At 62.2% G+C, this 56,615-nt stretch carries 51 protein-coding genes (2 of these 51 only partly in view); 32 read left to right on the top strand and 19 right to left on the bottom strand.

Going from position 1 to position 56,615, the window contains the following annotated elements; genetic code table 11:
• Both coaD and rsmD read right to left on the bottom strand, forming a co-directional pair.
• On the bottom strand, positions 1-78 hold the beginning of the coding sequence (gene coaD, locus GEOBRER4_RS11835; protein ID WP_085812415.1) for a pantetheine-phosphate adenylyltransferase. It extends 408 nt beyond the left edge of the window; 78 of the gene's 486 nt are visible here — the first part of the coding sequence; it begins with the start codon at positions 76-78; its stop codon lies off the left edge, out of view.
• Positions 69-650 carry a 16S rRNA (guanine(966)-N(2))-methyltransferase RsmD gene (gene rsmD / locus GEOBRER4_RS11830; protein WP_185242463.1) on the bottom strand — a complete coding sequence of 194 codons (582 nt, stop codon included), beginning with the start codon at positions 648-650 and terminating at the stop codon, positions 69-71. Before rsmD ends, coaD begins: the two co-directional genes overlap by 10 nt.
• 227 nt (positions 651-877) lie before the next feature.
• Here rsmD and GEOBRER4_RS11825 point away from each other — a divergent pair, with 227 nt between their 5' ends.
• Positions 878-2,029: a deoxyguanosinetriphosphate triphosphohydrolase gene (locus GEOBRER4_RS11825; protein ID WP_185242462.1), complete on the top strand. Its 1,152-nt coding sequence runs from the start codon at positions 878-880 to the stop codon at positions 2,027-2,029.
• A 255-nt stretch (positions 2,030-2,284) separates the two neighbouring features.
• Here the strand turns inward: GEOBRER4_RS11825 and yhbY are convergent, their stop codons facing one another.
• Entirely contained in the window at positions 2,285-2,587 is a 303-nt protein-coding gene (gene yhbY, locus GEOBRER4_RS11820) for a ribosome assembly RNA-binding protein YhbY (protein WP_185242461.1), read from the bottom strand.
• Between the two features lie 612 nt (positions 2,588-3,199).
• Between yhbY and pyrR the strand changes: the two genes are divergently transcribed.
• The 9 genes from pyrR (at position 3,200) to recG (ending at position 14,901) form a co-directional block, all read left to right on the top strand.
• Positions 3,200-3,733 (top strand): bifunctional pyr operon transcriptional regulator/uracil phosphoribosyltransferase PyrR, encoded by a 534-nt coding sequence (gene pyrR, locus GEOBRER4_RS11815; protein ID WP_085812419.1) that lies wholly within the window; start codon positions 3,200-3,202, stop codon positions 3,731-3,733.
• Between the two features lie 109 nt (positions 3,734-3,842).
• A complete protein-coding gene (locus GEOBRER4_RS11810; protein ID WP_185242460.1) occupies positions 3,843-4,775 on the top strand; it encodes an aspartate carbamoyltransferase catalytic subunit in 933 nt (310 codons plus the stop codon).
• Positions 4,776-4,819: 44 nt separating this feature from the next.
• On the top strand, positions 4,820-6,094 hold the full coding sequence (locus GEOBRER4_RS11805; RefSeq protein WP_185242459.1) for a dihydroorotase: 1,275 nt from the start codon (positions 4,820-4,822) through the stop codon (positions 6,092-6,094).
• A 64-nt stretch (positions 6,095-6,158) separates the two neighbouring features.
• The gene (carA, locus tag GEOBRER4_RS11800; protein ID WP_185242458.1) at positions 6,159-7,283 is read left to right on the top strand and encodes a glutamine-hydrolyzing carbamoyl-phosphate synthase small subunit; all 1,125 of its coding nucleotides are present in this window, start codon (positions 6,159-6,161) and stop codon (positions 7,281-7,283) included.
• 4 nt (positions 7,284-7,287) lie between these two features.
• Entirely contained in the window at positions 7,288-8,199 is a 912-nt protein-coding gene (locus GEOBRER4_RS11795) for a radical SAM protein (protein ID WP_185242457.1), read from the top strand.
• Positions 8,200-8,378: 179 nt separating this feature from the next.
• Positions 8,379-11,627 (top strand): carbamoyl-phosphate synthase large subunit, encoded by a 3,249-nt coding sequence (gene carB, locus GEOBRER4_RS11790; protein WP_185242456.1) that lies wholly within the window; start codon positions 8,379-8,381, stop codon positions 11,625-11,627.
• A 109-nt stretch (positions 11,628-11,736) separates the two neighbouring features.
• Positions 11,737-12,213, top strand: coding sequence for a transcription elongation factor GreA (greA, locus tag GEOBRER4_RS11785; RefSeq protein ID WP_085812424.1), 477 nt, complete (start codon positions 11,737-11,739; stop codon positions 12,211-12,213).
• Positions 12,214-12,330: 117 nt separating this feature from the next.
• Entirely contained in the window at positions 12,331-12,525 is a 195-nt protein-coding gene (locus tag GEOBRER4_RS11780) for a DUF1858 domain-containing protein (protein ID WP_026842759.1), read from the top strand.
• Positions 12,526-12,582: 57 nt separating this feature from the next.
• A complete protein-coding gene (recG, locus tag GEOBRER4_RS11775; RefSeq protein WP_185242455.1) occupies positions 12,583-14,901 on the top strand; it encodes an ATP-dependent DNA helicase RecG in 2,319 nt (772 codons plus the stop codon).
• A gap of 52 nt (positions 14,902-14,953) precedes the next feature.
• Here recG and GEOBRER4_RS11770 read toward each other — a convergent pair whose 3' ends face one another.
• From GEOBRER4_RS11770 to GEOBRER4_RS11730, 9 genes are all read right to left on the bottom strand, one after another.
• Complete coding sequence (locus tag GEOBRER4_RS11770; protein ID WP_185242454.1) at positions 14,954-16,186, bottom strand: MFS transporter; 1,233 nt, start codon at positions 16,184-16,186, stop codon at positions 14,954-14,956.
• Positions 16,183-16,626, bottom strand: coding sequence for a hypothetical protein (locus tag GEOBRER4_RS11765; RefSeq protein ID WP_226377768.1), 444 nt, complete (start codon positions 16,624-16,626; stop codon positions 16,183-16,185). The genes GEOBRER4_RS11770 and GEOBRER4_RS11765 overlap by 4 nt, the downstream gene beginning before the upstream one ends.
• On the bottom strand, positions 16,623-17,870 hold the full coding sequence (locus GEOBRER4_RS11760; RefSeq protein WP_185242453.1) for an MFS transporter: 1,248 nt from the start codon (positions 17,868-17,870) through the stop codon (positions 16,623-16,625). Before GEOBRER4_RS11760 ends, GEOBRER4_RS11765 begins: the two co-directional genes overlap by 4 nt.
• 392 nt (positions 17,871-18,262) lie before the next feature.
• Positions 18,263-18,844: a cysteine hydrolase family protein gene (locus GEOBRER4_RS11755; RefSeq protein WP_185242452.1), complete on the bottom strand. Its 582-nt coding sequence runs from the start codon at positions 18,842-18,844 to the stop codon at positions 18,263-18,265.
• A complete protein-coding gene (locus tag GEOBRER4_RS11750; protein WP_185242451.1) occupies positions 18,841-19,485 on the bottom strand; it encodes a flavodoxin family protein in 645 nt (214 codons plus the stop codon). Before GEOBRER4_RS11750 ends, GEOBRER4_RS11755 begins: the two co-directional genes overlap by 4 nt.
• A gap of 57 nt (positions 19,486-19,542) precedes the next feature.
• The gene (locus GEOBRER4_RS11745; protein WP_185242450.1) at positions 19,543-20,301 is read right to left on the bottom strand and encodes a CsgG/HfaB family protein; all 759 of its coding nucleotides are present in this window, start codon (positions 20,299-20,301) and stop codon (positions 19,543-19,545) included.
• A gap of 302 nt (positions 20,302-20,603) precedes the next feature.
• Complete coding sequence (locus tag GEOBRER4_RS11740; RefSeq protein WP_226377953.1) at positions 20,604-24,770, bottom strand: DEAD/DEAH box helicase; 4,167 nt, start codon at positions 24,768-24,770, stop codon at positions 20,604-20,606.
• A gap of 253 nt (positions 24,771-25,023) precedes the next feature.
• Complete coding sequence (locus GEOBRER4_RS11735; RefSeq protein WP_085812432.1) at positions 25,024-25,905, bottom strand: carbon-nitrogen hydrolase; 882 nt, start codon at positions 25,903-25,905, stop codon at positions 25,024-25,026.
• 12 nt (positions 25,906-25,917) lie between these two features.
• A complete protein-coding gene (locus GEOBRER4_RS11730; RefSeq protein WP_185242448.1) occupies positions 25,918-26,949 on the bottom strand; it encodes an agmatine deiminase family protein in 1,032 nt (343 codons plus the stop codon).
• 172 nt (positions 26,950-27,121) lie between these two features.
• Between GEOBRER4_RS11730 and nudC the strand changes: the two genes are divergently transcribed.
• Both nudC and GEOBRER4_RS11720 read left to right on the top strand, forming a co-directional pair.
• Positions 27,122-27,970 carry an NAD(+) diphosphatase gene (gene nudC, locus GEOBRER4_RS11725; protein WP_185242447.1) on the top strand — a complete coding sequence of 283 codons (849 nt, stop codon included), beginning with the start codon at positions 27,122-27,124 and terminating at the stop codon, positions 27,968-27,970.
• Between the two features lie 280 nt (positions 27,971-28,250).
• Positions 28,251-31,613, top strand: a complete 3,363-nt coding sequence (locus tag GEOBRER4_RS11720; RefSeq protein ID WP_185242446.1) for a DEAD/DEAH box helicase — start codon at positions 28,251-28,253, stop codon at positions 31,611-31,613.
• 17 nt (positions 31,614-31,630) lie between these two features.
• On the opposite strand, the gene GEOBRER4_RS11715 is transcribed toward GEOBRER4_RS11720, so the two are convergent.
• From GEOBRER4_RS11715 to sfsA, 3 genes are read right to left on the bottom strand one after another with little or no spacing between them, the layout of a single operon-like run.
• Positions 31,631-32,074: an ATP-binding protein gene (locus tag GEOBRER4_RS11715; RefSeq protein WP_185242445.1), complete on the bottom strand. Its 444-nt coding sequence runs from the start codon at positions 32,072-32,074 to the stop codon at positions 31,631-31,633.
• Positions 32,075-32,121: 47 nt separating this feature from the next.
• Positions 32,122-32,598, bottom strand: a complete 477-nt coding sequence (locus tag GEOBRER4_RS11710) for a hypothetical protein (protein WP_185242444.1) — start codon at positions 32,596-32,598, stop codon at positions 32,122-32,124.
• 56 nt (positions 32,599-32,654) lie between these two features.
• Positions 32,655-33,350, bottom strand: a complete 696-nt coding sequence (gene sfsA / locus GEOBRER4_RS11705; RefSeq protein WP_185242443.1) for a DNA/RNA nuclease SfsA — start codon at positions 33,348-33,350, stop codon at positions 32,655-32,657.
• 205 nt (positions 33,351-33,555) lie between these two features.
• Between sfsA and GEOBRER4_RS11700 the strand changes: the two genes are divergently transcribed.
• The 8 genes from GEOBRER4_RS11700 (at position 33,556) to GEOBRER4_RS11665 (ending at position 41,104) form a co-directional block, all read left to right on the top strand.
• Positions 33,556-33,933, top strand: coding sequence for a hypothetical protein (locus tag GEOBRER4_RS11700; protein WP_185242442.1), 378 nt, complete (start codon positions 33,556-33,558; stop codon positions 33,931-33,933).
• 102 nt (positions 33,934-34,035) lie between these two features.
• Entirely contained in the window at positions 34,036-34,941 is a 906-nt protein-coding gene (gene rfbA, locus GEOBRER4_RS11695; RefSeq protein WP_185242441.1) for a glucose-1-phosphate thymidylyltransferase RfbA, read from the top strand.
• Positions 34,938-35,426 carry a dTDP-4-dehydrorhamnose 3,5-epimerase family protein gene (locus GEOBRER4_RS11690; protein WP_185242440.1) on the top strand — a complete coding sequence of 163 codons (489 nt, stop codon included), beginning with the start codon at positions 34,938-34,940 and terminating at the stop codon, positions 35,424-35,426. The genes rfbA and GEOBRER4_RS11690 overlap by 4 nt, the downstream gene beginning before the upstream one ends.
• A 70-nt stretch (positions 35,427-35,496) precedes the next feature.
• Entirely contained in the window at positions 35,497-36,321 is an 825-nt protein-coding gene (gene mreC, locus GEOBRER4_RS11685) for a rod shape-determining protein MreC (RefSeq protein WP_185242439.1), read from the top strand.
• 26 nt (positions 36,322-36,347) lie between these two features.
• Positions 36,348-36,830, top strand: coding sequence for a rod shape-determining protein MreD (gene mreD, locus GEOBRER4_RS11680; protein ID WP_185242438.1), 483 nt, complete (start codon positions 36,348-36,350; stop codon positions 36,828-36,830).
• Positions 36,827-38,749 (top strand): penicillin-binding protein 2, encoded by a 1,923-nt coding sequence (mrdA, locus tag GEOBRER4_RS11675; RefSeq protein ID WP_185242437.1) that lies wholly within the window; start codon positions 36,827-36,829, stop codon positions 38,747-38,749. Before mreD ends, mrdA begins: the two co-directional genes overlap by 4 nt.
• Positions 38,750-38,787: 38 nt before the next feature.
• Positions 38,788-39,888 (top strand): rod shape-determining protein RodA, encoded by a 1,101-nt coding sequence (gene rodA / locus GEOBRER4_RS11670; protein WP_085812445.1) that lies wholly within the window; start codon positions 38,788-38,790, stop codon positions 39,886-39,888.
• Positions 39,889-39,967: 79 nt separating this feature from the next.
• On the top strand, positions 39,968-41,104 hold the full coding sequence (locus GEOBRER4_RS11665) for a tRNA-queuosine alpha-mannosyltransferase domain-containing protein (RefSeq protein WP_185242436.1): 1,137 nt from the start codon (positions 39,968-39,970) through the stop codon (positions 41,102-41,104).
• 56 nt (positions 41,105-41,160) lie between these two features.
• On the opposite strand, the gene GEOBRER4_RS11660 is transcribed toward GEOBRER4_RS11665, so the two are convergent.
• A complete protein-coding gene (locus GEOBRER4_RS11660; protein WP_162843114.1) occupies positions 41,161-41,319 on the bottom strand; it encodes a TFIIB-type zinc ribbon-containing protein in 159 nt (52 codons plus the stop codon).
• A 458-nt stretch (positions 41,320-41,777) separates the two neighbouring features.
• Between GEOBRER4_RS11660 and amrS the strand changes: the two genes are divergently transcribed.
• From amrS to GEOBRER4_RS11620, 8 genes are all read left to right on the top strand, one after another.
• Positions 41,778-42,791 (top strand): AmmeMemoRadiSam system radical SAM enzyme, encoded by a 1,014-nt coding sequence (gene amrS / locus GEOBRER4_RS11655; RefSeq protein WP_185242435.1) that lies wholly within the window; start codon positions 41,778-41,780, stop codon positions 42,789-42,791.
• Positions 42,782-44,170: a sensor histidine kinase gene (locus GEOBRER4_RS11650; protein ID WP_185242434.1), complete on the top strand. Its 1,389-nt coding sequence runs from the start codon at positions 42,782-42,784 to the stop codon at positions 44,168-44,170. The genes amrS and GEOBRER4_RS11650 overlap by 10 nt, the downstream gene beginning before the upstream one ends.
• A 91-nt stretch (positions 44,171-44,261) precedes the next feature.
• Entirely contained in the window at positions 44,262-44,915 is a 654-nt protein-coding gene (locus tag GEOBRER4_RS11645) for a lysophospholipid acyltransferase family protein (RefSeq protein ID WP_185242433.1), read from the top strand.
• The gene (rnhA, locus tag GEOBRER4_RS11640) at positions 44,905-45,351 is read left to right on the top strand and encodes a ribonuclease HI (protein WP_085812450.1); all 447 of its coding nucleotides are present in this window, start codon (positions 44,905-44,907) and stop codon (positions 45,349-45,351) included. Before GEOBRER4_RS11645 ends, rnhA begins: the two co-directional genes overlap by 11 nt.
• A 31-nt stretch (positions 45,352-45,382) precedes the next feature.
• Complete coding sequence (locus GEOBRER4_RS11635) at positions 45,383-45,688, top strand: HNH endonuclease (RefSeq protein ID WP_085812451.1); 306 nt, start codon at positions 45,383-45,385, stop codon at positions 45,686-45,688.
• Positions 45,689-45,712: 24 nt separating this feature from the next.
• The gene (locus GEOBRER4_RS11630) at positions 45,713-46,333 is read left to right on the top strand and encodes an HAD family hydrolase (protein ID WP_185242432.1); all 621 of its coding nucleotides are present in this window, start codon (positions 45,713-45,715) and stop codon (positions 46,331-46,333) included.
• A gap of 18 nt (positions 46,334-46,351) precedes the next feature.
• A complete protein-coding gene (locus tag GEOBRER4_RS11625) occupies positions 46,352-46,804 on the top strand; it encodes a tetratricopeptide repeat protein (protein WP_185242431.1) in 453 nt (150 codons plus the stop codon).
• 57 nt (positions 46,805-46,861) lie between these two features.
• Positions 46,862-47,242: a VOC family protein gene (locus GEOBRER4_RS11620; protein ID WP_085812454.1), complete on the top strand. Its 381-nt coding sequence runs from the start codon at positions 46,862-46,864 to the stop codon at positions 47,240-47,242.
• A 76-nt stretch (positions 47,243-47,318) separates the two neighbouring features.
• Here GEOBRER4_RS11620 and pfkA read toward each other — a convergent pair whose 3' ends face one another.
• The 3 genes from pfkA to GEOBRER4_RS11605 form a co-directional block, all read right to left on the bottom strand.
• Positions 47,319-48,278, bottom strand: a complete 960-nt coding sequence (pfkA, locus tag GEOBRER4_RS11615) for a 6-phosphofructokinase (RefSeq protein WP_185242430.1) — start codon at positions 48,276-48,278, stop codon at positions 47,319-47,321.
• Between the two features lie 119 nt (positions 48,279-48,397).
• The gene (locus tag GEOBRER4_RS11610; RefSeq protein WP_185242429.1) at positions 48,398-49,702 is read right to left on the bottom strand and encodes a replication-associated recombination protein A; all 1,305 of its coding nucleotides are present in this window, start codon (positions 49,700-49,702) and stop codon (positions 48,398-48,400) included.
• On the bottom strand, positions 49,702-52,200 hold the full coding sequence (locus tag GEOBRER4_RS11605) for a glycogen/starch/alpha-glucan phosphorylase (RefSeq protein ID WP_185242428.1): 2,499 nt from the start codon (positions 52,198-52,200) through the stop codon (positions 49,702-49,704). Before GEOBRER4_RS11605 ends, GEOBRER4_RS11610 begins: the two co-directional genes overlap by 1 nt.
• A 137-nt stretch (positions 52,201-52,337) precedes the next feature.
• Between GEOBRER4_RS11605 and GEOBRER4_RS11600 the strand changes: the two genes are divergently transcribed.
• The 4 genes in view from GEOBRER4_RS11600 to GEOBRER4_RS11585 are tightly spaced (at most 31 nt apart) and all read left to right on the top strand, a layout consistent with a single transcriptional unit that may run on beyond the window.
• Positions 52,338-53,204 carry an NAD(+)/NADH kinase gene (locus GEOBRER4_RS11600; protein WP_185242427.1) on the top strand — a complete coding sequence of 289 codons (867 nt, stop codon included), beginning with the start codon at positions 52,338-52,340 and terminating at the stop codon, positions 53,202-53,204.
• Between the two features lie 4 nt (positions 53,205-53,208).
• Complete coding sequence (gene recN / locus GEOBRER4_RS11595; protein ID WP_185242426.1) at positions 53,209-54,870, top strand: DNA repair protein RecN; 1,662 nt, start codon at positions 53,209-53,211, stop codon at positions 54,868-54,870.
• Positions 54,867-55,316 (top strand): N-acetyltransferase, encoded by a 450-nt coding sequence (locus GEOBRER4_RS11590; RefSeq protein WP_185242425.1) that lies wholly within the window; start codon positions 54,867-54,869, stop codon positions 55,314-55,316. Before recN ends, GEOBRER4_RS11590 begins: the two co-directional genes overlap by 4 nt.
• A 31-nt stretch (positions 55,317-55,347) precedes the next feature.
• On the top strand, positions 55,348-56,615 hold the 5' portion of the coding sequence (locus tag GEOBRER4_RS11585) for a TldD/PmbA family protein (RefSeq protein ID WP_185242424.1). It continues 73 nt past the right edge of the window; only the first 1,268 of its 1,341 coding nucleotides appear in the window; the start codon lies at positions 55,348-55,350; the stop codon falls past the right edge of the window.

Genomic DNA, 56,615 nt, shown 5'->3' with positions numbered 1-56,615 from the left:
GCCGCGGTCGATGATGTCCAGATGCCCATAGGTGACGGGATCGAAGGAGCCTGGATACACAGCCATTTTCAGGGGCACGTTTCACCTCTGTCCGAAATAGTTAAAAAGGATAGGGCGGTGTCGCCGTAGATGCGGCGCTCGCTCTCCCTGAGCCTGCCGAAACTGCGCGGGATCTCTTCTTTGGCAGAAAACTCGGCGACGACGGTCGAGCCGGAATCGATGAGCGGGGATGAGGAGAGCAGCTCCAGCACCCTTTCCGTGTGCCCCTCTGCGTAGGGCGGGTCTAGGAAGACCAGGTGGTACGGCTTCTCGCCGCGGGCGAGCCACTTGAGAGCCGCCGCCGCATCCTGTACCACTACCTTCCCCTTCTCGGCGAACTTGGTGGTATCGAGGTTTTTCCGGATCGTGTCGGCCGACTCCCGGTGGGCGTCGATGAAGCAGGCGAATTCGGCTCCCCTGCTCAAGGCCTCGATCCCCAGGTTCCCGGTCCCGGCGAAGATGTCCAGCACCCGCATGCCGGCAAGGTCGCCCAGCCGGCTCAAGAGAATGCTGAAGAGCGCCTCCTTGACCCGGTCAGAGGTGGGGCGCACCCGCATGGTCTTGGGGGCGAAAAGCTGGCGCCCGCGCGCCTCACCCGCGATCACGCGCATGGAAAGAACTCCCGGTTACTGTATTTCATCTCAATGAACATGCTCCTTCCTCATGATGCAGCTTGTCTTCTTTCAGGGATGGGGCAGTCATCTATTTAAAAGTAATACAAAACGCAGAAGCTCTATTAGCACGATGCATCCATCACGTCAATCAACTTTGCTGTTGACACTGTTGCTTCCCAGTATATAAATTACAGACTTTTAGCTCACTTGAGCAGGGGGTGCGAATGAGAGAGGGGCATGCCATGGAGCGTAGCGACCTGGCTGGGTACGCGGCGACCAGCGCCGGTTCCAAGGGGCGCAGGTACCAGGAGGAGTTCCGGGACAACAGGCCCGCCTTCGAGCGGGACCGCGACCGCATCATCCACTGCGCTGCCTTCAGGCGCCTGGAGTACAAGACCCAGGTCTTCGTCAATCACGAGGGTGACTACTACCGCACCCGGCTCACCCACTCCCTCGAAGTGGCGCAGATAGGGAAGGGGATAGCCAGGAGGCTCGGGCTGAACGAAGAGCTGACCGAGGCCCTGGCGCTGGCCCACGACCTCGGGCACACCCCCTTCGGCCACACCGGCGAGGAGGTGCTGAACCGGCTCATGGAAGGGTGCGGCGGGTTCGAGCACAACCTGCAGTCACTTCGGGTGGTGGACGAGCTGGAGGAGCGCCACCCGCACTTCAACGGGCTGAACCTCTCCTGGGAGGTGCGCGAGGGGATCGTCAAGCACTCCTCGCAGTACGACGCCCCGGCAGCCTCCATCTACCAGGAGTTTCTCCCCGGCACCGTTCCCAGCATCGAGGCGCAGCTGATCAACTTCGCCGACGAGATCGCCTACAACAATCACGACATAGACGACGGTCTTAAGTCCGGCTACATCAACCTGAACCAGCTGAAGAAGGTGGAGCTCTGGAACGAGGTGCACGAGGGGATACTGGCCAAGTACCCCGGCATAGACGTCGACCGAGGCATCTGCCAGACGGTGAGCGCGCTGATCGGGGTTTTGATCAACGACCTGGTCAACACCACTGCCGACAACCTGCGGACGCTCAAGATAGAGACCCTGGAGGATTTGAAGCGGGTGAACCTTCCCGTGGTCGCCTTCAGTCCCGCCATGGCGGACAGAAACGCCCAACTGAAGCGCTTTTTGTTCCAGAACCTCTACCGACACTACAAGGTGGAGCGGATGCGGGTCAAGGCCGAGCGTTACCTGGCCGAGCTTTTCGAGATGTACATCAAGCACCCGACGTTATTGCCCATGAAGCACCAGGTGAAGATGGAGCGAGACGGAAGGGAGAGGGTGATTTGCGACTACATAGCGGGGATGACAGACCGTTTTGCGCTGGACGAGTTCAAGAGGTTGTTCGAGCCTTACGAGAGGGTATAAAACCTAAACTGAAACCCTAAATCTTTCACCACAGAGGAACACAGAGGGACACAGAGGAAAAACAGAAGCAGGAAAATCAAAAGCTCTTTTGGTGAAAATCAAAGGCTTTAGTCTTTTGCCTTTCCTCTGTGGTTCCTCTGTGTATCTCTGTGGTGAGTGTCTTTGCCTTGCTTTCCCCGAAAAAGCTTCTGTTTTTTACGATTTATCTGAAGTTATCCGTCTTTTCCGTTTGATCCGTGTACAAGCCTTTGACTTCTATTTCTTCTCCGCTTTGGGGAGTTCCAGCTTCGGCTCCTTGGCGGGCTTGTAGAGGAGCAGGGTCCGCCCCAGGACCTGCGCCAGGTCGGCCTCGCACGCGTTGCAGAGCTCTTCAGCCACGCTGTGGCGGTCCATCATGCAGCTCTCCAGCACCTTCACTTTGATCAGTTCGTGGCTCGCCAGCGCCTCGGCGGTCTCGCGGATCAGCGCCTCGCTCACGTCGCTCTTTCCCACCTGGATCACCGGCTTCAGGCCGTGGCCTAACGCCCGGAGATACCTCTTCTGTTTACCTGTCAACATCTAGTTCTTCCTCTTGCCCATGCGGCATTACGCTTTCCGCAAAGTCCTTTAAATTCCCGAAGGGTTCGAACTTTATAGCACTTTGCCTATGGTAAGGCAAGGGGAGTCAAAGGAGAAAGGCATCGCACACGGATCAAACGGAAAAGACGGATAACTTCGGATCAATCGTAGGCTTTCGGGATAAACCCAAAGCTTGTTCTTTTCCTGCTTTTTACTATGTGTCCCTCCGTGTTCCTCTGTGGTGAAGCCTTTGTCTTTGATTTCCCTGAAAAACTCTGTGTCCTCCGTGAACCTCAGTGACCTCTGTGTTCCGCCTTGTGGTTTTACCCGGAAGTAGCAGTAATTGTTACTAAGTCTTAATTTAAACCCCGTCTGCTTCTTCAACTTTCGCCTTGACTCTCACCTGTCCCGGTGTTAATTTGGTCGAAATTTATCTCCTGCCTTTTAATTTAGCCCCGTGAGGTTAGCAAAGGTGAAGCATAAAGCACTCTTTTACTATCTATTGGAAGAGCCTTTTCGCCCCTTTGCGCGGAAAGGCTCTTTTTAGTTGAAACTGGCGCGGACCCGAAACTGCTTCAGAACAGGCTCTTATGCCGATAACAGGGGGTTATTATGGCTGACAATACGGTAATTCTGGACGGCAGCGGCGTCAAAAGGGCGCTCACCAGGATAGCCCACGAGGTGCTTGAGAAGAACAAGGGGGTAGAGGGACTCGTCCTGGTAGGGATCCGGACCGGCGGCGTCTTCCTGGCGCAGGAGCTTGCCGAGCGCCTGGCCGAGATCGAGGGGGTCGAGGTCCCCTGCGGCGCGGTGGACATCACCATGTACCGCGACGACATCAAGGGACACGCCGAGCACCTGCCGGTAGGCAAGACCGAGCTTCCCTTCTCCATCCAGGGGAAGAAGGTGGTGCTCGTCGACGACGTCCTCTTCACCGGTCGCACCATCCGTGCCGCCCTGGACGCGCTGATCGACCAGGGGCGTCCCTCCTGCATCCAGCTCGCCGTGCTGGTGGACCGCGGTCACCGCGACCTTCCCATCCGCGCCGATTTCGTGGGGCGCAACGTCCCGACCAGCAGGAGCGAGAACATCGTGGTAGCCTTCGACGCCGGCAACAAGCCGACCGAGGTAATCCTGCAGAAATAACGCTTTCTCCTCTCCGGACCTTGAGATGATCCGGGGGGCAGCATCAATTGAAATCGTTTTGCTTAACGCTGGAGCGCAGGTGTGCGCTCCGCAAACCGAGGGGGGGACCATGGGTTTCAGGCACAAAGACATCATCGCCCTGAAGGATCTGACCAGGGAGGAGATCACGCTCCTTCTGGACACGGCTGACAGTCTCAGCGAGATCAACCAGCGGGACATCAAGAAGGTGCCGACGTTGCGCGGCAAGACGGTGATCAACCTCTTTTACGAGGCGTCCACCAGGACCCGCACTTCGTTCGAGATTGCCGCCAAGAGGCTTTCCGCCGATGCGGTCAACATCACCGCTTCGACCAGTTCCGTGGTCAAGGGCGAGACGCTTTCCGACACCGCCAACAACCTCCTCGCCATGAAGCCCGACATCATCGTGATGCGTCACGCCGTTTCCGGCGCGCACGAATACCTCGCGAAAAGGGTCTCCTGCTCGGTCATCAACGCGGGCGACGGCGCCCACGAGCACCCCTCCCAGGGGCTTTTGGACATGCTCACCATGCGCCAGAAGTTCGGCAGGCTGGACGGGCTGAAAGTCGCCATCGTCGGCGACATCACCCACAGCCGCGTGGCCCGCTCCGACATCTACGGCCTTACCACCATGGGCTCCCACGTCTTCCTCGCTGGACCTCCGACCATGATGCCTGTCGGTATCGAGCGGCTGGGGAACGTCACCGTCTGCAAGGACATGCGCGAGGCGGTGGACCAGGCCGACGTTGTGATGATGCTGAGAATCCAGCTGGAGCGCCAGGGAAAGACCCTGCTCCCCAGCATGCGGGAGTACTCGCGCTACTTCGGGCTCAATCCCGAAGTGCTCACCCTCGCCAAGAAGAACGCCATCGTGATGCATCCCGGCCCCATCAACCGCGGCGTCGAGCTTGCCTCCTCGGTCGCCGACTGCGACCAGTCCGCCATCCTGACCCAAGTCGAAAACGGCGTGGCGGTGCGCATGGCGATGCTGTACCACGTCTGCGGCGGCGAGCCGGTGGAGTAACCGAGATCACGTTCAACCTTAAAAGGTTTTAGGAGGGTATAGAGATGAATCTTTTGATAAAAGGCGGGCGTGTCATTGATCCCTCTCAGGGGATGGACGCAGTCATGGATGTCCTCATCGCCGACGGTGTCGTGCTGGAACTCGGGCAGGGGCTTAGCGCGCCGGAGGGGACACCGGCCATCGACGCCACCGGGCTGATCGTCACCCCCGGGCTGATCGACATGCATGTGCATCTGCGCGACCCCGGCCTGGAATACAAGGAAGATATCGCCACCGGTAGCCGCTCCGCTGCGGCGGGGGGCTTCACCTCCGTGGCCTGCATGCCGAACACCTCGCCGGTGATCGACAGCAAGGCCGTCGCCTCCTACGTCATCAACAAGGCCAAGAGCGAGGCGCTGGTCAACGTCTTTCCTATTGGCTGCATCACCAAGGGGGGCAAGGGTGAGAGCCTCGCCGAAATGGGGGAGTTGAAGGAGGCAGGCTGCGTCGGTGTCTCCGACGATGGCAAGCCGGTCTGCAACTCTGAGCTCATGCGCCGCGCCCTTGAGTACGCCAAGGGGATCGGCATCGCCGTGATCTCGCACTCCGAGGACCTCGCCCTCGTGGGGGAAGGGGTCATGAACGAAGGGTTCGTCTCCACCGAGCTGGGGCTCAAGGGGATCCCCTGGGCCGCCGAGGACATCGCGGTAGCCCGCGAGGTGTACCTCGCCGAGTTCGCCGGGGCCCCGGTGCACATAGCGCACATCTCCACCGTGGGATCGGCCCGCATCATCCGCAACGCGAAAGCGCGCGGCGTCAAGGTCACCTGCGAGACCGCGCCGCACTACTTCACCCTGACCGACGATGCGGTGCGCGGCTACAACACCAACGCCAAGATGAACCCCCCCTTGAGGAGCGCGGCCGACGTAGAGGCGATGAAGACCGGGCTTGCCGACGGCACCATCGACGCCATCGCCACCGACCACGCCCCGCACCACCCGGACGAGAAGGACGTCGAGTTCAACGTCGCCCTGAACGGCATCGTCGGGCTCGAGACCTCTCTTCCGCTCTCGTTGAAGCTGGTCGAAGAGGGGCGCCTGGACCTGAACCAGCTGGTGTCGCTCATGTCCTGCAACCCGGCGAAGATCCTCGGGCTCGACCGGGGCACCCTGAAGGTCGGGGCAGTGGGCGACGTCACCGTCATCGACCCGTCCAAAGAGTGGCAGGTCGAGGCGGCGAAGCTCGAATCGAAATCCAAGAACTCCCCGTTCCTCGGCTGGAAGCTGAAGGGGAGGGCGGTCTACACCGTCGTGAAGGGCCAGGTGGTGTACCAGGCGTAAGATCAACCGAATCAATCTCGCGCTTAGGCGCGGCAGAAATATAACGGACTTGGGAGAAGAATAAATGAAAGCAGTACTTGCTCTGGCGGACGGCCGGATTTTCAAGGGTAAGACCTTCGGCGCGACGGGCGAAACAAGCGGCGAGGTGGTGTTCAACACCGCCATGTCCGGTTACCAGGAAGTCCTCACCGACCCCTCCTACAAGGGGCAGATGGTCACCATGACCTACACCCAGATCGGCAACACCGGCATCAACCCGGAAGACGTGGAAAGCGGTCAGCTTTACCTCTCCGGCTTCATCGTCAGGGAGTACCTGGACTGCTATTCCAACTACCGCGCCACCATGAGCCTTGACGCTTACCTCAAGGAGAACGGGATCGTCGGGATCCAGGGGATCGACACCCGCGCCCTGACCCGCCACCTGCGCGACAAGGGGGCCCAAAACGGCATCATCTCCACCATCGACTTCGATCCGGAGAGCCTGGTCAGGAAGGCGCGCGCCATTCCCTCCATGAGCGGCCTTGATCTCGCCACCGGTGTCACCTGCAGCGCCCCCTACCACTGGACCGAGGGGCTTTGGGACCTGAAGACCGGCTACCCGCAGGTCGAACGCAAGGATCTCAAGTACAAGGTCGTCGCCTACGATTTCGGCATCAAGCTGAACATCCTGCGCTGCCTGGTATCCGCGGGCTGCGACGTCACCGTGGTGCCGGCGACCTTCCCTGCCGAGTCCGCTCTCGCCATGAACCCGGACGGCATCTTCCTCTCCAACGGCCCCGGCGACCCGGAGCCGATGAAGGAAGTAATCGAGAACATCAAGAAGTTCGTCGGCAAAAAGCCGATCTTCGGCATCTGCCTGGGGCACCAGCTCCTGGGGCTCGCCCTGGGCGGCCGCACCATCAAGCTCAAGTTCGGCAACCACGGCTCCAACCTTCCGGTCATGGACATGGCCACGAGGAAGGTCGAGATCACCGCGCAGAACCACGGCTTCTCGGTAGACATCCTGTCGCTTAGCAACGTGGCCGGGCTCGCGCACGAGAACCTGAACGACCAGACGGTCGAGGGGATGGCCCACAAGACCCTCCCGATCTTTTCCGTGCAGCACCACCCCGAGGCGTCCCCGGGGCCGCACGACTCGCACTACCTGTTCGACAGGTTCGTCGAGATGATGGAGCAGCACAAGGCGTAGGGGCATGAGTTACCATGAGCTTTACCGCAGCGGCGAGCTGGCGCGGCGCATCAAGGCGGCATATGCCCGCCTCGCTGCCTGCGACATCTGCCCGCACGCCTGCGGGGTGAACCGGCTGGCCGGGGAGAACGGCCTTTGCGGTAGCGACAAGACGCTGCGCATAGCCTCCGCCGCCATCCACCGGGGGGAGGAGCCACCCATTTCCGGTACGCGCGGCTCAGGGACCATCTTCCTCTCCGGCTGCACGCTGAACTGCAAGTTCTGCCAGAACTTCCCCATCAGCCAGTTGCGTAACGGCAAGGACCTGACACCCGGGAAGCTGGCCGAGAAGATGCTGGGGTTGCAGCAAAAGGGTGCCCACAACATAAACTTCGTCACCCCGACGCACTTCACGCCGCAGATACTGGCGGCCCTCTACCTCGCCATCCGCAAGGGGTTCACGCTCCCCATCGTCTGGAACACGAGCGGGTACGAGAGCCTGGAGACGCTGGCGCTTCTGGACGGGGTGGTGGACATCTACCTGCCGGACATGAAGTACTCTTCCGACGAGGTGGCGGTCAGGCTCTCCGGGGCGCCGGGATACACCGGGGCGAACCGGCAGGCGCTTGCCGAGATGCTGAGGCAGGTTGGGCAGCTTCACTTGGACGAGGACGGCATCGCCGTCAGGGGGCTCATCGTGCGCCACCTGGTCCTGCCTCAGGGGCAGGCGGGGAGCGCCGAGACGCTTCACTGGATCGCCGAGAACCTTGGCGCCGAGACGCACATAGCGCTTATGAGCCAGTTCTTCCCGGCGCATGCAGCAGCAGAGACACCCGGCATAGACAGAAGGATAACCGCGGAAGAGTATGCCGAGGCGGTAGAGGCGCTGGAAGATCTGGACCTTGAAAACGGCTGGGTCCAGGAAGAACCGCTTTAACACTGATAAAAAGCATCACCACAGAGGTCACTGAGGCACACGGAGGTCACAGAGGAAAACCAAAAATGCGGGTTAAACCCTTTATTTTTACTTTTCCTCTGTGACCCCCTGCGACCCTCTGGGTCCTCTGTGTTCATGCTTTTCACGCTTTTCAGATTCATAACAGGGAGAGAGTTTCAATGCCTAAACGTACAGACATCAAGAAGATCCTCATTATCGGCGCGGGCCCGATCGTCATCGGCCAGGCGTGCGAGTTCGACTATTCCGGTACCCAGGCCTGCAAGGCGCTCAAGGAAGAGGGGTTCGAGGTGGTGCTTTTGAACTCCAACCCGGCTACTATCATGACCGACCCGGACTTCGCCGACTTCACCTATATCGAACCGGTCACCCCTGAGATCCTCGCGGCGATCATCGAGAAGGAGCGCCCCGACGCGCTGCTCCCGACCCTGGGGGGGCAGACGGCGCTGAACACGGCGGTGGCGGTAGCCGAGAACGGCACCCTGGAGAAGTTCGGGGTGGAGCTGATCGGCGCGAAGCTCCCGGCCATCAAGAAGGCCGAGGACCGCACCCTGTTCAAGGAGGCAATGGTCAGGATCGGCCTCGACGTGCCGAGATCCGGCCTCGCCCATAACTACCAGGAGGCGATGGAGGTCATCAAGTACGTCGGCTTCCCGGCCATCATCCGCCCCTCCTTCACCCTGGGGGGCACCGGCGGCGGCATCGCCTACAACATGGAAGAGTACGAGCGCATGTCCATGGCCGGGATCGAGGCGTCCCCGACCGACGAGATCCTGGTCGAGGAGTCGCTGATCGGCTGGAAGGAGTACGAGCTTGAGGTGATGAGGGATACCGCCGACAACGTGGTCATCATCTGCTCCATCGAGAACTTCGACGCCATGGGCGTGCACACAGGCGACTCCATCACTGTGGCCCCTGCCCAGACCCTCACCGACAAGGAGTACCAGATCCTGCGCGACGCCTCGCTCAAGATCATCCGCGAGATCGGCGTCGACACCGGCGGCTCCAACATCCAGTTCGGCACCAACCCTAAAAACGGCCGGCTCATCGTCATCGAGATGAACCCGCGCGTCTCCCGCTCCTCGGCGCTCGCCTCGAAGGCCACCGGCTTCCCGATCGCGAAGATCGCGGCGAAACTTGCCGTCGGCTACACGCTGGACGAAATCACCAACGACATCACCAAGGAGACGCCGGCCTGCTTCGAGCCGACCATCGACTACGTGGTCACCAAGGTGCCGCGCTTCACCTTCGAAAAGTTCCCTGCAGCCGACGCCACCTTGACCACCCAGATGAAATCGGTGGGCGAGGTGATGTCCATCGGCCGCACCTTCAAGGAGTCCTTCCAGAAGGCGCTCCGCTCGCTGGAGATAGGCTCCTGCGGCTTCGAGTCGAAGTTCTTCGGGGTAGGGGGCGACACCCGCCGCGCGCTCACCGAGAAAGAGAGAAATCTCCTCAACGACAAGCTTAGGACCCCCAACTGCGACCGCCTCTGGTACGTCGGCGACGCCTTCCGCTGCGGCATGAGCGTGGAAGAGATCTACGCACTCACCGCCATCGACCCCTGGTTCCTGAACAACATCCGCCAGATCATCGAGATGGAGGAGGAGCTGAAGCAGATCGACATCAGGAAAGAGTCCGGCGACAAGCTGCACGACATCCTCTGGGACGCGAAACGCTACGGCTTCTCGGACAAGTTCCTCTCCCAGCTCTGGAAGATAACCGAAGCTGAGGTACGCGAGCTGCGCCTGTCGGTGGGTGTCAAGCCGGTCTTCAAACGCGTCGACACCTGCGCCGCCGAATTCGTGGCCCACACCCCGTACCTCTACTCCACCTACGAGGAGGAGTGCGAGGCGGAGCCGACCGACAGGAAGAAGATCATCATCCTGGGCGGCGGACCCAACCGCATCGGCCAGGGGATCGAGTTCGACTACTGCTGCGTGCACGGCGTATTCGCCCTCTCCGAGGACGGCTACGAGACCATCATGGTCAACTGCAACCCGGAGACCGTCTCCACCGACTACGACACCTCGGACCGTCTCTACTTCGAGCCGCTCACCTTCGAGGACGTGCTGAACATCGTGGACGTCGAGAAGCCGACCGGCGTCATCGTCCAGTTCGGCGGGCAGACCCCGCTGAAGCTCGCCGTAGCACTGGAGAAGGCGGGGGTCCCCATCATCGGCACCTCCCCAGACGCAATCGACCGCGCCGAGGACCGCGAGCGCTTCCAGGAGATGCTGCAAAAGCTCAAGCTGCGCCAGCCTGAAAACGGCACCGCCCGCTCCTTCGAGGAGGCGGAGGTGGTTGCCGAGCGCATCGGCTACCCTGTCGTGGTGCGCCCCTCCTACGTTCTTGGCGGCCGCGCCATGGAGATCGTCTACGACGTGGAGAATCTGCGCCGCTACATGCACACCGCGGTACAGGCTTCGCCCGAGCACCCGATCCTGATCGACAAGTTCCTGGACGAGGCGATCGAGATCGACGTCGACGCCCTTTGCGATGGCAAGGTCGCCGTCATCGGCGGCATCATGGAGCACATCGAGGAGGCGGGGATCCACTCCGGCGACTCGGCCTGCTCGCTGCCGCCTTACTCCATCTCCAAGGAGATCGTGGAGGAGATCAGGCGCCAGACCAAGATGATGGCGCTGGAGTTGAACGTGAAGGGGCTCATGAACGTGCAGTTCGCCGTCAAGGGGAACGACATCTACATCATCGAGGTTAACCCCCGCGCCTCGCGCACCTCTCCCTTCGTCTCCAAGGCGACCGGGAGGCCTTTGGCGAAGATCGCCGCGCGCGTCATGGCCGGGAAGACCCTGGCGGAGTTGGGGGTTGCCGAGGAGATCGTCCCGGTCCACATCTCGGTCAAGGAATCGGTCTTCCCCTTCGCCAAGTTCCCCGGCGTCGACACCATCCTTGGGCCGGAGATGAAGTCGACCGGCGAGGTCATGGGGATCGGCGACACCTTCGCCAAGGCCTACGCCAAGGCGCAGATGGGGGCCAACGTGAAGCTCCCGACTTCGGGTAAAGTGTTCATTTCAGTGAAGGACACGGACAAAAAACATATTGTCACCGCTGCAAAAAGACTGTATGATCAGGGCTTCGAATTGGTTGCCACGCGCGGAACGGCGAGCTATCTGCAGGAAAAAGGGATCCCCGTCCAGGTGGTAAACAAGGTGATTGAAGGACGCCCCCACATAGTCGATGCGATCAAGAACAACGAGATCTGCATGGTCATCAACACCACCCACGGTGCCCAGGCCGTTGCCGATTCCTACTCGATCCGCAGGAACACCCTGATCAACAACGTCGCTTACTACACCACAGCCTCCGGCGCGCGAGCCGCAGTCGACGGTATCATAGCGATGTCGCAATCGAAGCTGGAAGTGAACTCGATCCAGCACTACTTGAAGTAACTGATGCACCCGGCGGCGTGATACATGCCCCACTTAAAAAACCGAAAACGCTGATCAACGGGGGGCCAAAAGGCCCCCCTACAAGTTCATCGACAGGAGTAGAAAACCGATGTCTCAGACAGTTCCATTGACCAAGGAGAGTTACGAGGCCCTTCAGGAAGACCTGAAACGCCTGATAAAGGAAGAGCGCCCCAAGGTGATTCAGGATATCGCCGAGGCGAGGGCCCATGGTGACCTTTCCGAAAACGCGGAGTACGATGCCGCCAAGAACCGTCAGGGTTTCATCGAAGGGCGTATCCTCGAGTTGGGTGATAAGTTGGCACGCGCCTACGTGGTCGACCTCTCCAACCTGAAGCCCGACAAGGTGGTTTTCGGCGCCACGGTGACGGTCTATGATACGGCGACCGAGGAAGAACTTACCTACAAGATCGTCGGCGAGGACGAGGCCGACATCAAGCAGGGCAAGATCTCCTGCACCTCCCCGGTCGGCAAGGCCCTCATCGGGCACAAACTGGACGACAGCGTCAGGGTGAGCGTCCCCGCGGGCGTCAAAGAGTACGAGATTATCGAGATACGCTACGAATAGTCCCGGCCTTCGCGTTTGCCAATAGCGGCGCGCGGTGCTGGATATAACCGGGCAGGGTTCGTCCCGTCCGGCAGCAGAGAAGGATCACTACGCCAAGCGCGTAACAGGAGGATTTAAATGTCTCAGGTAACCAAGGATATGACTTTTGCCGCAGTAATGAGGATGCATCCGGACGTCGTCAAGGTGCTTGCCAAATACAACCTCGGCTGCATCGGCTGCATGGGTGCACAGAACGAGTCACTGGAGCAGGGATGCGCGGCCCACGGCATCAACGTGGACGAGATCGTCGCCGACATCAACAAGCTTTTCTAGCAGCTTCCGCGGCCTGGCGCGGGTCTCCCGCGCCAGGCGCTTCCACCCTTCCTCCCCATGCCGACCATAACCCTCGCGCCAGACGGGTCCATCCCGCTTCCTGAACAGCTCAGAAACGATCTGAAGCTTCGCCCGGGGGACCTGGTGAGCGTAGAGGTCGTGGACGGGACACTCCGCATCTCCAAGCAGAAACCAGCCAAAGAAACACGTACCGCCGCCTCCCAAGCAAAGCCGGCCGCTGCCATCGCGCAGACAGCCGTCCCCGCCGAACTGCAGACCCCGATGCTTAGCATCAAGGGGGTAGGGCCGAAGCTCGCCGCGATCCTTTCCAAGAAGGGGTTGAACACGGTGGAGGACGCGCTTTACCTCCTCCCCAACCGCTACGAGGACCGTCGCGAGCTGAAGAAGATAGCGCAGCTGCGTCCTGGAAACAGCGAGGCCTTCTTCGCCACCGTGGTCTCAGCCGGGGCGCAGACGACCAAGGGGGGGCGGCGCTACTTCGAGGCCATCGTCAAGGACGAGACGGGGAGCCTGCCGCTCAAGTGGTTTCATTTCCACCCGAACTTCCTGAGTAAGCAGCTGGTCCCCGGGCGGCAGGGGATCTTCATCAGCGACGTCGCCCAGTTCGGCTTCCAGCGCGAGATGCATCACCCCGAGGTCGAATGGGCCGCCGAGGGGGAGGATCTCTCCCAGGTGATGGCGCGCGACCCCGACAACTTCGGCAGTATCCTTCCGGTCTACCCGCTCACCGAGGGGGTGAGCCAGAAGGTGATGCGCCGCATCATGCGCGACGCCGTGCAGCGCTACAGCCGCTACGTCAAGGGGGCGCTCCCGGAGGATCTCGTGCAGCGCCACAAGCTCCTCTCCCTTCCAGTGGCGCTTCGCGAGGCGCACCTTCCCGCCCAGGACAGCGACCTCTCCGCGCTCAACAGCGGCCGCAGCGCCGCGCACCGCTCGCTCGCCTACGACGAGCTCTTCTTCCTGCAACTGGGGCTCGCCCTCAAGAGGCGCGGCGTAGCCGTCGAGGAAGGCATCAGCTTCAAGGTGACCCATCGCTACACCAAGGAGCTCCTCAAGTTGCTTCCCTTCAGCCTGACCGGCGCCCAGAAACGGGTCCTCTCCGAGATCAAGGAAGACATGATGTCGCCCCACCCGATGCACCGGCTGGTGCAGGGGGACGTGGGGTGCGGGAAGACGCTCGTCGCACTCATGGCCGCACTTGTCTGCGTCGAGAACGATTACCAGGTCGCCATCATGGCCCCCACGGAGCTTCTGGCCGAGCAGCACTACCTGAACATCCACGGCTACTGCGAGAAGCTCGGCATCGAGGTGGCGCTTCTGACCGCGAGCGTGAAGGGGAAGGGGGATACGCTGGAGAGGATAGCTTCCGGCACGACCAGGATCGTAATCGGAACCCATGCCGTGATCCAGGAGAAGGTCGAATTCAACCGGCTGGGGCTGGGCATCATCGACGAACAGCACCGCTTCGGCGTGGTGCAGCGTGCCCTGTTGAAGAAGAAGGGGGCGAACCCGGACATCCTGGTGATGACGGCGACCCCGATCCCGCGCACCCTCTCCATGACCGTCTTCGGCGACCTTTCCTTATCCGTTATCGACGAGCTGCCGCCTGGACGGACCCCCATCGAGACCCGGATGGTGCGCGAGTCGCGTCGCAAGGAAGTGTACGCGCTGGTCAGGGATGAGGTGGCGAAGGGGAGGCAGGCTTACGTTATCTACCCCTTGGTCGAGGAGACTGAGAAGAGCGACCTGAAGGCCGCGGTGCAGATGGCCGAGCACCTGGCGCAGGAGGTCTTTCCCGACCTGCGCGTCGCCGTCCTGCACGGGCGGATGCCCGCCACCGAGAAGGAAGCGGTGATGAAGGAGTTCAAGGCGGGCTCGACGGACATCCTGGTCGCCACCACGGTCATCGAGGTCGGCATCGACGTCCCCAACGCGACCGTCATGGTCATCGAGCACGCGGAGCGCTTCGGCCTCTCCCAGTTGCACCAGTTGCGGGGGAGGGTAGGGCGCGGCAGCGAGCAGTCGCGCTGTATCCTGCTCGCTGGGAACAAGCTTTCCGAGGACGGCCAGAAGCGTCTTGAGGTGATGGTGCAGAGCTCCGACGGGTTTGTCATCGCCGAGGCCGACCTTCAGATCAGGGGACCCGGGGACTTCCTGGGGACCAGACAGGCGGGGCTTCCCGAACTGCGGGTGGCAGATATACTGCGGGACGGCGGCGTCCTGGAGCAGGCGCGCAAGGATGCCTTCGCCCTGGTCGAGGGCGACCCGGAGCTGAACGCGCCCGGACACGAGCGCCTGCGAGGGGAATTGATGCTGCGCTGGGGCGGGAGATTGGAGCTGGCGAGCATCGGGTGAGTTGTGTCAACGGGGGGCGAAGCCGAACAACCAGCTTTCAAATCCCGCTCATTTATTTAGCAGGTTCCGGCAGCAAAAAGGCCATGACGGCGGCGACTGCTGTGAGCGTCCCGGCTATGAGGTAGGGGGTGGTGAAGGCGCCGGTGGCCTTGGCGATGATCCCGGCAACGGCGGGACCGACAACCTGCCCCAGCCCGAAGAAGATGGTGATGGTGCCGAATGCGGCGGAGGCGCGCTGCAGCCCCAGGTAGTCCCCGACGGCAGCCGCCATGATGGCGGGGATGGCAAAGACCGCGCAGCCGTACAATCCGAGCGAGAAGGTGAGCCCCAACATCCCGGCCTTCAAGCCTGCCAGCAGGTACGCTGCGGTCTGGACGGTGAAGACGAGGGCAAGCCCCCGCCGCCTGCCGATGCGGTCGGAGAGGGTGCCGAAGCCGATGCCTGAGAAAAAGCTGAAGAAACCGACCCAGGACCAGTAGAGCCCCGCGCGCGCCTCGCTCAGCCCGTATTCCCGCACCATCGTGGTGACGATGAAGGTGCCGTACACCATGAAGGTGGCGCCGAAGACGAGGTAGAGGAGCCCTAGCCTGAAAAGGAGCCGGCCGTCCCCCTTGCGCTCGCGGTGGAGAAACTGCTCCGGGGAGGCGTCCACCAGCCTTCCCACCGGCTCAAGCCCCACGTCGGCGGGGTGGTTTCGCAGCAGAGCCGCCGCCACGCAGGCGATGCCGAGGCAGACCGCGCCCAGCACCATCCACCCCGCGCGCCAGCCGTCGGCACCGAAGCTGCGATTGAGGGCGGGGACCAGGAACCCTGCGAGGATGATCCCTATCCCGTTTCCAGCGATGGCGAATCCGGCGGCCTTGCCGCGCTGTTCGCTGCGAAACCAGAAAGTGACCAGCGCCATCAGGGGGATGTTGGTGAACCCGCTCCCCATCCCGACCAAAGCGTACAGGGCGATGATGGGAAAAAACGAGTGGCAAAGGCCGATACCCATCATGCCGAGGCCGATGACGACAAGGGCGATAGCCGCCATCCACCGGGGAGCCAGCCGCCCCATCAGCTTCGGCGCCACAAGGACCGACGCCAGGTAACCGACGAAATTGGCCGTGCCGATGAACCCCATCCGGTCGTAGCTCAGGGCAAGGCCCGCCTGCATCCCGGGGATGAGCATGGAGTAGGCGTACCGGGCCAGCCCGAAGCAGGAAAAAAGGCCCAGGGCGCAGGTGGCTACGATGATCCATCCGTAGTGGAATCTGCCTTGGGGAAGCGAGGGGGCCTTGGTCATGCAGATGTCTCGTCGTTCGTCGCAGCGGTTGCAGGGTTCCATCTGATGGTGAGGACGGTGGCCCGGGAAAGGCAGTGCCACCGGTGGTATAACCCTTCCCCCCAAATGGCAAAGTCGCCGTGCCTCTCCAGCAGTACGGTCTGCACCTCTTCTGGGGAGAAGTCGGGGGAGGGGGAGAACTCGATACGGAAAGCGGAGCCCTCGCTGACCAGTAAGGAAATGGTCCTTCCCTCGCTGACGGGCTTGGAATTGCCGCTGTCGTCGCCTGAGGGGTGATCGTACCACTTGACGCAGAGACCGGTCAGAGTCTCATGCTTCGGGATGTGCAGCAGGCCCGAAGGGTCGTTTAGCGTCCAGTCGCTGAAGCCGAGGAACCAGCCGGTTCCGTTGGTCTCGGCGTCGTGTGCGTTGCCGGTCTGGATCTTCATGGTTTTTTTCAAAGGTATTCCTCGAAATAATCGAGATCCTTGTGGAAAGTCTCCTGGAGCAGGGAGAGGCTTATCAGCGCGATGACCAGGCAAAGCGCCCCCACGGCAAGCGCGCCCATCTCCAGCCCCAGGACCTTTCGCGCCGACTGGAACAGCATGGTGATGGGGATGGTCATGCCGCGCACGAAATTGGGGACGGTGGTGGCGACGGTGGCCCTAAGATTGGTCCCGAACTGCTCCGCCGCAACGGTGACGAAGATCGCCCAGTACCCGATCCCGAAGCCGAGGAGCCCGCAGATGAGATAGAAGGAGCCTGCGGTAACCCCGGTGGCGCTGAAGTAGCCCGCCACCGCCGCGACGGTCAGCAGCAGGAAAAGAAGCACCACCTTCTTGCGGCTTTTCAGCAGCTGGCTCAAGAGCCCGCTCACGAGGTCACCGGCCACAAGCCCCATGTAGCAGTACATCACGGCGTTGCCGGCGTTGACCGTCCCCTGGACCGCGAGGGCCTTGGCGAACTCGGGGGAAAAGGTGATCAGGACCCCAACGACGAACCAGGAGGGAAGGCCGATCAGGATCGAGTTCATGAAGCGGCCGAAGCGGTCGCGCGAGGTGAAGAGTGCGAGGAAATTTCCCTTGGCTACTTCCTTGGATTCCATCCCCTTGAACATCCCTGATTCCGCCACCGAGACCCGCAGCAGCAGGAGCAGCAGGCCCAAGATGCCGCCGATGACGAATGCTGTGCGCCAGTCGAACTGCTTCGCGACGAAGTTTGCGAGTATGGCTCCCGAGACACCGACAGTCGCCACGATCATGGTGCCGTATCCCCTGATGGAGCGGTGCAGCACCTCGCTCACCAGCGTGATGCCGGCGCCGAGCTCGCCGGCGAGACCCACCCCCGCCATGAAGCGGAGAAAGGCGTATGCTTCGATGGAGTTGGCCATGCCGTTGGCGAGGTTGGCCACGGAGTAGATGAAGATGGAACCGAACATGATCTTGAGGCGCCCCTTCCGGTCCCCGAGAACTCCCCAGAGGATCCCCCCCAGCAGCATCCCCGCCATCTGCATGTTGAGCAGAAACACCCCTTTGTCGATCAGTTCCTGCCCTGAAAGCCCGATGCCCTTGAGGCTCGGCACCCTTACGATGCTGAACAGCACCAGGTCGTAAATGTCGACGAAGTACCCGAGAGCCGCAACTATCACCGGCAGTCCCAAAACCTGCCGCACTACATTTTTCGTATTCCCTTCACTGCATGTCATCCTCAACTCCCGCACCGTCGCAGTAGCTGGTACTCGCGGCGTAGTAAAAAAAGCCGCCCCTTCAGCATTGCTGAAACGGGCGGCTCTGTCTTAGATCATGATTGCTCTGTCTTGTCTTATGACAGGATATTTCAGAACCAGTTCTAATACACTCCTTGGCGCCGGGAAGTCAATCAGATTCCTGAGTGACCTTGATCTTGCAGCAAGCTTAGCGGAATGTTCTCCCTTTGAAAAGAGAGATTGAGGGGGATGTTCAGCGGGAGTGAAATCCCCCCTGTCCCCCCTTCGCAAAGGGGGGGACGTTAGGTCTGACCCAGCCCTTCGTGGGCAAATTAACACCACATCTCTGGTATTCCCCGATGAACCTTTGCAACTGAGGGACAAAAAGGCCCCTAGAGCTGCCCCAGGGCCTCTTCAGTGCTGACTATCTTGGCGTAAGGTATTGCGAGCGCAGACATGAAGGATGCATGCACATCGGCGGCTTTGACCGTCCGCCCCTGGAACTGCAGGTCTCTGGTAGCGCAGGCGTCTTCGACGACGGTACAGTCAAAGCCTAGATCGAACGCTGCCCTGGTTGTAGCGTCTATGCACATGTGGCTCATCGCCCCACAGATCACAAGGTCCTTTATCTGCCGGGCCGCCAGCAGCTCCAAGAGCGAGGTCCCCCGGAAGCTGTTCGGGAAGTTCTTGATTACGATCGATTCGCCCGCCGCGGGCGCCACCATTTGGCTGATCTCGGCGCCGTCGGTGCCGGGGACAAAAAAGGTGGCACCTGGGCGCGCGGCGATGTGCTGGATATGGACAACCGGAGTTCCACTTTTCCTGCACTGCTCGAGCAGGAGCTTCGCGTTAGCAGCGGCTTCCTCTATTCCCGCAAGTTCCATGCTGCCGCCGGGGAAGTAGTCGTTTTGAATGTCGACCAGGATCAGGCAGGTCCCGTTTTCTCCTTTATGCTCCTTGGCTGCCTGGCTCATTGCTGCACCAGCCTGGCGCCGAGCGCGAACGCCTTCTCACAGTCTTCCGGAAACGCCTTCTGGTACCGCTCGCGCCTTATCGCCGGATCGAAGTAGTTGAAGACCACCTTGTCGTAATCCTCGAACTGCAGCGTTTCATTGGCGCAGAGCGATTCGCAGGAGCCGAAGTTGCGAGCGAGGACACCCTCGTTGAGGCCGATGTGGATAGGGTAGGAGTACTGCTTCATGATCTCTTCCGAGACGTTCATGGTGTAGATGAACCCCGTGCGGATGCTGCGGGTGAAGAGCGAGGTCGGAGGGTTGCTGTACACCAGGTACTGGAACAGGAGCCGCTCCATGAACGAGTGCATCTCACCGGTCACCGTCCCGAAGTACACCGGGGAACCGAGAACGAAGGCGTCGGCTTCCGCGAGCTTCTCCAGCACCGGGGTGAGCTCGTCCTGCATGGCGCATTTGCCGTAGCTCTTGCCCCCCTTTAACTTGCAGGCGAAGCAGCTGATGCATCCCTTGTAGTTCAAGTCGTAGAGATGAATCAGTTCCGTCTCGGCGTCGGCCGAAGCCGCCCCTTCGAGGGCCTTTTCCAGCAAGGTTGCCGTGTTCCACTTTTTCCTCGGGCTGCCGTTAATCGCGATTACCTTCATTTGTGTACCTCCTGATGTTGCCAAACTTTCCCTCACCCGCCCTTCGCCCACCCTACGCTACATGGTCACCAGCCTTTGGTTCATCTTCTGTCCCAGTTGGTCCCGCAACTGAAGGATGTTGCCGGCGCCTCCAGTGACTTTCTCGGACAGGACGTTCTCGCAGGTTTCCACATTTATCACGTGACAGATCACGTTCGCCTCGTTGTCGATGACCTCAACGTTGCCGAGTATGATGAACTTGGCGCCGATCTCCTTCCCGATGTTTTGCGCGGTGGTGCTGTCGAGGATAACGCTGTTGGTTAACTTGATCTCGCTGAGAGCCTTGTCGACCTTGTTCCCGTCGATGATCTTTATGTCTTCGCTTTTCCTGAGATAGTAGGTGAGATCGTCAGAGAAGCCCTGACTGAGATGGTCGTACTTCTTCTCTACTGCTTTGATGGTGAAAGGAAGGACGGCAACGGTGTCGTTCTTGGCCAGGTGCAGTTTCTTGCCGATGCTCAGGCTGCTACTTTCAGTGACGGCGGCGGCCTTGACATCAGGCGCTTTGGTTCCTGCCTCGGCAGGAGCGGCAAGCTTTGCAACGCCGCTTGCAGAGAGGGGGACCATGAGCGTATCGTCCATACGCCACATCGCGCCGGTCACTGGGTCCACGACCAGCAGTCCGATCACCCCGCCGAACACGATGTTGCCCCAGTACCAGCCGTTCATGTGCGCGGCAAGCTCGCTGTGGCCGAGATCATATCCGTCCTTGTTGCACGAGATGGTGTATTTGGCCTTCGAGAAGAACCCGTTCCCTGAATCTACTGTGATTATCATTGGAGTTTCGCCGGAATGGATCGCAATGCCCTTCTTGTTGGTCACCGTGCATTTGGCACCTGATGGTGTGGATTGAACGGTTACGGGCCAGCTTGATTTGCTGACGATGCTGGCGCAGCCGGTAAGTGAGACGATCATTGCAGCAGAGAGGGCTTTAACTGCGATTTTCTTCATTGATGCTCCTATGGATGACGGATGAGGATGAAAATCGGCACAATATATAGCAAGTGTTAATTTTAGTCAACTAAGATAAGCAGTTTTATGAGAGTGAGGGGAATGCAGAGTGGGGAGCGAAGCTCGCGCTATTTCCGCAGCAGCGCCAGCAGCTCTTCTGCGCTTATTTTGCCGCTCAGGTCGCTATCGTCGAGCAGGCTGTCGGCCAGGCCGCGCTTTTGCTGGTGCAGACCGACGATCTTCTCTTCTATGGTCCCCCTGGTCACCAGCCGGTAGATGGTGACCGGGCGCTGCTGACCTATGCGGTGGGCGCGGTCGGAGGCCTGGTCTTCGACCGCTGGATTCCACCAGGGGTCCATGTGGATGACGTAGTCTGCGGCGGTGAGGTTGAGTCCGACGCCGCCGGCCTTGAGGCTGATCAGGAACAGGTCGCCGCTGCCGCTTTGGAAGGCGTCGACGCGCTTCTTCCGCTCCTGGGGGGGCGTGCTGCCGTCGAGGTACTGGTAGGGGATCCCGTTCTTCTCTACGTACTGCCGGATCAGCTCCAGGTGTCCGACGAACTGGCTGAAGACAAGGGCCTTGTGGCGGTTCTCGCGCAGCTCCTCCACGATCTCACCGAAGGCGGCCAGCTTGGTGCTCGGGATGGGGGTGTCGGGCAGGACCAGGCGCGGGTTGCAGCAGGCACGCCGAAGCCTCATGATCTCCGCAAGGATCTTCAGGTGCAGCGCGCCCTTTCCCTCGACCTTTCCGACGCCGGCCAGGTTGTCGAGCGCGCTCTTCCTGATCGCCTCGTACAGCGACGCCTCCTCCTCGCTCATCTCTACCTTGATGACGATCTCCGTGCGCGGCGGGAGCTCCTCCAGCACCTGGTTCTTGGTGCGGCGCAGGATAAAGGGCTGGATCAGCTTCTTCAGACGTGCGCGGGCCTTCTTGTCCTGGCTCTTTTCTATCGGCGCGGCGAACTTGACGTTGAACTGCTTCAGGCTCCCCAAAAGTCCAGGGTTGATGAACCGGAACACGTTCCAGAGCTCCCCCAGGTGGTTCTCGATGGGGGTCCCTGTGGCAACCATCTTGAAGGTGCCCTTTAGCTCCATGGCGGCCTGGCTTCTCTTGGTCGCCATGTTTTTGATCGCCTGCGCCTCGTCCAGGATGATCGCCTGCCACTGCACCGCGGCCAGAAGTTCCCCCTCCTGCTGCAAAAGCCCGTAGCTGCAGATGACCAGGTCGAAGGGCTTCAGCTCCTGGAGGAGCTTCGCGCGGTTTTGGCCACCGAAGATGACGGGATTAAGGGTGGGGGCGAACTTGAGGCTCTCGCTCTCCCAGTTGAGGCAGACCGAGGTGGGAGCGACCACCAGCGAGGGCCCCCCCTCCGCCATGGAAAGGATTTGTGCCAGCGCCTGGACCGTTTTACCCAGTCCCATGTCGTCGGCGAGACAGGCTCCAACCCCCCAGTGGGCCAGCCGGTTCAGCCAGTTGAACCCTTCCTCCTGATAGCCGCGCAGTTCCGCCTGGAGCGTGGCGGGGAGCTGGGGGCGGAAGGCCTCGGCTTCGAGCAGCCTTTTGAGTTGGCGCCGCCACTGCTCGTCCGCGTCGAAGCTCCCGGCCTGCCCGGCGAATTCCTCGAAGACGGGGGCGGCGAGGGGATGGAAACGGAAAGCGCTGCTGCCGTGCGGATCGGCGCAGGAGGCGAGGTCGTCCAGGTGCCTTTTGAGCTGGGCGGAGAGAGCCAGGAAATCGCCATCTGCAAGCTGGATGAAGCGGCCTGGGGAATCCTTGGCGAGCTCGACCAGTTGCCGCAGATCTAGCGAGAGCCCCTCGTTCAGCTTCACTTCGCCTTCAAGTTCGAACCAGTCTTTCGCCTGCTTGATAACCAGCCGGCAGTGTCCGGGGGTCGCGACCTGCTTGATCTTGAAGCGCGCCCCTTCCGGCCAGGAAACGCGCACAGCTTCTCCGAGCCCCTGGAGTTGAAGCAGCAGTTCGAGCGCCTTTTCGGTCGAGGGAACCATCCACTCGCCCTCCCATTCCTCGCATTCGGAGAGGACGGGTAGGGCTGCGATCGCTTCGGTCGTGCGGCTTACCTCGAGCTGCAGGTCCCGCTTGGCCTGCACCTTTTTCCCTTCGATGACGGCCATGAGCGTTTCGCCGCCGGCCCCGGGGCGGAAGCAGGGGCCGCTTTCGGACAGGGGGTAGACCAGCAGCTCCAGCCTCAGCCCGGCCTGGTAGGGGAGAAGATGGAAGCAGGGGGTGCTGTCGCTCGCTATCTGTTCGATGGTCGCATCCTCGATGTCCGAGTGCACCGTGACCAGCGAAGAGAGGGAATGAATCGCTGCGAGGGCCTGGTTCTTCGCCTGCGGCGGGAGCTTCAGCCCGCTGCCGAGGATGGCGGCGATGCGGCGGTACTCCTCCTTCACCTGGTACATCTTGAGCCGGGTCGGGGCCTCCTTTTGCAGGTAGATCTTCTGATCCGGCGCGAACTGCGGAGAGATTTGCAGCTTAAGGGTGTCGCCTTCAGTAAGGAGTTGGATCTCCGGCTCACCACGTACAAGTTCCAGGTGCACCGTGCCCGCCGGGTCGAGGTAGAGCTGCGGGTGCCCGACCATGAGCGGCAGGGCCAGGTCGTGGTTCAGCTCGTAGCAGTCCCGGCCGTAATAGCCGTGGCAGCGTTCCAGCTTGATGCAGGCGCAGATGAGCCGGTCCTGCTCGGTGAGGAAATCGATACCCGCCGCGTCTTCGGCCAGACGTTTCGGGGAGATGTTTCTCCCGGAGCTCCATTTACCGTTCGGCGCCTGCTTTTGCTCGCGCGGATGGATCTCGAAGTAGCCGCGCTTCTCGTCGAAGTGCCAGATGAGTCGGGATTGCGATACCGGCTTTTGCTCCGCCTCTTCCTCCTCGCGGTTCAGCCTGATCAGCGCCTGGAGGGCGGTTTGCCAGAACTCGATCTTCGCTACGGCGTGAACCAGGGGGACGACCCCCTTCTGTTTTTGGCGCTTTCCGGTTCGGGAAGCGGGCAAAGGGGCGATGCCGCACTCAAGCACAGTCCACTCCAACTCGTCGGCAAGCCACAGGTATCCTGCGTCGCGTGCCTTGTGGGCCAACGGGGGCAGCTTTGCAGCCTTCTCACGCGCTTTTTCGGATCCGCCCCACTGCAGGGCCATGACGCAGAAAAGGGCGTAGAAGGGGGAGGTGTCGAAGGCGGGGGCGGCGGAGAGCGCCTCAAGGTAGCGGGAGGTGCCGCGCTCCCCGTTTCGCTCCGCGGCCACGTGCTTGAGGATCAGGTAGAGGTCCTGGTGGGGCCAATCTTTCTTGCCGACGACGAAGGCGCAGAAGTCGGCCGCCTGGGTCAGTGAGCGTTCGTTCCCGGCAGCGATGAGGGCCAGGATGTACAACGGGCCGGTGATGTTGTCGAAGAAGGTCTTCCGCTTGCCGGTCTCCTTGCGCAGCAGCGCGAGCGCACTCTCGAACGACGCCGCAGATTCCGGGTAGGCGCCGCGAAGCATCTGTGTCGCGGCGAAGACCGCGGCCTCGGTGGAGCTGGCCCTTTCGCCGGATGCCTTTTCTGCGGCGTCGATTTCGCCTCGCAGCAGCAGTTCCACGCAGAGGACGTCGCATAGCTCCTGCGTCACTCCCTTTGCGGCCGCAAGCTCTGCCAGGAGGGCGAAAGGTGGTTGAGCCGGAATAAGGTGCGCGCCGGCGTAGGAGAGGATCTCCTTCAGGGCAGCCCCCTGCAGCTTGATAGGAAGCGACCGGAACCATTCGAGGTCGAAGGGGGCGTTGCAGATGGTCACGAAGGGGTGGCAGCGCATGAGGTCGTAGGGGAACTGCCGCTTGAAGCGCGCCTCCATCTCGAAAGCGAGCCTTTCGTCTTTGGCGTAGAAGGCTATGCGGACGTCGCGCAGGGCGTGCAGCTGGGTGCGATAATAGCTGCTCCCCCAGTCGGTCTCCATCGGGATCTCTACGTGGATCGCCGAGACCATCTGCGGGAAGGCCCCGTCGGCGACGGCGCTCAGGGTGGCGGCGTGCGTGATATGGATGTCGCAGCGGATGCCGTCTTTTCCCTGGACCACGAGCTTTTTATGAGCGAGCTTTTCCAGCACTTCCGCCAGCACCAATCCGGTGTAGGAGCGCTCTCCGGGGGCGGGGGCGCCCATGCGCCGGAGCACGTTGAGAAGGACGTTTTTGGATAGGGGCGCGTAGAGCACGGAAAGGAGTTGCAGCAGGGTCCTCTCCTCGGGGGTGCAGGAGGAGAAGGTGTCGAGAAGTTTTTGGGTGAGGTTCGCCGGAGAGGACAAGGTCACTCCTGTAATGAAGTCAAAGGCTTTCACCAAACCTAAACCTAGGCGGAACACAGAGTTCTCGGAGGTTCACTGAGGGCGCTGAGGTTTAGTCTGGGAAAAGCAAAGGCACTCACCAACATCAGACATGGATGACGGGGATCGCCTATTCCTGCAAAGCGTTTGTTTGTTGCAAGGTTTCGCTTCACCTCTGGGACCTCCGTGGACCTCTTCGACCTCTGTGTTCCGCCTTTTGGTTTGTAAGTTCTTGGCGCCGTTAATCCCGGTAGCGCTTGACCAGATCCTGATAGGCGTCGATCCTCCTGTCGCGCAGGAAGGGCCAGATGCGGCGCACGTCCTCGCTGCGGCGCAGGTCCAGTTCTACGACCAGAAGCTCTTCCTCTTCTCCTCCCCGCACAAGGAGTTCCCCTTGGGGGCCTGCGGCGAAGCTGGAGCCCCAGAACTTGATCCCGGCGCCGGCGCCGCTTGGATCCTCCTCGAAACCGACCCGGTTCACGCTCACAACGGGGATGCCGTTGGCGACGGCATGGGAGCGCTGGATGGTGACCCAGGCGTCGAGCTGCCTTTTTTGCTCGGCCTCTTCGTCCCTGGGGTCCCAGCCGATGGCGGTGGGGTAGATGAGGAGATCCGCCCCGGCTAAAGCCATGAGCCTCGCCGCTTCGGGGTACCACTGGTCCCAGCAGACCAGGACGCCGAGTTTCCCCACCGAGGTCTGGATCGGTTCGAAGCCGAGATCGCCGGGGGTGAAGTAGAACTTCTCGTAGAACGCAGGGTCGTCGGGGATGTGCATCTTGCGGTACTTCCCGGCGATGCTCCCGTCCTTCTCGATCACCACCGCGGTGTTGTGGTAGAGGCCGGGGGCCCGTTTCTCGAAGAGTGAGGTGACGATCACCACGCCGAGCTCGCGGGCCAGTGCCCCGAAATGCTCGGTGGAGGGGCCGGGGATCGACTCGGCGAGGTCGAAGCAGGCGGTATCCTCGGTCTGGCAGAAGTAACTGCCGGTGTGGAGCTCCTGCAAAAGGACCAGTTTGGCCCCCTTGGCTGCGGCCTCGCGGATCGAGGCGGAGGTTGCGGCTATCATCTTCTCGCGGTCTGGGCGGAGCGCCTGCTGGACCAGCGCGACTTTCAGTTTTTGCATGTAAATCTCCCTCTATCTTTTCAGGGTTCCCTTGGGGAGCTGCATGGTGACGCAGTGCAGCGAGCCGTGCTGCAGGATGAGCGGCAGACAGTCGATGCCGACGATCTCGCGCCCCGGGAAAGCTTCACCTATGGCGGCAAGTGCGGCGGCGTCGTATCGGTCCTGGTAGGTCGGCACCAAGACCGCGCCGTTTATCACCAGGAAGTTGGCGTAGGTAGCAGGCAGGCGCTCCCCGTCCTCGTCGAACCTGGCGGCGGGCCAGGGGAGGGGGATGGCGCGGTAGGGGCGGCCGTCGCGGGTCCGGAAGGAGAGGATCTCCTGCTCCATCGCTGCGAGCGCCTGGTAGTGCTCGTCTTCGGGGTCATCGCAGCGGATGTAGGCGATGGTGTTCTCCGGGCAGAGCCGGGCCAGCGTGTCCACGTGCGAGTCGGTGTCGTCGCCGGCAAGGTAGCCGTTGGCAAGCCACAGGAAGCGGTCGCTACCGAAGAGCCCGTGCAGTTCCTCCTCCAGCTCGATCCGGGTCAGGTGCGGGTTGCGGTTGTCGTTCATCAGGCACTCTTCGGTGCTTAGGATGGTGCCTTCCCCGTCGCTCTCGATGCTCCCCCCTTCGAGGATGAGTCCCACCGTGTCGAGCGGTGCGCCCCATACCCCCAGGGCCTGGAGCCGCTTGTTGATCCTGTTGTCCAGGTCCGAGGGGAACTTGAGACCCCAGCCATTGAAGCCGAAATTGAGGAGCCTCGGTGCGCCGTCTTCCTCGACCGTGATGGGGCCGAAGTCGCGGGCCCAGGTGTCGTTGGTGTCGACCTGGTTGATTCTGACCTTCTCCAGGTTCGCGCCGCAGGCGGCGAGCTTCTCGCGTACCAGGTCCGGATCGGCGGCCGCCACGACGGCGGTCTCGAAACGGCTGATCGCGGTCACTATCTGTGCGAAAACCGGCTCCACCGCGTCGAGGTACGGCGCCCAGTCGCTGTTTTCGTGCGGCCAGGCGAGGAGCACCCCGTCCTGCGGTTCCCATTCTGCCGGCAATCTTCTTACTTGTTCCAATCTCTGCTCCTGAAGGAGAAATAGCTGCCAAACCGTGAAAAATTAGCATACTGGGCGAAGGCAATGCAAGCCAAAAGGGGGGCGCAACGGCAATGAAACCCGTTGCTTCCGGCAGCCGTTCCTGTATTATGCCTGGCACTGCAAAGAGACCTTCTGTACCAGGAGTTGCCACATGTCTTACCCCGATACGGTCAACCTTCCCTTCAACGCTGAGATCATCAAATCGCGCTTCACACAGATAAAGCCCAACGGCGACGCCTATGCCGGCCCTGGCCACCTGGTGCTGCTCCAGGGGGAGAACCTGGTGCTGGACGGCGAAGCTCTCTACCGCGGCGAGCTTCCGGCAGAGCTTGCCGCCGACGGGGCGCCGCTTCTCTTCGGAACCTGGGACGGCGAGCCGGTCCGGGTCTACACCCTGCCCAAGTCGCAGGTTCTTCCTGAGGGGCTGCGCGCGGCGCACTGGACCGCGCTTCCTGACGACCTCGCCACGCTCTACGGGCTCGCCCGCCAGATCCTCTACTGGGAAAAGCTAAGCCGCCACTGCTCGCGTTGCGGAAGCGGCGAGATGGAGCGCATCCTCCCCACCTGGGGCAAGCGCTGCGCCGGCTGCGGCCACGAGCACTATCCCCATATCCACCCCTGCATCATCGTCCTGGTCCAGCGCGGCGACGAGTTCCTACTGGTGCGCAAGCCCGAGTGGGTCGCCGGGCGCTTCAGCCTCGTTGCCGGCTTCGTCGACTTCGGCGAGTCCCTCGAGGAGTGCGTGGTCAGGGAGGTCAAGGAGGAAACCGGCTTGACCGTAGGGGACATCCGCTACATCGGCAGCCAGAACTGGCCTTTCCCCAGCCAGCTTATGGCGGGCTTCGTGGCGAGCTACCGCTCGGGCGAGATCGACGTGGACGGGGACGAACTGGAGGACGCGGGCTGGTTCAGCCGCGAACGCATGCCCGACTCCCTCCCGGCTCCCCGCAGCATAGCGCGCTTCATCATCGACCGCTTTGCGTTAGGAAAGGGTGCTTAAAAAAAATCATTAAAGTTTTATCCGGCTGCTCCGATAGCTCTTTATTAACACCCCGGAGTAAAAAACCCAGGGTCTCCTTTTTAGGGGGATGGTTAATGCCATCCCCCATTTTTTGTCCCCGCTGTCCCTTACTATCCCCCCTTTCGACCCTGCATTTCCTCGACGCGCCGCTAGATTAGTCCCGTTTGCTTTCGCCTCTCATGGTGTTGTTGTATTGGCGCGCGCTTTCTGCTAACTTAAACGGTTCGTTACGGCAGCCCCTGGCGGGAGAGCAGATCCAATGGAAATAATGTCGAACCCCCTGCTGCGGCATCTTTTCCAGATGCCCGCCTCAGGCATATACGCACTCGCCGACAAGGTGCACCTCTTCAACGGCTTCGAGCTCTGCAAGAGGAGGCCGGTCACCCGGGTCACCTGGAGCGAGGACGGCACCGTGCTCACCGTCGAGATCTCAGATGCCGGGAGCTGCCTGGTAACGTTGACCCTGCTCCAGGGGGACTTTTCCAGCACCTGCAACTGCGGCGCCTGGAGTCCCGGAGGACGCTGCCCCCACCTGGTCGCCTCTCTCGCCACGCTGAAAAAGGCGCTGGCGCCGGCCTCCTTCCCCATGCTGCAGCTCCCGCAGGACTATCTGGAGCAGATCCGCAACCAGCTTTTGGTCGTCCCTGCGCCGATAAGCGACGACCTGCGTTATCCCCAATCGGGTGAGGCGCGCTACGCGCTGGTCCTCGACCTGGAACTCGGATCCCCCCGGCTGCGCCTGACCCAGGACCTCGCTCCCGCGGCGCTTTTCGATGCCGCGCTTCCTCCCTCCATCCGCGAGTTTTTGAGGCTCATGCAATCCTCCGCCTTGCGCGGCCGCTGCATCGAAGAGTTCCTCACCCGCTTTCGTGGCAGGTTCCCCGTCCTTTTCGACTCCCCAGAAGGGATGGTCCCGCTCAGGTACGACCCCTCAACCCAGCGGGCCCTCTTGCTGCAGCTGGACCTCGACGGGGAGGAGCTCGCGGCGAGCCTGTCGCTTGAGGATGGTTCCGCGCCAGATCCCGGCTCCTTTGTCCACGAGGGGTACTACTTCGACCTTGGCCGCCGGCTGGTGCAGCGGGTGGACGATGCGGGTCTTGTTTTCTACCGGTCGCTTTACGCGCGGGTCGAATCGGCTTCGGGTGGTGCGCCTTGCCGCGATGACAAGGGTTTCCGCTTCCCCGCCAGGCTCTTCAACCCGCTGCAGTTCGACCTGGGCGAGCCGCGGCAGGGGAAGGGGGGCGTCGCTTTTTCTGTTGCCGGTACCCCGGTGATTCCGAGGCTGGTCCAACCGCGCTACCGCCTTGACATCCGCGAGCTCGCCGAGCAGGCGCCGATCGCTGCCGAGGGGGTTGCCGACGGGCTGGTCTTCGGTCTGGCGCCCGTTGCCTTCAGGTTTTTCAGCGCCCAGGGGCGCGCCAGCCTCCCGCAGACGCTCAAGGCGAAGAAACGTGTTATCTCAGTGATCAAGGCCTGTTTCAATGCCCTTTCTGCCGGGAGTCCCGCTGAACGCGAGAGGGTGGTCCGGCAGGCGCTGGACACCCCTGAGTTCTTCAAGCGCGGCGTCCGCTCCGAGGCGCGCTCCGCCGTTTCCTCCTTTTGCGAGGCGGCGCTCACCCAGGGTGTGATGCTGCAACTGTCGCAGCAGGGGGAATGGCTGGCGGTTGAGGTGGAGGGGAGACTGCAGGCCAGGCTGTTGCAGATCGCCTGCGACTTCTTCGGCTGCGAGATCTTCTGGCAGGCCGAGCACCCCGGGGAAATGACGCTGGAGCGAAAAGAGCTGATCAAGGGCCTTTCCCGCTTCTGCGACGCTCTGGCCGGGGAGGGGTTCTCGCTTTCCATCGGGGGGGAGGAGCTGCAGACCGTTTCCTGGTCTTTCACGCTGGACGCGACCCGCTCCACCATCGACTGGTTCGAACTGCGCCCTGAGATCAGCTGCGACGGCGAGACGGTGGACGATGCAGAACTGGTCCGCGCCCTCCAGGGGGGCGGGATATTCAGGCGCGGCAACCAGATGCTGATACTGGACGAGTTGAGCAGCAGCACCCTCTCCCTCTTCGGCGCCGCGACCAAACGTGAGGTGGTCCGCGTGCCGCGCCTGCAGATCCTTGACTGGATCACGCTCAGGCGCAGCGGGGTGCGGGTGCTCCTGTCTGCCGAGGACGAACGGATCTTCGAGAGCCTGAACCGCTTCGAGAGCGTCCCCAGGCGCCCGGCTCCGGCGAGGCTCCTGGCGACGCTCAGGAACTACCAGCTGGAAGGGTACAGCTGGCTCGCCTTTCTCTACGAGCACCGTTTCGGAGCCTGCCTAGCCGACGACATGGGGCTCGGAAAGACCATCCAGGCCATCGCCCTTCTGGCCGGGATCGCCGAGGGGGAGATCCCCTGCGAGCTTGCGCAAGGGACGCCGCACCTGGTGGTGGTCCCGCCGACCCTCATCTTCAACTGGGAGAGCGAGCTTATGCGCTTTTACCCAGCTTTGAAAGTCGGGGTCTACCGCGGGCAGGGGCGCAGCGCCGACTTCTCCGGCTTGGACCTTGTGCTCACCAGCTACGGCGTGGTGCAGCGCGACATCGAGCAGCTTAAGGAGATCCCGTTCAACGTCATCGTCTTCGACGAGGCGCAGTCGGTTAAGAACATCCACGCGGAGACTACCGGCGCCGTGCGCAGGTTGACCGGGAGGTTCAAGCTCACCCTCACCGGGACACCGGTTGAGAACCACCTGGGGGAGTACTTCTCGGTCATGGACCTGGCGCTTCCAGGGCTTTTGGGCCCCTACGAGCAGTTCCGCAAGGAGATGGGGCGGGAGGGGGGCGAGTTCATGGAGAAGCTCGTCCGGCGCACCCACCCCTTCATCCTGAGAAGGTCTAAGGACATGATCGCGGACGAGCTCCCCCCGAAGGTCGAGACCGACATCTACCTGGAGATGAGCCCGAGGCAGAAGGCGCTCTACGCCCGCACCGTGGCCCAGGTGCGGGAAACTGTGGCGCAGGCCTACAGTTCGCGAAGCCCCGGGCAGGCCCGAATCATCGCCCTGACCGCCATCTTGAAGCTGCGCCAGATCTGCCTGAGCTCCAAGCTCATCCTGCCGCAGGCCGCAGACCGCTCCCCGAAGATCGACTTCCTGGTGGACCAGCTGCAGGAGCTCTTCGCCGAGGGGCACAGCGTCCTGGTCTTCTCGCAGTTCACCTCGTTTCTGGACATCGTGGAGCAGGGGCTTTCCCAGCACGGCATCGGCTTTTCCAGGCTCGACGGCTCGACCCCGGTCGCGCGCAGGAAGGATATGGTGCAGAGGTTCCAGGAGTCGCCCGAGCCGGGGGTATTCCTGTTGAGCCTCAAGGCGGGGGGGCGCGGCCTGAACCTCACCCGCGCCTCCTACGTCTTCCACCTGGACCCCTGGTGGAACCCTGCCGTCGAGAGCCAGGCCTCCGACCGCGCGCACCGGATCGGGCAGCAGCGTCAGGTCACCATCACAAGGCTCCTGATGCGGCACAGCATCGAGGAGAAGATGATGGAGCTCAAAAAGCGGAAATTGAAACTGTACCGGGCGCTTTTGGAAGAGGCCGAGCACGAGGGGGGCAACGCCATCAGCCGCGAGGATTTCGAATACCTGCTGGGGTAGGGGAGTTTCTAGAGTCGCTAGGCCTGGGGCTGGGTGAAGTACCTGCAGAAGGAGAGAGTGTTACTGCCGTTTTTTGAGCTGTAGCTCACCTCGTCCATGATGGTCTCGATGATGAAGAGCCCCATGCCATTCTCGGGGATGGACCCGATCACCTCGGGGTCGAATTCAAGGCTCCTGGGGGCGTACTGCTCTATCGCCTTTCCGCTGTCGGAGACGGCGAATGAGATGCGGTCGTGGTGCAGGGTGATGGCCGTGTCGACCCGGAACCCCTCCTGCCTTCGGTAGGCGTGGGTGATGGCGTTGTTGAGGGCCTCGACGACGCAGACCTCCATCTCGCCGTAGGCTTCTTCCTTAAGTGGGGAGCAGGCGCAGACGCCGCGCACCGCGTGTCCCACCAGGGCCACGTCGGAGAGCTTGCTCTCGATGCTGAGGTATAGGGTCTTGCTCGGTTTGATTATCACGCTGTCCCGCTCTTGCCGCCCCCTTCGCTATCCCCGCGGCCGGTTCGTCACTGCACCTGTTTTTGCGCCTTGGCCCCCGTTTCCTGCCTTTGCGCCGCCTGCTCCACCCAGGACTGCGCCACCGAGAGCTGTTTCAGAAACTCCGCCGCGAAGAGGAACTCCCCGACCGGAGCCGCCACGTTGATGCTCTCCTCGCCGCGCTGCACCGAGAAGGCGTACCCCTTTTTGCCGTTTCTTTGGTAGCATTCGACGCTAAGCCTGGTGACGGTCTCGCCTTCGGCGCTCTCGTAGCGGTGGGTGAGGGTTTCCTTTCCCCCCTCCTGTTGCACCTGATTCATCCTTCTGGAGATCTCGAACGCCTCCCACGGCTCGGCCACAAACCTGATCTGCGGCGCGCCGGCTGCGAGCCTGAAAAAGCGGAAGGCGACCCTTCCTTCCTCGGGTTTACCCTGCTGCTTCTTCTCGCTGGGGGAAATCTCGACGCCGCTCTCCTTGGCGTATATGGTACATCGGGGCATTCTCATTGGACCCTCGGCACAATGCCTATAACTGTAGCGTCCTTGCAAGCGATGTCAACCGTTTAGAGTACAACCGGCAGCGAGCGTTCCAGGCGTACCTCGGTCCGGGTCACCTCGGCGCGGTAAGCGAGGAGTTCCACCCCCTTTTGTGCCGCTTCCCTCAAGAGCCTGCCGTAGACGGGGTCGATGGCGTCGGCCGGGGCAAGGGCCGAGCCGTCGCCGCGCTGCACGATGAAGAGGTTCACCGCCCTGTGTCCCTGGCGCACCATCTTCATCAGCTCCCGCAGGTGCTTTTGCCCCCTTTCGCTGACCGCGTCGGGGAAGAGGGCGACCCCGTCCTTTACCAGGGTGACGTTCTTGGTTTCCACGTAGCAAAGCCCCCGCTCCCCGGAGAGCAGAAGGTCGATACGGCTCCCGGTGCCGTAGGGGACCTCGCTGCGGATCTGCTGGTATCCGGAGAGCTCGGCGATGGTGCCGTCGAGGATCGCCTCTTTGGCGAGCAGGTTTGGGAGCTGGGTGTTGATGCCGATCCAGACGCCGTCGGCCTGCACCAGTTCCCAGCTGTGAGGGTATTTCCTGGTGAGGCTCGCGCTTTTGGAAAGGAGGACACGGTTGCCGGCGCAGGCGCACCCCATCATGCTCCCGGTGTTGGGGGTGTGGGCGGTGACCACTGTTCCGTCCTCCAGCTCGACGTCCGCCAGAAAGCGCTGGTAGCGCCGTATCAGGGTCCCCTGGAAAAGCGGCTGCGGCAGTTTCATCCTCTCTCCTTGTCCCGCGCTGCGCGGGTCGCTTGAAAATGAGGAAAAAGGGTACCTGTTCGCGACCCGTGCTGTCCAGAGAAAAAACTCTCCGCCACCGGCATGCGCCTGATGCAGAAATATATTGATCTCATTGGTGATTCTGCTAGACTCGGTGGCTGGATCGTGTTGGATTCAGGGCTGCGGAAGCGGCAGCGGAGGTGGCATGGCCAAGGGACGGCAAGAACATGAGGACCACCTGGCGGCGGTGCAGCTGCTGGGGAAATCAGTCAGCAAGAGGGCGGGGTTTCGCTGCGAGTGGTGCGAAGGCGACCAGGAGTTGCGTCTTTGGGAGTACCAGCCGGACCAGGAACCCATGGAGGCGAACCTGGCGCTCATCTGCCAGGGGTGCCGCGAGCTTCTGGCGGCCAAAAGGCCCGACCCCCGCAGGCTCCGTTCGCTGCGCAACGCGCTCTGGAGCGAGGTGCCGGCGGTAGCCGAAGGGGCAGCGACGCTCCTCTCACGCTGCCCGGAGTCATGGGTGCGCGAGGCGATCGAAGAGAGTTTCATCGACGAGAAACTGAAGGAGAAGCTCCTCACTTGACGGCAACCTCTGAGCGAACCCTTTATTGGTTTGACGCAGGGGGCGCCGGTGTGATAAAAAAGGGCTTTTGTTAATGTGATCGAAGATTTGAAAGGTTCAATCATGCCACAAGGAATCAAGAAGGGGATTCTCCTTGCCGGAGGCGCGGGGAGCAGGCTTTACCCCCTGACCCTGGTAGCCAGCAAGCAGCTGCAGCCGGTCTACGACAAGCCGATGATCTACTACCCGCTGGCGACGCTGATGATGGCGGGGATCGCTGACGTGCTGATCATCTCCACCCCGCAGGACACCCCCCGCTTCCAGGCTCTTCTGGGCGATGGCTCGCGCTGGGGGATCCGTCTTTCCTATGCGGTGCAGCCCGAGCCCAACGGCATCGCGCAGGCGTTTGTCATCGGGGAAGAATTTATCGCGGGCGAACCGGTCTGCCTGATCCTTGGGGACAACATCTTCTACGGCAAGATGGAGCTGGACCGCCTGATCGCCGGTTTCGACGGCGGCGCCAGGATCTTCGGTTACTACGTGCAGGACCCCGAACGCTACGGCGTGGTCGAGTTCGACCACGACGACCGGGTGCTCAGCATCGAGGAGAAGCCGGCGTTTCCCAAGTCGAACTACGCGGTGCCGGGGCTGTACCTCTACGACGGCAAGGTGTCGCAGATCGCCAAGGGGCTGAAACCCTCGGCGCGGGGGGAGCTGGAGATCACCGACGTCAACATGGAATACCTGAAGCGGGGCGAACTTTCTGTGCAAAGGCTCGGGCGAGGCATCGCCTGGCTCGATACCGGCACCCACCAAAGCCTGCTCGAGGCATCCCATTTCATCGGAACCCTGGAGGCGCGGCAGGGGCTCAAGATCGGCTGCCTTGAGGAGATCGCGCTCCGTATGGGGTACCTGGACTGCGCTGCCATGGCCAAGGTCATCGAAGCCACTCCGAACTCCTCTTACCGCGAATACTTGCTGCGAGTCTACAACGAGACCACGCTCTGCGGGGGAGGGGAGAAGGCGTGAACGGCATAACCAGTTTCACCAAAGGGCGCATCCACGACGTGGTGCTGAGGCCGCTGGGTAAGTTCCTGGACGAACGGGGGTGGCTCTGCGAGCTTTTCCGCAGCGACGAGCTGGACCAGCAGGTGCTCCCGGCCATGGCCTACATCTCCATGACCCAGCCGGGGATTACCCGCGGGCCGCACGAGCACGTCGACCAGACAGACTACTTCTGCTTCATGGGGCCTTCTAACTTCAAGGTCTACCTCTGGGACATGCGCCCCGATTCCCCGAGCTGCGGGGTCAGGCAGATCATCTACGCCGGCATCGATGCTCCGATGGCCATGATAGTTCCGCCGGGAGTGGTGCATGCCTATCGCAACGTCGGGACCGAGCACGGCATCGTCTTCAACGCCCCCAACCGGCTCTACGCCGGAGACGGGAAGCGCGAGCCGGTGGACGAGGTCCGCTACGAGGAAGTAGCCGGGTCGCCGTACCTGATCGATTAGCGGCGAGGCCGCTTCTCTTTGATCGCAGTTATAGGGGGCCGCAGCGCCCCCTAAACCTTTTTTGAGGCCGATGAAAAACTTTCTAATCCGCTACAGGCGCTTCCTTTTGACCGCTGCCATCCTTTTGGCTGCGTTTTTGACCTACGCGCTGAACCTGAGGAACAAGGAGCACGCGAACCCGGTGGAGCGGGCCGTTATGACGCTGACCGCTCCCATCGCCGGCTCTGCTGCCTTTTTGAGCGGCGGGGTGGGGGATATCTGGAACAACTACATCGATCTCATCGAGGTAAGGCGCGAGAACGTAGAGTTGAGAAGAAGCGTCAAACGGCTGAACGAGAGGATAGTCGCCAACAACGAGGCGATCGCGGAAAACCTGAGGCTGAAGGCCATGCTCGATTTAAAGCAGAGCGTCGCCATCCCCTCCATCGCGGTCTCCGTGATCGGCGAGGACAGCTCGGCCTGGTTCAAGACGCTGGTGGTGAATCGCGGCAGCGATGACGGCCTGGTGGAGGGGATGCCGGTGGTGGCCGCAGGCGGCGTCGTCGGCCGTGTGATCAAGGTCGCGCCCCAGAGCTCCCGCGTGCTGCTGCTCACCGACCATGCCAGCGCCATCGCCGCCGTGGTCCAGCGCTCGCGGGCCAGAGGGATCGTGCGCGGCGCGGGCGGGGGGCGCTGCTCGCTGGAATTCACGGTGAAGGACGAGGACGTGAAAGTAGGCGACACGGTGATCAGCTCCGGCGTCGGCGGCGTCTTTCCCAAGGGGCTCCCCATCGGGGAGGTCACCATGGTCAAGAAAGGGGAGTACGGCGTCTTCCAGACCATCGAAGTCCGCCCCACGGTCAACATCGGGAGGCTGGAAGAGATGCTGGTGCTGGTACGCCAGCAACAACAATAGTTTGCAACAAGCACGGGTAACGAGCTTTGATAGCCTACTTTAAAATAACCGGGATCGTCCTGGCCGCCTGCCTGCTCCAGATGACGCTCCTTCCCAGGTACCTTCTGGATCCCTTCCAGCCCAACCTGATCATCATCCTCGTGGTCTACCTGGGGCTCAAGGCGCCACACCGCCTGGCTGGGCTTGCCGCCTTCGCGCTTGGACTGCTCCAGGACAGCTTCAGCGGCATGTACCTCGGGCTGCACGCCTTCTCCTATCTCTGCATCTATCTCCTTTTGTCCGAACTGGCCGACAGGCTGTACACCGACAACCGGGCGCTCTTCGTGCTGGTGGTTATTGCTGCCACCCTGTTCAGCGCCGCCTTGAACCTGCTCATGCTTACCATATTTTCAGTATCGCAAGGGGTTTACGCTTCTCTGCTGCCGGCCCTGATACCCCAGGCGCTGATCAACGCGCTGATCGCCTCGCTGTTTTCCGGCGTGAGGCTTCCGGTGGAGGAGGCGCGATGAAGCACAACATACTGCCCGACGACGACGGGGGCGGCCGCCGCATCATAGGCCTCTCCTTCGGCGCCTTCGCCATCTTCTTCCTGCTTTTGTCCCGGCTTTGGTACCTGCAGGTGGTGAACGCCGACGACCTGATCAACCAGTCCGAGAACAACCGGCTCCGTTTCGTCCCGGTAGCCGCTCCGCGAGGCGCCATCCTCGACAGAAACGGCAAGGTGCTGGTCTCCAACACCCCCTCCTTCTCCGTCGCCGTCATCCCCCAGGACGTGAAGGACAAGGAGCAGTTGATCGACAACCTGGCGCGTTACCTGAACCTCGACCGCAACGAGATCGAGACCAAGTGGAACAAGGGGCAGGGGAGGGCCAAATACTACCCCCTGGTGGTCGCCTCCGGGATCACGCGTGACCAGATGGAGTTCCTCGAGGAGAACCGGCTCTCACTGTCCGGGGTGAACATCGAGATGAAGCCGATCCGCGCCTACGCCAACGGCACGCTCGCCTCGCACCTTTTGGGGTACCTGGGCGAGGTGAACGAGGAGGAGCTGACCTCGGAAAAGTACCAGGAGTACAACGCCGGGGACTACATAGGCAAAAGCGGCATAGAGAGGGCCTGGGAGTCGTACCTGCACGGCACCGACGGCGGGCGACAGATAGAGGTGGACGCCCGCGGACGCTTCCTGCGCACCGTGGCCGAGACCGGCTCCAGCGTCGGCAACACCGTGGTGCTTACCGTGGACCTGAACCTGCAGAAGGCCGCCGAGGAGGCCATGGGCGACATGGCCGGGGCTGTCGTGGCCATGGACGTCAACACCGGCGAGATCCTCGCCTTCAGTTCCAATCCGGACTACGATCCTGCGCTTTTCACCGGGCGCATGCCCCCCGACGTCTGGAAAAAGTACCTGGAGGACGAGCGGCACCCTCTGGAAAACAAGGCGCTCAAGGGGATGTATCCCCCGGGCTCCACCTTCAAGATCATCACCGCCATCGCGGGGCTTGAGGAGGGGCTCATCGACCAGAACACGACGGTCGAGTGCAACGGCTCCTACAAGTTCGGCAACGCCACCTTCAGGTGCTGGGAGCACAAGGGGCACGGCACGGTGAACCTGAAGCGCTCGCTGCGGGAATCCTGCGACGTCTTCTACTACAAGCTCGCAGAGCGCCTGGGGGTGAACCGCATCGCGGCCTACGCCAAACGCTTCGGCTTGGGGACCCCGATGGGGATCGGCCTCGAGAACGAGAAGGGTGGGATCATCCCCACCGACGAGTGGAAACTAAAGCGCTTCGGCAAGAAATGGTTTGCCGGCGAGACGCTTCCCGTAGGCATCGGGCAGGGGTACGTCCTCACCACCCCGATCCAGCTCGCCTCCATGATAGCGACGGTGGCCAACGAGGGGAAAATCTACCGCCCCCAGCTGGTGAAGCGGGTGGTGGACGCCGACGGCAAGGTGTTGAAGGAGTTCTCGCCCCAGGTGGCCGGGACGACCGGGTTGAAGCCCGAGACCTACCGCCTGGTAAAGGACGGGCTTTTCGCAGTAGTCAACGAGCCGCGCGGCACCGGCGGCATGGCGAGGCTTTGGGAGGTGAAGGTCGCTGGGAAGACCGGCTCGTCCCAGGTGGTGCGCGACAGCAAGGCGGGAATGGCCTACAAGTACCGGGACCACGCCCTCTTCGTGGCGTTCGCCCCCTATGAAAAGCCCGAGATAGCGGTCGCCGTGGTGGTCGAGCACGGCGAGCACGGAGGGAGCGCGGCGGCGCCGGTGACCGGCAAGGTTCTGCGCGCCTACTTCGAGGGGAAAGGCGTGATCAAGAAGCCGGTCCCGAAGGTCAAGCCGCTGCAGGACGGCGAAGCTGTGGCCGAACCCGACGGCGCAGAGGCCGCCCCGGCCCCGGTCCCCCCGGCCCCGGCAGGCTCCGACAGATAGCTCCGATTTTCCCATCGGAACAAGGAGAAGGAACGCAGATGTTCGACAGACGGCTATTCACAAACTTCGACTGGACCCTTTTGGCAGTGGTGCTGCTCATCACCGCCTTCGGGGTGATCAACATATACAGCGCCTCGTCCTCGTACCGCGACATAGGGACACCCTACTACCTGAAGCAGCTCTACTGGATCTTCGCCGGTCTCACCCTCTGTCTTACGGTCTGCAGCCTCGACTACCACATGCTGGAGGACTTCGCCTACTGGCTCTACGGCGCCGTCCTGGTTTTGCTGGTGCTGGTGCTGGTGGCGGGGAAGACGACCATGGGGGCGACCCGCTGGATCAACCTGGGCTTCTTCAACATGCAGCCTTCCGAGCCGATGAAGATCGTCATCATCATGACCTTCGCCAGGTTCTTCAGCCGCTACCCGATCTTCAAGGGGCTGACGCTCAAGGACCTGGTGTACCCGCTGCTCATCCTGGGGATGCCGGCCCTGCTCATCATGAAGCAGCCGGATCTCGGGACAGCTGTTCTGGTCACCCTGATCGGGGGGAGCATGCTTCTCTTCGTCGGCGTCCGCTGGTCCGCCCTGGCCACACTCTTCGCCGCCGCCGTTCCCATCGTCTACGGTGCCTGGAACTTCGGGCTGCATGACTACCAGAAAAAGCGTATCTACAACTTCCTCAACCCCGACCTCGACCCCCTGGGAAGCGGCTACCACATCATCCAGAGCAAGATTGCGGTCGGCTCCGGGGCCACCTTCGGCAAGGGGTTCATGCAGGGAACCCAGTCCCAGCTCCGTTTTCTCCCCGAGCAGCACACCGACTTCGCCTTCTCGGTCTTCGCCGAGGAATGGGGCTTTGCCGGCTGCCTGCTGATGCTGACCCTCTACCTGTTCCTCGTCCTCTGGGGGCTCGGCATCGCCAAAAGGTGCAACGACCGCTTCGGCTCGCTCCTGGCCGTCGGGGTCTCCGCCATGCTATTTTGGCACATCGTGATCAACATGGGGATGGTGATCGGCCTCCTTCCCGTCGTAGGGGTTCCGCTGCCGTTCTTTTCCTATGGCGGCACCTCCATGGTCACCTCCATGGTGGGTGTGGGGATACTGCTGAACATAAGCATGCGGCGCTTCATGTTCTAAGTCCTTGGACATGTGGTTTTACGTTGTCAATTGTCCATCGTCAATTGTCAATTGTCAATTGGTCTAGAGGAGCTGCGGCATGCGCATCACATTGTTAGAGCCTTACTGCACCGGCTCCCACGCCGCCTGGGCGCGGGAGTTCGCGGCAAACAGCAGCCACGAGGTCGAGCTCTTGACGCTTCCAGGGCGCAACTGGAAGTGGCGCATGCACGGCGGCGCGGTTACGCTCGCTGCAAGGTTTCTGGAGCAGCCGCGGCCGGACCTGATCCTAGCCACCGACATGCTCGACCTCACCACCTTCCTGGCGCTTACCCGCAGCGCGAGCCACGGCATCCCGACCGCCCTGTACTTCCACGAAAACCAGCTCACCTACCCGTGGTCCCCCACGGACCAGGACCCTGCCCTGCAAAGGGACCTGCACTACGCCTTCATCAACTACGCGAGCGCACTTGCGGCCGATGCCGTGCTGTTCAACTCCCGTTACCATCGCGACTCCTTCCTGGGAGCGCTCCCCCGGTTCCTGCAGGCGTTTCCCGATGCGGTTGACCTGGCCTCTGCTGAGCGGATCGCCAGGAAGAGCAGGGTTCTTCCCCTGGGGCTCGACCTGCGAAAACTGGACCGTCACCGCCCGCCCGCCAAGGACAAGTCACGGGTGCCGCTTGTGCTTTGGAACCATCGATGGGAATACGACAAGGCGCCGGAGCCCTTTTTCGAGTCGCTTTACCGGCTGGCCAACGACGGGGTCGAGTTCGAGGTCGCGGTGGTGGGTGAGTCCTTCGGGCGCGGGCCCGGGGTGTTCCGGCAGGCGCGGGAAAGGCTCGGCTCGCGCGTGGTGCAGTGGGGGTATCTGGAACGCTTTTCCGATTACGCAGCCTGGCTCTGGAGGGCCGACATCCTGCCGGTCACCTCGCGCCAGGAGTTCTTCGGCGCGAGCGTGGTGCAGGCCCTTTACTGCGGCTGTCGTCCGCTTTTACCGGACCGGCTCGCCTACCCGGAGCATGTTCCTGACGAGGCCCGGGAGAGGGTGCTCTACCGCGACGATGGGAATTTGGCGGAGCGGTTGAGAGAGCTGATACTGGAGCGCGAAAGAGGTGAGGTGCTGGACTGCTTCGTCGGGCGCTACGATTGGGAAAAGCTGGCGCCGGTCTACGACAGCTTCCTGGAAAGGGTTGCTCTGGGAGTGGACGGGGTAGTGCCGGAGGTTCCCGGCTGGTAGGGGAATTTTTGCCCAAGGAAACGGAGGGGGGGGCGCCTTAGCGCCCCCATTCCCGATCAGGCAGCCTGCTGCTGCTTGCTGACCATGATGATCTTGCTGTGTTTTTCCAGCCAGACCGTGCCGCACGAGGTGCATTCCAGCAGGTCCTTCGCGTAGCCGTCGGAATGCATGTCGATCTCGATTCCTTTTTTGCTGCTGCAGTGGGGGCATTGCATGTTTGTTTTTCTCCTATAGGCAGAATTATGATTTCGACACTATATATAAAGCGACGTCCGGGTCAAGTGTAAAATTTCCGAAAAAATGCCCTAAAACAGTAGTTTAGCTTTTCCTCCCCCTTGCTTCGCCGAGCCTTCATTTTAAAACAACCTTGTCTCCGGATCTTGAAACTTCAGGAATTTGATTTACAACTCATCGGCATGACAACAGTTTTCCGATATCAAACACGGGTATGCCATTTTTACAGATTGGAGTTGATCCTTACGTAAAGGGGGAGCGCCGGGAAATTTTTTTTTCCGCACCTTCGTCCCGTAACGACGGTTTGGAGAATTTTTCCCTTTATCGGCGGGATAGCTGACAATTCCCCACTTTCAGCTGGAGTTTTTCTGATCCGGATGCTATATTTGCCGCCGCTAATTCTTGTTCCGCCCGGGGCGAAGACCCAAGGAGGGAGATCATGAAAGAAGCCATGTTTTACGAAAAGCTTGACGGGGAGCGGGTTCGCTGCGGCCTGTGCCGCTTCCGCTGCCTGATCGGCAGCGGAAAGTTCGGGCACTGCAGGGTGCGACAGAACCGCGCGGGGGTGCTCTACTCACTGGTCTACGGGCGCGCCGTGGCCGAGCACGTGGACCCCATAGAGAAAAAGCCCCTCTTCCATCTGCTTCCGGGGAGCCGCTCCTACTCCGTAGCCACGGTGGGGTGCAACTTCCGTTGCCTGCACTGCCAGAACTACAGCATCTCACAGCCCGACGAGCAGAGCGTCGAGCGTGCCGGCTTTGCGCTTTCGCCGGAGCAGATCGTGGAGCGTGCCCTTGCTGCCGGCTGCCGTTCCATAGCCTACACCTACACCGAGCCCACCATCTTCTTCGAGTACGCCTACGAGACGGCCAAGCTGGCCCGCGAGGCAGGCCTCAAGAACATCTTCGTCACCAACGGCTACATCACCAGCGAGGCGCTCTCGGTGATGGCTCCCTATCTGGACGCAGCCAACATCGATCTCAAAGGTTTCAGCGATTCCTTCTACCGCGAGGTGGTGGGCGCCTCACTCGACGAGGTGCTCGACTGCATCAGGCAGTACAAGAGGCTCGGCATCTGGATCGAGATCACTACCCTGGTGATCCCCAACCGCAACGACTCCGAAGATGAGTTGCGCGGCATCGCGCGCTTCATCGCCGACGAGGTCGGCGTGGACACCCCGTGGCACGTGAGCCAGTTTTACCCGACCTATCGCCTGACGGACGAGCCACGCACTCCCGTCTCGACGCTGAGAAAGGCACGCGACTTGGGGCTTGAAGCTGGCTTGCGCTACGTGTACGAGGGGAACGTCCCTGGCGAGGGGGGGGAGAACAGCTACTGCCCGGGCTGCGGTGCGCTGCTGATCCGAAGGTACGGCTACGTGGTGGAGGAAAACCTACTGGCGCAGGGGCGCTGTGGCTCCTGCGGAGCCGCGGTCGAAGGGGTGTGGAGTTGAAATTGCGCCTTTCTTTCTGCGCCGGCCTCTCCGAGGCGGGCGGGAGGTCCTTCCTGCTCCAGGCGCTGCTTGGGTGCGGCCTTATCCTGCTGTTCTGGCTGCTTCAGGCGGCCATAATCCATTTCCTCTTCGACGGAGGCTCTTTCTACCAAAAGCTGCTGCACCCGGATCTGCACCAGGTGGCTGAGTTCTCCCTGGTGGTCTTCCTGGTCTGCTGCCTGCTCCTTTCCAGCAGGCGGTCACATCGGCTGCAGGACCAGCTGGAGTCGGCCCTGAAAAACGCCCTGGAAAAGTCGGAGGACGACAGGGCCAAGCTGCGGGGTATCGTCGAGGCGATGGGTGACGCGATCTCCATCCAGGCCCCTGACATGACCATCGTCTACCAAAACCGGGCCCACGTCGAGATGATGGGGCGCCATGTCGGAGAACCCTGCTATCAGGCGTACCGCCAGGAAAAGGAGATCTGCCCCGGCTGTCATCTGGCGGCCGCCTTCGAAGACGGCAAGGTGCACCGCGCTAAGGTGAGCCCGGATCCTTTAGACGGCGGGCGCTACGTGGAGATCACCGGCTCGGTGCTGAACGGGGTGGACGGCAGGCCCGCCCTCGGCATCGAGGTGGTGCGGGACGTTACGGCCCAGCGACTTGCCGAGCGCGAGGCTGCCCAGTTGAACCTGGCCCTGACCAGGCAGGCCTGCGAGCTGCAGCAGGTGAACCGGGAGCTGGAGGCGTTCTGTCTGGCGGTCGCCCATGACCTCCGCGCGCCCCTTACCAGGATCTACAGTTCGGCGCAGGAACTGCAGGGGTACAGCGCGTTGCTCGACGAAAACGGCCGCTTCTTCGTTTCGCTCGTCAACGACGGTTGCGTGCAGATGGAGTCGATGATCGAGGCGCTGATGACCCTTTGCCACGTAACGGAGATGGAGATGGTCTCCACCACTGTGGACTTGGCCCAGCTGGCGCAAGAACTTGCCGCGCAGCTGCAGCTGGACACGCCGGGGCGGGAGGTGGCGCTGAAGCTTCCCGAGCGGGTTCTGGTCCATGGGGACCGGGAACTGTTGCGCATCGCCCTGGGCAACCTTTTGTCCAACGCCTGGAAGTACACCTCGAACGTGACCGAGCCCGTGATCGAGCTCGGTACCCTGTGCAATGAGCAGAGGGAGCTGGTGGTCTTCGTCAAGGACAACGGCGCCGGCTTCGACAACCTCCGCGCCGAGGAGCTCTTCCAACCCTTCAGGCGCCTGCACTCGGCCCGGGAGTTCCCCGGCACAGGCCTTGGGCTCGCCACGGTGCGCCGCATCATACGGCGGCACAACGGCCGGGTCTGGGGAGAAGGTAGGCCTGGGGAGGGAGCGACTTTCTACTTTACCGTCAACGGTTGATCTTGGCTGGAAACGGTTGCCCCCGGTCCGCCATTCATGCTATAAATCATCGTTCTCAGCAACAAAATCCACTGCATGAGGGGTCTCTTCCTTGAAGGTCTCACTTCTGCGTCGCCTCTGGGTCACCTTTTCCGTCTGGGTGATCGGCTGCTACGCCTCCGCGCTCAACCGCTTCACCGTTCACGGCGCCGAGCGCATCCCCGGTTCGGGAGGGGTGCTGGTCGCTTCCAACCATATCTCCGCCTACGACACGATCTTCCTCCCCTGGGCCGTCATCAGGCGCCATCCGCTGCAGATGCTCTGGGCCCCGGCCAAGGAGGAGCTGTTCCAAAGCCGCTTCATGGGGCTCGTCTACCGCTCCTGGGGCGCCTTCCCGGTGCGCCGCGGCCGCGACATCCGCGCCGGAAAGCAGATCAACGCGCTCTTGGCGGACCAGAAGGTGATGCTCTTCCCCGAGGGGACCAGGCACAAGGACGGGGTGCTCGGCAAGGGGAACCGTGGCGTGGGCAAGATCATCTACGACACGAGGCCCCAGGTGATACCGACCGCGCTCACCGGCGTGAACCGCTGGAAGTTCCCGGCGCTGGGCGCCCAGGGGGCGGTCCGCTTCGGCCACCCGCTCGACTTCTCCGACCTCTACGCGCTGGAAGACTGCAAGGAGACCCACCAGCTGATCGTGGACCGGGTGATGGAGGCGATCGCCTCGCTTTTGCAGCAGGACAGGGGGAGCGTCGATGCAGGTTGAGATCTTTTGCGACGGGGCCTGCAGCGGCAACCCCGGCGTCGGGGGGTACGGCAGCATCCTGCGCTGCGGCGAGACGGTGAAGGAGATCTCCGGCGCCGAGGGTGAGACCACGAACAACCGGATGGAGATGAGCGCCGCTATCGCCGCGCTGGAGGCGCTGAAACGCCCCTGCGAGGTTGTGGTCACCACCGATAGCCAGTACCTGGCTAAGGGGATGACCGAGTGGCTTTCCGGCTGGGTCAAGCGCGGCTGGGTGAACTCCAAGAAGGAACCGGTGTTAAACCGCGACCTCTGGGAGCGGCTCCTCGAACTCTCGAAGGTGCACAAGATCCGCTGGGTCTGGGTGCGCGGCCACAACGGCCACGTGGAGAACGAGCGCTGCGACGAACTGGCGCGCGCGGCCATCGACAGCTGGCGAGCCGGCAACGGCAGGTAACGCGGGAAAAGCAGGAAGCAGAGGAAGCGGATTGGACTATTTCATCATCGAGGTCTCCGAGGAGGAGATACGCAGGGAACGTGAGAAGGCGCGCGAGCTGCGCCGCAGCCAGTGGTGGAAAAACCGCCTTGGGCGCGGCGCCTGCCACTGGTGCGGCGGGAAGTTCCCGCCCGCCGAGCTTTCCATGGACCACGTGGTGCCGGTGATCCGCGGGGGGAAGTCGACCCGCGGCAACGTGGTCCCCGCCTGCAAGGAATGTAACAACAAGAAGAAGCACATGCTTCCCATCGAGTGGGAGGAATACCTGGAGACGCTTGCCGGGAACCAGCAGAAGTAACGGGCTGTGCCCGCGGAGAATATTTTGAAAAAAGAGACCAAGGCGGTCATCTACGACTGCGACGGGGTGCTGTTCGACTCCTTCGAGGCGAACTACGCCTTCTACGGACAGGTGGTGGAACGCTTCGGCAAGGCGCCTCTGGACCGAAGCGACGCCGAGCTGATGCGGATCCTGCATACCTACTGCAACAAGGACGTGCTCTCCCATATCTTCGCCGGCTTCGACCGGATGGACGAGGTGCGGGCCTTTTCGGCCAGCATCGACTACAGGAAGCTCTTTCCCCTGATGGTGATGGAGGAGGGGTTGAGGGAGACGCTGGAGGCGCTGAAGGGGAGGGTGGAGCTCGCCGTCTGCACCAACAGGGCAAGCTCCATGGACCTGCTCTTGGAGAGCTTCGGGCTCGCCCCCTATTTCAGCTGCGTCATGACCGCGGCGCTGGTGCAAAACCCGAAACCGCACCCGGAGCCGCTTTGGAAGGTGCTGGAGCGATACGGCATCGCACCGGAAGAGGCCCTTTTCATCGGGGATTCCGAGGTGGACCGCCAGGCGGCCGACGCTGCCGGGGTCCCGTTTGTCGCCTACCGCGGTGAGATGCCCGCGCTGGCAAGGATTGAGAAGCACCAGGAACTGCTGTTACTGCTGTAGTCGCCGGAGGTGGGACCGATGGAGCTCATGCCGCAGGACGATCCGTTAAAACTTTGCCAGCGCGCCATCGAGGTGCTGTCGGGGGGGGACCCCCAGGCGGCCCTTCCCTTGTTGGAGCGGGCCTTCAAGGTGCAGGACAACCCCGCCCTGCACTCGTACCTTGGGTACTGCATCGCCAAGGAGCGGGGGCAGGTGAGGAAAGGGCGCGACCTCTGCCTCGCCTCGCTGGAGATCGAGCCGCAAAACCCGGCCCACCACCTGAACCTTGCCAAAGTGCACCAGATCGCCGGGCAAAAGCCCGAGGCGCTAGCGGCCCTCAGGAAGGGGATGGAGGCCGGAGGAAGTCCTGAGATCCTGGCGCTCTTGCACGTGCTCGGCACCAGAAAGCCCCCTCCCATCAGGTTTCTTTCGCGCGACAACCCGCTCAACAAGTGGATCGGCATCGCCCTTGGGCGGATCGGGTTGCGCTGAAAGGCTCCTCCCCTATAATTTGATGCGGCTGACATACCTTTTACAGGGGGTGACCAGATGGCCGATCAATTCAAGGAGCAGGGGGCTTTCAGCTGGCTGGAACTGAGCACGCCGGATGTGGCCGCTTCCCGGGCCTTCTACGGAAGGCTCTTCGGCTGGAAGACCGAACCGTGGAGCGGCTCGGAGGATTACGCCCTGATCAAGGTGGGGGACCGCGAGGTAGGGGGGATGACCCCGCGGCGCCCCGGTCAGCGCAAGCCTGTCGGCTGGGGGGCTTACGTGACGGTCACCGATGTCGACGCGACCGCCCTCCTCGCAGCGGAGCTCGGGGGGAAGGTGCTGGTTCCCGCGACCGACATCCCCCGGGTGGGGCGCTTCTGCGTCATCCAGGACCCGCAGGGGGCTGTGATCACCGCCATCACCTACTGCCGTCCCTAGCCGTTAAAAGCCATGAAAAAAGGGGAGCGCCGCTTGAGCCGGCGCTCCCCTTTCGTTTGCGTCTTTTGACCCGCCGCTAGATCCCCAGGATCAGCGACATCTCGTGCAGCTCGTCTTGCTGCCTCTTCTCGCTCACCACCACAGTCTCCAAAAGCGTCGGCAAGATGGCGTTGCAGCAAAGCCCCACCATCTTTCCCATCTGCCCGGCCAGAAGGTTCTCCACGGCCGCGTGCCCGAACCTGCTCCCCAGAAGCCGGTCGAAGACCGAGGGGGCGCCCCCCCTCTGGTAGTGGCCGAGCACCGTGACCCTGGTCTCGAAGCCGATGGCGTCCTTGATGTTGTCTGCTATGTTCTGGGCGCGCCCGGCCCCTTCGGCCAGGATGATGATAGCGTTGCTGCGCCCCTCCTCGTAACGGAGCCTGAGCTGGTTGCAGAGGTCGGCGATGTCGCACTCCACCTCGGGGATGATGGCGTACTCGGCGCCGGTGGCGATGGCCGCCATGCTGGCTAGATAGCCCGAGTTCCTCCCCATCACCTCGATGACGAAGGCGCGGTCGTGCGAACTGGCCGTGTCCTTGATGCAGTCGACCGCGTAGATGATGTTGTTGAGCGCCGTGTCCACCCCGAGCGCCATGTCGGTGAAGGGTATGTCGTTGTCGATGCTGGCGGGAATGCCTATCACAGGCACCCCCATGCGGTGCAGCGCCAGCGCGCCGTTCAAGGAGCCGTCCCCCCCGATCACCACCAGCCCCTCGACCCCGAACTCCTCCAGGTGCCTGACCGCCTTCTCCCTTCCCAAGACAGTGCGGAACTCCTCGCTGCGGGCCGACTGCAGGAAGGTCCCGCCGCGGTGCAGGATCCCGGCCACGTCCTTGGTCTGCATCTCGAGGAAGTCCCCCTTCAAAAGGCCCGAATACCCCTTGCGGAACCCTACCACCTGCACCCCGTGCCCCAGCGCGGTCCTGGTCGCGGCCCTGATCGCCGCGTTCATGCCGGAGCAGTCGCCGCCGCTGGTGATTATCCCTATCTTCTTCATCCTTGACTCCGCTCGGAAATTAATGGGCCGTCCCCTCCCTCTTCATGATCCGCGGGAAAGGCCAGCTTGAATATACCATGGGGGAAAGCGATTTCAACGGCGGTCGGGGCTTTAATGAACTATGCCTTCTCCCGCTCGCCGCGGATCCATTCCATCCGCTCCTTGATGCTCTTCTCGTAGCCGCTCTCCTTTGGAGCGTAGAAGCGCCGGCCGGCGAGCGCCTCGGGGAGGTAGTTCTGCCGCACCACCCCCTGGTGGTCGTGGGGGTATAGGTACCCCTTGCCGTAGCCCAGCCCTTTCATGAGCTTCGTCGGTGCGTTCCTGATCTCCATGGGGACCGGCTGCGCCCCGCTCTTTCTCACCTCGGCGAGCGCCTCGTTGATCCCGTTGTAGCTGGCGTTGGACTTAGGCGCGGTGGCTAAGTAGGTGACCGCCTGCCCGAGGATGATCCTCCCCTCCGGCATCCCCACCAGTTGGAACGCCTGCAGCGCGGAGACTGCGAGCTGCAGCCCGCGGGGGTCGGCGTTCCCCACGTCCTCGGAGGCGAAGATCACCATGCGCCTCAGGATGAAGATCGGGTCCTCTCCCGCCTCCAGCATGCGGGCGAGCCAGTAGAGCGCCGCATCCGGGTCGGAGCCCCGCATCGACTTGATGAAGGCGGAGATGACGTTGTAGTGCTCCTCCCCCCCCTTGTCGTAGAGAAGGGGCTTCTTCTGCACCGCCTCGCGCGCGCTCTCCAGCGTGATCACGCCTTGGTGCGACAGGCGCGAACCGGTCTCCAGGGTGTTGAGCGCAACCCGCGCGTCGCCGCCTGCCTGCTCCGCCATGAAAGCGAGCGCCTCGTCGGTCGCGGAGAGCTTCAGCTCGCCCAGTCCCCGTTCGCGGTCGGCGAGCGCGTTTTGCAGGATCTTCAGCAGGTCCTCGTCGGAAAGGGGCTGCAGCACCAGGACCTTGCAGCGGGAGAGCAGCGGTGCGATTACCTCGAAGGAGGGGTTTTCCGTGGTGGCGCCGATGATGGTGAAGGTGCCGCGCTCGACGTGGGGGAGAAAGGCGTCCTGCTGGCTCTTGTTGAAGCGGTGGATCTCGTCCACGAAGAGGATGGTCCGCTTCCCCTGGTACTTCAGGGTCTCCTCGGCCTCCTTGACCACCTCGCGGATCTCCTTGATGCCGCTCATGATGGCGGAGAAGAAGATGAAGTGCGACCGGGTGGCGTTGGCTATGATGCGGGCCAGCGTGGTCTTGCCGCTTCCCGGCGGCCCCCAGAAGATGAGCGAGGTGAGGCGGTCGCTCTCGATCAGCCGGCGCAGCATCTTACCTTCGCCCACCAGGTGCCCCTGGCCCAGGTACTCCGCCATGCTGCGCGGCCGCATCCGCTCGGCCAAAGGTGCGAACTCCTCCCGGTTGCCGTTGAAGAGATCCGCCATCAATGCCTCTGCAGTTCGACGGCGCCGGGAAGGATGTCGACAGGTTTGATCCCCCAGATCTCTCGGGCGTACTGGTCTATGGTGCGGTCGCTGGAGAACTTCCCCATGCCGGCGCAGTTGAGGATCGCCTGCCGGGCCCACTCGTCCTTCTGGCGGAAGAGTTCGCTCACCTTCTCCTGGCAGGCGACGTAGGCCGCGTAGTCGGCCAGAAGCATGTAGTAGTCCCCCAGGTTCAAAAGCGACTCGGTGAGCGGGGTGAAGAGCTCCGGCGCCCAGGGGGAGAAGTACCCCGAGGCGATCATGTCCAGCACCCGGCGCAGCTCGCGGTTGTTGTTGTAGTACTCCCTGGGGTTGTAGCCCCGGGCCCGCAGGGCCGCGACTTCCGCCGCGGTCATGCCGAAGATGAAGATGTTCTCCCTCCCCACCTCCTCCATGATCTCGATGTTGGCGCCGTCCAGGGTGCCGATGGTGAGCGCGCCGTTCAGGGCGAACTTCATGTTGCCGGTCCCCGACGCCTCGGTGCCGGCGGTGGAGATCTGCTCGGAGAGGTCGGAGGCGGGGAAGATCTTCTCCGCCAGGGTGACCCCGTAGTTGGCGAGGAACACCACCTTGATCCTTCCCGCCACGTCCGGGTCGCGGTTCACCACGGCGGCGACCGCGTTGATGAGCCGGATGATCAGTTTGGCAGCGGCGTAGGCGGGGGCCGCCTTGCCGGCGAAGATGAAGGTGCGCGGCACCACCTCGGCCTTCGGGTTGTCCTTGATCCGGTTGAAGAGCGTGATGATGTGCAGGACGTTCAGAAGCTGGCGCTTGTACTCGTGGATGCGCTTCACCTGCACGTCGAAGAGCGACTCCGGGTCCACCTCGATGTGGTTGTGCTGCAGGATGTAGCGGCAAAGGTATTCCTTGTTCTCCCGCTTCACCTTCTGCCAGCGCTCCAGAAACTCGGGGTCGGAGGCTATGGCGCGCAGCTTCTCCAGCTCGTAGAGGTTCGTGGTCCATCCTGGACCGATGTAGTCGTCGATCAAGGCTGAGAGCCGCGGGTTGCTCATCTTGAGCCAGCGCCTTTGCGTGATCCCGTTGGTCTTGTTGTTGAACCTTTCCGGGTACATCTCGTAGAAGTCGCGGAAGAGCTCGTTTTTAAGGATCTCTGTGTGCAGAGCCGCCACCCCGTTCACCGAATGGCTCCCGACGATGGCCAGGTACGCCATGCGGATCTTTCGCTCCCAGTGCTCCTCGACGATCGACATGCGCGAGAGCCGGTCGGGGTCGTCCGGGAAGCGCTCGCGGATCTCCTTCAGGAAATTCTCGTTGATCTCGTAGATGATCTGCAGATGACGGGGGAGTATCTGCTCGAAGAACCAGACCGGCCACTGCTCCAGCGCCTCGGGGAGGATGGTGTGGTTGGTGTAGGCGAAGGTCTTCCGGGTGATCTCCCAGGCGTCCTCCCACTCCACGTTGTGCAGGTCGATCAGAACCCGCATCAGCTCAGGGATGGCGAGGGTGGGGTGGGTGTCGTTCAGCTGGATGGCGACCTTCTCCGGGAGCTTTTTCATGTCGCTGTGCTTCTTCTTGAAACGGTAGATCACGTCGTGCACGGTGGCCGAGGCTAGGAAGTACTCCTGCTTGAAGCGGAGCTCCTTCCCCTCGATGACGTTGTCGGCGGGGTAGAGCACCTTGGAGATGGTCTCGGACTGCATCTTCTTTTCCACCGCGCGGATGTAGTTCCCCTCGTTGAAGAACTTCAGGTCGAACTCGCGGCTGGATTTCGCGGTCCAAAGCCTCAGCGTGTTGACGCTTTGGGTCTGGTAGCCGGGGATCGGGGTATCGTAGGCCATGGCCATGACGTCCTCGGTGTCGACCCACTCGCGCAAGAGCTTCCCGTTCTTGTCGAAGGTGGTGATGACGCGCCCGTAGAACTTCACCGTGTGCAGGTGCTCCTGGCGGTCGAGCTCCCAGGGGTTTCTGTAGCGCAGCCAGTTGTCAGGGATCTCGACCTGCGCCCCGTCCGCTATGTGCTGTCGGAAGATGCCGTACTCGTAGCGGATGCCGTAGCCGTAGGCGGGGATGGACATGGTGGCCATGGAATCGAGGAAACAGGCGGCGAGCCTCCCCAGACCGCCGTTGCCGAGCCCCGCGTCCTGTTCCTCGTCTAGCGTCTCCTCGAAGTAGTTCTCGCCGAGCGAGTCGAGCGCCTCCTGGAACTCGTCCCATATCCCAAGGTTGATGAGGCTGTTTCCGAGCGTCCTCCCCATCAGGAATTCCATCGAGATATAGTAGACTCTCTTGTGGTCGGAGTTGTAGTATGCCTGTTGGGTGTCGAGCCAGCGCTCTACCAGCTTGTCGCGTACGGCATAAGCCAGTGCGTTGAACCTGTCGTACTTGGTCGCTGAGTACTTGTCCTTGCCCAGGGTGTATTCCAGGTGCTCAAGAAAAGATTTGATAATGAGCATCTTCTGGTCAAGCGTCTCGTTCAAGCCCATTTGTTCTTCGGTCATGAGTCACCCTGCTTTTGCCCGTAGTTTGCTGCGGGAACGGTGTCCGAGGCTGTGTCTTTCAGTACCAGTTTCCGTTGGACATGATACTACAACTGTGCTAGTAAATCCTAAATTACATTACAAGTAAAGGCCTCCGGATGAAAAAAATCGCCATTTTTGCCAAAGTCCACGACCCGCGCTCACTGGCCGTGGCGGAGGAGCTGATCGAGTGGCTGGCGGCGCGCGGCGTGACCGCCCACGTCGAGGAGCACCTCTCCAGGAGGCTCAGGCGCACCACCCTGGCCGAGAGCTCCGAGAGCACGGAGATCGCGGCCGACGCCGACCTGGTGGTGGTGCTCGGCGGTGACGGCACCCTCATCGCCGCGGCGAGGCTTGTAGGGGAGCGGGATGTCCCGATACTGGCGGTGAACCTGGGGAGCCTGGGCTTTCTCACCGAGATCACGCTGGACGAGCTCTACCCCTCGGTCGAGCGCTGCCTGGCCGGCGATTTCGAGGTGACCGAGAGGATGATGCTGATGGCCAGCGTCGAGCGCGCCGGGGAGGTGGTGGAGCTGCACCGGGTGCTGAACGACGTGGTGATCAACAAGGGGGCCCTGGCGCGGATCATCGACATGGAGACCTCGGTGAGCGGGCGCTACCTGACCACCTTCAAGGCGGACGGCCTGATCGTCTCCACACCGACCGGCTCAACCGGCTATTCGCTTTCGGCCAACGGCCCGATCCTGCACCCGGAGCTCGAGTGCATCTCGATCACCCCCATCTGCCCGCATACCCTCACCAACCGGCCGCTGGTGATGGCCGCGGACGCCCACATCGCCATAAAGCTGAAGTACGCCCCGGACGAGTCGGTCTTTCTCACCCTCGACGGGCAGGTCGGTATGAAGCTTCTCTCCGGCGACGTGGTGCAGATCACCAAGGCGGCGCACGTAACGAGGCTGATCCAGTCCCGCAGCAAGGACTACTTCGAGGTCTTAAGGACCAAGCTCAAGTGGGGCGAGAGGTGATGCCTTGCTGAGAGAACTGCAGATAACCAACCTGGCCATCATCGAGAAGCTGCACGTCGAGTTCGCCCCCGGGCTCAACATCCTGACCGGCGAGACTGGCGCGGGGAAATCCATCATCATCGACGCGGTGAACCTGATCCTCGGCGGGCGCGCGAGCTCCGACCTGATCCGCTCAGGCGCCAAGGAAGCCTCGGTCGAGGCGGTCTTCGACCTCGAGGGGCGCGAGGCGCTGCTCGCCGCGCTTGCCGAGGCGGGGGTGGAGTGCGAAGGAGAGCTCCTGGTGCGGCGCGTGGTGCAGCAGGGGGGGAAGAACCGTGTCTTCATCGGCGGCGGGCTTGCCACCACCTCGGTCCTCTCCGAGCTCAGCCGCAACCTGATCAACATCTACGGCCAGCACGACGCGCAGACGCTATTGAAGACGGAGAACCACCTGCGCCTTCTGGACGGCTTCGCCGGCGCCCTTTCCCTGCGCGAGGAGTTCGCCTCCCGCTTCGAGGCCTACCAGGCCGCGAAGAACGAGCTGGCGGCGCTGGAGCAGGGGGAGCGCGAGGCCGAGCGGCGCCTGGACCTCCTCTCCTTCCAAAGCGGCGAGATCGCCGATGCGAAGCTCCACGCTGGCGAGGAGGAAGAGCTTGCCGAGGAGCGGCTGAGGCTCTCCCACAGCGGGAAGCTCCTCTCGGCAAGCCAGCAGGCCTTCGAGACGCTCTACGGGGGAGACGCGGCACTTCTGGGGGCGCTGCGCCGCATGATCGGAACCGTTGCCGAGGCGGGTTCCCTCGATCATGCCCTCGCGCCGGTAGCCGACACGCTGGAAGCGGCCTATGCCCAGCTGGAAGACGCGGCTCTCACCCTGCGCGATTACGCGGCCAGCGTCGAGGCCGAGCCGGGGAGGCTGGAGCAGCTTGAGGACAGGCTCGACGCCATCAACCGCCTGAAGCGGAAATACGGCGCCGACATCGACGAGATCCTCGCCTATAAGGGGCAGGTGGACGCCGAGCTCGCAGCCCTTGGGAACAGAGAAGAGGCCAAGGGCGAACTTCAGCAGAGGATTGCCGCCCTGGAAGGCGAACTTGAGGTGTTAGGGGGGAAGCTCTCGAAAATGCGCGAGAAGGGTGCGTCGGAGCTCAAGGCGGGGATGGAGCGGGAGCTTTCCGAGCTCGCCATGAAAAACTCCCTCTTCGAGACCTCATTCGAGCGAAGCTCCGAGGCTAGAAGCTACGGCTTCGAGCGCTGCGAGTTCCTCTTTTCGCCCAACCCCGGCGAGCCCCCAAAGCCCCTGGCGAAGATCGCCTCGGGGGGGGAGCTTTCCCGGCTCATGCTCGCCTTGAAGCAGCTGCACCCCGACTCCGAGGTCCCGACGCTCATCTTTGACGAGGTCGATACCGGGATCGGCGGGGCCACCTCGGCGCTCATAGGCGAGAAGCTGAAGCGGGTGGCGCGCTCCCAGCAGGTGCTGGCCATCACCCACCTGCCTCAGGTGGCCGCCTTTGCCGACCTGCACCTGAAGGTGGAGAAGGGTGTGAGCGCAGGGCGGACCGCGACCAGCGTGGAGTACCTGGACCCCGAGGCCCGGGTGGCGGAAATAGCGCGCATGCTGGCAGGCGCGCGGGTCACAGAGAAGACCCTGGAGCACGCCAGGGAGATGATTCAGGAGGCAGTAAGATGATCAGAAAGGCAAGAATCAGCGACGTAAAAGACATCCAGAAGCTCCTCACCAGCTTTGCCAGCCGCGGCGAGATGCTCTCGCGCTCCCTCTCCGAGTTGTACGAGGCGCTGCGCGATTTCTACGTATACGAGGAGGGGGGGGAGCTTCTTGGCACCTCCGCCCTGCACATCGTCTGGGAAGATCTCGCCGAGGTCCGTTCAGTCGCCGTTGCCGAGAGCGCCGGCAGGCGCGGCATCGGGAGCCAGGTGGTCGGCGCCTGCATCGCCGAGGCGCGTGAGCTGGGGCTGAAACGGCTCTTTTGCCTCACCTACAAGCCCGACTTCTTCGCCAAGTTCGGCTTCAAGATCGCCGACAAGTCCGAGCTGCCGCACAAGGTTTGGGGCGATTGCATCAAGTGCGTGAAGTTCCCCGACTGCGACGAAATCGCCATGGTGCTGGATCTGTAGCCCTAGCCCCTGTTTTTACCGAGGTAAATAAATGGAACTGGCCAAGCACGCAGACGCCGTCGAACGGCTCCTCAAGGGGCGCAACCTGGACGGCTGGGAGATGTTCCTGTCGCAATCCAGGGATCTCGCCATCGAGGCGAAGCAGGGGAAGGTAGACGCCTTCCGCGCCGCCGAGCCTTTCGGGGTTGCAGTGCGCCTGAAGGTGGGCGATGGACTCGGCTTCTCCTTTTCCACGAGCATGGAGCCAGCGGCCCTTTCAATGATGGTCGACGGCGCGCTGGTGGCGGCCCGCGCCCAGGCGCAGGACCCCTGCTACACCCTCGCAGCACCGGCGGCGCTCTACCCCGAACTCCCCTGGCTCTATGACCCGGAGCTTCCGGCAGTCGACGAGGAGCTCAAGGTGGCGCGCGCGCTGGAGTTGGAGCGGCTCACGCTCGCCACGGACCCGAGGGTGAAAAGGGTGAGAAAGTGCAGCTACGGCGAATCGGTCTACTCCACCTTCATCAGGAACTCGCTTGGGCTTGAAAAGGGTTACCGCGGCAGCTACGTCACCTGCTCCGTCTCGGCCGTGGCCGAGGACGGCGGCGACGCCCAAAGCGGCTGGGATTACGCCTTCTCACCCTCCTTTAAAGGGATCGACATCGAGGCCGTGGCGCGGGGTGCGGGGCGCAGGGCGACCTCGCTGCTTGGCGCGCGCACCATCCCCGGCATGCGCTGCCCTGTCGTCCTGGACAACCACGTGGCCGCCGCCCTTGTCGAGGTGCTGGCTCCCTCCTTTCTGGGGGAGAGCGTACACAAGGGGAAATCGCTCTTTCTGGGGAAAGAGGGCGAGCAGGTCTTCTCCGAACTGGTTACCCTGCGCGACGACGGACTTTTGCTTGACGGCATGGGAACTGCTCCCTGCGACGGCGAGGGCGTGCCGCAGCAGGACACCCCGCTGGTAACCTCCGGGGTGCTGCAGGGCTTTTTGTACGACAGCTACTGGGGGAAAAAAGCCGGGGTCTCCTCGACCGGCAACGCAGAGCGAGGCGGCGTGAAGGGGCCTCCGAGGAGCGGCGCCCACAACCTCATGATCCAGCCCGGCGAGGCGAGCCCGGAGGCGCTTTTGGCAGGCGTCGAGCGCGGGGTGCTGATTACCGAGGTGATGGGGATGCACACGGCCAACACCATCTCGGGGGACTTTTCCGTGGGGGCCTCTGGATTCTACCTGGAGCGAGGCGAGATCCTCTACCCGGTGAAGGGGCTGGCCCTGGCGGGAAACCTGTTGCAGTTGTTCCGGGGAGTGGATCTGGTGGGAAG

The sequence above is a fragment of the Citrifermentans bremense genome, from assembly GCF_014218275.1.
Classification (GTDB): domain Bacteria; phylum Desulfobacterota; class Desulfuromonadia; order Geobacterales; family Geobacteraceae; genus Geomonas; species Geomonas pelophila.
This window is presented reverse-complemented; position numbering and strand designations above follow the sequence as displayed.

Excerpts from the sequence above, each read along its gene's own strand:
- rsmD (WP_185242463.1), bottom strand. The coding sequence starts at position 650 with ATGCGCGTGATCGCGGGTGAGGCGCGCGGGCGCCAGCTTTTCGCCCCC.
- GEOBRER4_RS11825 (WP_185242462.1), top strand. The coding sequence starts at position 878 with ATGAGAGAGGGGCATGCCATGGAGCGTAGCGACCTGGCTGGGTACGCG.
- yhbY (WP_185242461.1), bottom strand. The coding sequence starts at position 2,587 with ATGTTGACAGGTAAACAGAAGAGGTATCTCCGGGCGTTAGGCCACGGC.
- pyrR (WP_085812419.1), top strand. The coding sequence starts at position 3,200 with ATGGCTGACAATACGGTAATTCTGGACGGCAGCGGCGTCAAAAGGGCG.
- GEOBRER4_RS11810 (WP_185242460.1), top strand. The coding sequence starts at position 3,843 with ATGGGTTTCAGGCACAAAGACATCATCGCCCTGAAGGATCTGACCAGG.
- GEOBRER4_RS11805 (WP_185242459.1), top strand. The coding sequence starts at position 4,820 with ATGAATCTTTTGATAAAAGGCGGGCGTGTCATTGATCCCTCTCAGGGG.
- carA (WP_185242458.1), top strand. The coding sequence starts at position 6,159 with ATGAAAGCAGTACTTGCTCTGGCGGACGGCCGGATTTTCAAGGGTAAG.
- GEOBRER4_RS11795 (WP_185242457.1), top strand. The coding sequence starts at position 7,288 with ATGAGTTACCATGAGCTTTACCGCAGCGGCGAGCTGGCGCGGCGCATC.
- carB (WP_185242456.1), top strand. The coding sequence starts at position 8,379 with ATGCCTAAACGTACAGACATCAAGAAGATCCTCATTATCGGCGCGGGC.
- greA (WP_085812424.1), top strand. The coding sequence starts at position 11,737 with ATGTCTCAGACAGTTCCATTGACCAAGGAGAGTTACGAGGCCCTTCAG.
- GEOBRER4_RS11780 (WP_026842759.1), top strand. The coding sequence starts at position 12,331 with ATGTCTCAGGTAACCAAGGATATGACTTTTGCCGCAGTAATGAGGATG.
- recG (WP_185242455.1), top strand. The coding sequence starts at position 12,583 with ATGCCGACCATAACCCTCGCGCCAGACGGGTCCATCCCGCTTCCTGAA.
- GEOBRER4_RS11770 (WP_185242454.1), bottom strand. The coding sequence starts at position 16,186 with ATGACCAAGGCCCCCTCGCTTCCCCAAGGCAGATTCCACTACGGATGG.
- GEOBRER4_RS11760 (WP_185242453.1), bottom strand. The coding sequence starts at position 17,870 with ATGACATGCAGTGAAGGGAATACGAAAAATGTAGTGCGGCAGGTTTTG.
- GEOBRER4_RS11755 (WP_185242452.1), bottom strand. The coding sequence starts at position 18,844 with ATGAGCCAGGCAGCCAAGGAGCATAAAGGAGAAAACGGGACCTGCCTG.
- GEOBRER4_RS11750 (WP_185242451.1), bottom strand. The coding sequence starts at position 19,485 with ATGAAGGTAATCGCGATTAACGGCAGCCCGAGGAAAAAGTGGAACACG.
- GEOBRER4_RS11745 (WP_185242450.1), bottom strand. The coding sequence starts at position 20,301 with ATGATAATCACAGTAGATTCAGGGAACGGGTTCTTCTCGAAGGCCAAA.
- GEOBRER4_RS11735 (WP_085812432.1), bottom strand. The coding sequence starts at position 25,905 with ATGCAAAAACTGAAAGTCGCGCTGGTCCAGCAGGCGCTCCGCCCAGAC.
- nudC (WP_185242447.1), top strand. The coding sequence starts at position 27,122 with ATGTCTTACCCCGATACGGTCAACCTTCCCTTCAACGCTGAGATCATC.
- GEOBRER4_RS11720 (WP_185242446.1), top strand. The coding sequence starts at position 28,251 with ATGGAAATAATGTCGAACCCCCTGCTGCGGCATCTTTTCCAGATGCCC.
- GEOBRER4_RS11710 (WP_185242444.1), bottom strand. The coding sequence starts at position 32,598 with ATGAGAATGCCCCGATGTACCATATACGCCAAGGAGAGCGGCGTCGAG.
- sfsA (WP_185242443.1), bottom strand. The coding sequence starts at position 33,350 with ATGAAACTGCCGCAGCCGCTTTTCCAGGGGACCCTGATACGGCGCTAC.
- GEOBRER4_RS11700 (WP_185242442.1), top strand. The coding sequence starts at position 33,556 with ATGGCCAAGGGACGGCAAGAACATGAGGACCACCTGGCGGCGGTGCAG.
- rfbA (WP_185242441.1), top strand. The coding sequence starts at position 34,036 with ATGCCACAAGGAATCAAGAAGGGGATTCTCCTTGCCGGAGGCGCGGGG.
- mreC (WP_185242439.1), top strand. The coding sequence starts at position 35,497 with ATGAAAAACTTTCTAATCCGCTACAGGCGCTTCCTTTTGACCGCTGCC.
- mrdA (WP_185242437.1), top strand. The coding sequence starts at position 36,827 with ATGAAGCACAACATACTGCCCGACGACGACGGGGGCGGCCGCCGCATC.
- rodA (WP_085812445.1), top strand. The coding sequence starts at position 38,788 with ATGTTCGACAGACGGCTATTCACAAACTTCGACTGGACCCTTTTGGCA.
- GEOBRER4_RS11665 (WP_185242436.1), top strand. The coding sequence starts at position 39,968 with ATGCGCATCACATTGTTAGAGCCTTACTGCACCGGCTCCCACGCCGCC.
- GEOBRER4_RS11660 (WP_162843114.1), bottom strand. The coding sequence starts at position 41,319 with ATGCAATGCCCCCACTGCAGCAGCAAAAAAGGAATCGAGATCGACATG.
- amrS (WP_185242435.1), top strand. The coding sequence starts at position 41,778 with ATGAAAGAAGCCATGTTTTACGAAAAGCTTGACGGGGAGCGGGTTCGC.
- rnhA (WP_085812450.1), top strand. The coding sequence starts at position 44,905 with ATGCAGGTTGAGATCTTTTGCGACGGGGCCTGCAGCGGCAACCCCGGC.
- GEOBRER4_RS11625 (WP_185242431.1), top strand. The coding sequence starts at position 46,352 with ATGGAGCTCATGCCGCAGGACGATCCGTTAAAACTTTGCCAGCGCGCC.
- GEOBRER4_RS11620 (WP_085812454.1), top strand. The coding sequence starts at position 46,862 with ATGGCCGATCAATTCAAGGAGCAGGGGGCTTTCAGCTGGCTGGAACTG.
- pfkA (WP_185242430.1), bottom strand. The coding sequence starts at position 48,278 with ATGAAGAAGATAGGGATAATCACCAGCGGCGGCGACTGCTCCGGCATG.
- GEOBRER4_RS11610 (WP_185242429.1), bottom strand. The coding sequence starts at position 49,702 with ATGGCGGATCTCTTCAACGGCAACCGGGAGGAGTTCGCACCTTTGGCC.
- GEOBRER4_RS11605 (WP_185242428.1), bottom strand. The coding sequence starts at position 52,200 with ATGACCGAAGAACAAATGGGCTTGAACGAGACGCTTGACCAGAAGATG.
- GEOBRER4_RS11600 (WP_185242427.1), top strand. The coding sequence starts at position 52,338 with ATGAAAAAAATCGCCATTTTTGCCAAAGTCCACGACCCGCGCTCACTG.
- GEOBRER4_RS11590 (WP_185242425.1), top strand. The coding sequence starts at position 54,867 with ATGATCAGAAAGGCAAGAATCAGCGACGTAAAAGACATCCAGAAGCTC.